Here is a 55,240-nt window from a genome sequence, read left to right as displayed (position 1 = left end):
GTCGGCACCTACGCGGTCGAACCGCGGGCGGGCCGCCTGCTGAGCGCGGGTCTGACCGCCGTCGCCCTGTCGGACTGGCTGCAGTACGCGTGGAGCCTGACGGAGCAGCGGGCCGAGGAGTGACCGGAGGGCGCGGCAGGGCCGGCCCGGCACCCGGGTCGGCCCTGCCGCGCCCTCCGGCGTCGGTGCCCCGTCGCTACGGCCGTTCGGTGCTCTTCGCCCGCTCCGCGCGCTCGGCGTGGAGCTGCTTCACCCGGGCCGCCTCCTTGCGGACGTCGGCCTGGGTCGCCTGCTCCCGCTCCAGCCACTCGGGACGCTCCTGCTTCAGCGCGTCGATCTGGGCCGTGGTGAGCGCCTCCTCGATGCCTCCGCGGCGCAGGCCCGCGATGGAGACGCCCAGCTTGGCCGCCACCACCGGCCGCGGGTGGGGGCCGTCGCGCCGCAGGTCGCGCAGCCACTGGGGCGGGTCGGCCTGCAGGGCGTTCAGCTCGGCGCGCGTGACGACGCCCTCCCGGAACTCGGCGGGTGTGGCCTCGAGGTACACACCCAGCTTCTTCGCCGCGGTCGCGGGCTTCATGGTCTGGGTGTTCTGGTGCGACGTCATGGTGTCAAGGGTATCGAGCATGTGAGCGGTCCCCGACCACGCCCGGTAACCTGGCCGGGTGACAGGCTCGGAAGAACCCCCCTCGTTCCGGCTCGCGTACGTCCCGGGGGTGACGCCCGACAAATGGGTGCGCATCTGGAACGAGCGGCGGCCCGGCGTCCCGCTCTCCCTGGTCCAGGTTCCCGCCGCCGGGGCGGGCGACGCGCTGCTGGGCGGCGACGCGGACGCCGGACTGGTGCGGCTGCCCGTCGACCGGACCGTCCTCAGCGCGATCCCCCTCTACACCGAGACCACGGTCGTGGTGATCCCCAAGGACCACCTGGTGACCGCGGCCGACGAGGTGACCCTCGAGGACCTGGCCGACGAGATCGTGCTGCACCCCCTCGACGACGTGCTCGGCTGGGAGCGGCCGCCGGGCCGGCCCGCCCTCGAACGCCCGGCGACCACCGCGGACGCGGTCGAACTGGTCGCGGCGGGCATCGGCGTCCTCGTCGTCCCCCTGTCGCTGGCCCGCCTGCACCACCGCAAGGACCTCACCCACCGGCCGGTCACCGACGCCCCCGGATCGGGCGTGGCCCTGTCGTGGCCCGAGGACGCGCACACGGACCTGGTGGAGGAGTTCATCGGGATCGTCCGCGGCCGGACCGTCAACAGCACCCGCGGCCGGCGGCCCGACGCGGCGCAGCCGAAGGACGACGGGCGCACCGGAACGGCTCCCGCCCGCCGCAAACCGGCGCAGGGAAAACCGGCGCAGGGAAAGAAGCCGGCCTCCGGTAAACAGGCCTCCGGCAGAGCGTCCTCCGGAAAACCGGCCTCCGGCGGCGCACGGCGCGCCTCGGGCGGCGGCGCCAGGGGCGGGCGACGAGGCAGGCCCCGCCGCTGACACCCCCGGCGGAGCCGGCCTCGGCGGACCGTCGGCGCGGGCGCCGTCACTTCACGTACGACGCCCGCCGCGCGGTCGCCACCACCCGCTCGCCCTCCTCGCGTCCGAGCAGCCCCGCGCCCACCCACGCCGCGACCGTCGACCGCACGTGCGCCACCAGCGCGCCCTTGCCGCGGAACGGGGCCGCGGCCCAGATCTCGTCGAGCAGTGTGGTGCCGTCCTCCTTCGCCGGGTTGGCGACGCCCGAGTCGCTGCCGCCGAGGACCACCCGGGGTTCCGAGCGGCGGAAGTACGCGTGCGTCGGGTCCTCGGTCCCCTCGGAGAACGGCGCCCACTCGACGCCGTCCAGCGTGTAGTGGAGCGGCTTGCCGGGGACCGGGGTCAGGGTGGGCAGCAGGTCGCCGGAGAGCGCCGCGTCACGGTACAGCCCGACCTCCAGGTGGCCGGTGGCGGCGCTGCGGGCGACCAGGTTGACGGGGCCGTGGAACAGTGCCTGCAGTGTCGGGTCGTCCAGGGCCCGCTCCACCCGCAGCCGGAAGGGAATGCTGACGCGCACGGTGTCTCCCGGGCGCCAGGCCCGGGACACGGTGAAGTAGCTTCCCGGCGTCGCGGCGCCCGGTACCGCACGGCCGTTGACGGTGACCCGGAATCCGGCCCCCGCCCAGGACGGCACGCGCAGCCGCAGCGCGAAGGAGGCGCTGCCCCCGCCGATCGTGAGGGTGCTGCCCTGCTCGCGGGGGTAGTCCGTCACCTGCGAGACGGTGACGCCCTTCTCCGCCCAGGTCAGCGTGGAGGGGCTGTAGAGGTTGACGTAGAGGGCACTGCCGTCGGCCGCGGCGAAGTACACCGAGTCCTGGTACTTGGTGGCGCTCTCCATCCCCGTGCCCTCGCAGCACGTCGTGCCCTGCTTGGGGGTGTAGTCCCGCACGTGGCCGGGGGTCAGCCCGATGAAGTAGGTGACGAGGGGTTTCTCGGCGTCCGGCCTGTCCTGCTTCGAGCCGAGCACCTGGTTGTACAGCGCCCGCTCGTAGTAGTCCATGTACGCCGGGTCCTGGTCGTGGAGGAACAGGGCCCGGCTCAGCTTGAGCATGTTGTAGGCGCAGCAGGTCTCGGCCGTGGTGGCGCCGATCGTGCCGGCGATCACGCCCCGGGCCTTCCAGAACTCGCCGGTGCTGGTGCCGCCGATGGCGTACATGCGGTGCGGTACGACCATGTGCCAGAAGTTCTTCGCCGCGGTGAGGTAGCGGGCCTCGCCCGTCTCGTCGTACAGCCGCACCAGGCCGGTGAAGATCGGTATGTGCTGGTTGGCGTGCAGTCCGTCGAGGACGTCGGTGTCCGCGGCGCAGGCGTCGATCAGCCGGTCCAGGTCGAACAGGCGGGCCAGGGCGAGGTGCTCGGCCCTGCCGGTGAGGGCGTGCAGATCGCAGATCGCCTCGACGATGCCGCCGAACTCCCCGCTGGAGAACAGGCCCCACATCCGCTGCAGCACGGCGGCGGGCAGCTTCGAGAGCCGGGAGTGCATCCAGTCGCCCAGGCCGGAGGCGAGGTCCAGCGCCCGGTCGTCGCCGGTGGCGAGGTGGGCGTCCAGCAGTCCCTGGAGGATCTTGTGCGCGGTGTAGTACGGCGCCCACACCCTGGTGTAGTTGCTGGCGGTCATCGATTCCAGCTCGATGAACTGCGTCTCCGGGTACGCGGCGAGGAACCCGGGGTGGCTCGGTCCGCCCCAGGTGCGGCGCAGGGTGGCGGTCAGACCGCGCCCCGAGGCGTCCGCGAAGGTGCTGCCGCGGGTCTCGTCGAAGGCGTACGACGCGAGGTCGCCCCGCCCGGCCGGGGTGTCGGCCGGGCGGCCGTCCTGCAGGGCGGCGATCTCGGCGGCGCTCAGGGCGCGCGACCAGACGTCGAACCCCCCGAAGGCGCCCGCGAAGACCGGGTCGGCGGGGTAGTGCGAGCGGCCCAGCCAGTGGTGGGCGAGGGGGCCGAGGGCCGCCGGCGTCAGGGACATGCCCGTGTTGCGGGCCACGGCCTTCCCGTCGACGTAGAGGGTGCCGGTGCCCTCGGCGAGGGTCACGGCCAGGTGGCTCCACCTGCCCAGGGGCAGCGCGGCCGTGCCGTCGATGCCCTGCTCGCCCCCGGCGCCGCCGGCGGTGATGGCGAAGCGCGGCACGCCGTCGGCGTTGCGGGCGGCGAGGTAGAGGTAGCGGTGGGTGTCGTCGCCGAAGTCGAGGACGCGGGCCCAGTCGCCGTCGTGGGCGGGCCTCACCCAGGCGGCCAGCGTGATCGTGGAGGTGTCGCCGAGGACGCCGGCGGGCAGGTCGACGTACTGGTGGGAGCCGCGCACGTTCTCCGCGGCGGGGCCGAAACGGCCCTCTGTGCTCAGCACGGCGGGGGCGCGCCGCAGGGCTTCGCGCACCTCGGCCAGCGCCCCGACCATGACGCCGATCCGCTCGGCGAACAGCCGCTCCCCGGTGCCGCGGTACGCCTGCGACAGCATGGTCAGGAAGTGGCCGGTGTAGTGGCCGCGCAGATTGCCGTTGGCCTCGCCGTCCAGTCCCTCCCAGCCGCCGGGCGCGACCGCGCCGAGGGTGGAGAGGCCGGCGTTGGCCCGGAAGACCTGGAGCAGCCGGTTCACGTCGTAGCCACGGGCGTGGTCCAGCATCAGCCGCCGCTTGTCGTGGAAGACACCCGGACCGAGTGACACGTCCTCCAGCGGGAACGGCCGTGCCGACCAGGACGCCGGTGCCGCGAGGTTCGCGGGCGCGGCCTGTCGCGCGGCGCCGGTCCGGCCGGCCGCCGCGTACGCCGTACCGGACATCGCGGCGGCGGCCGAGGCGGCCGTGGCGGCCGCCAGAAGAGTCCGCCGGGAGAGAGGCGCTGCCATGGGCTCCTCGTTTCTTCGGTTGTCACGTGGGGGAGGGGACGACCAGCTCGTTCGGTATGTCGATCACTGTTCGGAAGATCGTCCAGACGATAGGCAAGGGCCGTGGGAGCGTCAACGGTACTGACGAGTTCGGCCGGCAGGGGTGGGCCCTGGGGGGCGCCCGCGTGCTCCCGACGGGTGTGCGGCCCTATTTCCGCGCCGCGCGCCCGATCGACTCCACCAGCGGCAGCAGCCGGTGCGGAACGCGCTCGCGCAGGGCGACCTCGCTGCGGGTGCGGACCACGCCGGGCAGGCTGATCAGCTTCTGCACCACGTCCTCCAGATGCGCGTTGTCCCGGGCCACCACCCGGGTCAGCAGATCGCCGCCGCCCGTGATGGAGAAGGCCTCGACGATCTCCGGCACGGCCGCCAGAGCCTCGCCCACCTCGTCCAGATGGCCCTGGGTGACCTCGATGTGCACGAACGCGAGCACGGGATGGCCCAGCGCGGCGGGGGAGAGGGACGGCGCGGCGCCGGTGATCACACCGTCGCGCTCCAGCCGGTCCAGCCGGGCCTGGAGCGTCCCGCGGGCGATCTTGAGGATGCGGGCGTACTCGCGCACGCTGGTGCGCGGCTGCTCCAGCAGCAGCCGCAGGATGCGGGTGTCGAGCTCGTCGACCGCCATGACGTCCCGGCCTCCCTCGTCGTCTCGTCGTCTCGTCGTCCAATGGCTCTGCGGTGGCCGCAGGGAAACCCTGATCACTGTACCAATGGCACAGCCTGGAAGACGGCTGTTGAGCCACTGGTGGGAGAGATGCTCATATGGACAGGTCGATGGCGCTGCGGATCCCGCGGCGCCTTTTTCATGCGGGTGACGTCCGACCAGTGCGTGAGGGGGCGGTAATCAGTGCTGAAGAAGGTGTTCGTGAGCCCGGACCCGGGGCGGACGCGGCTGCGCTTCGCCGCGCGGGCCGTGCTCGGCATCGGGCTGGCCGTCGTCGTCTGCGGCCTGGCCGGCATCTCCCTCGTGGGCGCCGTCATCGGCGGACTGGCCGCGCTGCTCGCCCTGTTCACCGTCACCGACGCCACCGTGCGCGGCCAGGCGGTCACCACCGCGCTGCTGCCGGTGGCGGGGCTGCCCGTACTGACCGCCGCGGCCGTCCTGCACGGCCACCCCGTCGCCCGCGACCTCGCCTTCCTCGCCGTGGTCGGGGCCGGGGTCTACGCCCGCCGCTGGGGTCCGCGCGGCCACAGCCTCGGCGTGTTCGCGTTCATGACCTTCTTCATCGCCCAGTTCCTGCACGCCACCACGGGCCGGCTGCCCGAGATGTTCGCCGCCGTCCTGCTGTCCGTGGCCACCGCGGCGGTGGTGCGCTTCGGCCTGTGGTGCTACGAGCGCCGCCTGGCCCCGCCCGTCGTGCCCGCCCCGCCCGGCGGCACCGGGCTCTCCCGCATCACCACCCGCCAGGCCGTGCAGGCCACCGTCGGCGCCGGCTTCGCCCTGGTCGTGGGCCAGATGGTGTCAGGCGACCGCTGGTACTGGGCCGTCGGCGCCACCTGGTGGGTCTTCGTCAACACCGTCTCGCGCGGCGACACCCTCGTCCGCGGCTTCCGGCGGGTGCTCGGCACGGCCCTCGGCATCGGCCTCGGCTTCCTGATCGCCGTCCCGGTGGCCGGCGCGGCGGTCCCCACGGCCGTCCTCGCCGCCGTCTGCGTCTTCGGCATCTTCTACACCGCCGCGGTGTCCTACACCTGGATGATGCTCTGCGTGACCCTCCTCGCCGAGCTGCTCTACGGCCTCCTCGGCGTCCTCGGCCCCGGGCTGCTCGCCCTGCGGATCGCCGAGACCGGCGTCGGCGCGCTCGGCGCCGTTCTCGCGGTGCTCTTCGTCCTGCCCGTCACCACCCACGCCGTCACCGACGCCTGGATCCAGCGGGCCCTGCGCTGCGTCCACGCCTGCACCGCCGAGGCCGCCGCCCGCCTCGCCGGCACCGAGGGCGCCGATCCGGCGCCGCGCGTGGCCGAACTCGAGCAGCTCCTCGGCCGGGTACGGTTCTCGGTCGCCCCGCTGGTGCACCCGCTCAACCCCGTGCGCGGCCGCAAGCGCCGCGCCCGCCGCGTGCTCGCCCTGCTCGACGACTGCGCCCGCGAGGTCCGCGGCCTGGTCGCCGTCGCCGCGGACCCGGAGGCCTCGCACGACGCCCGGCTGGCCGCCGCCTGCTGGCGGGTCGAGACCGCCGTGGAGGCGCTCACCGGCGGCGGAGCGGTCCCCGCCCACCCGCAGCGGCCGCCCGCCGCGGAACCGGCGCTGGCCCACCTCCACGGTCTCGAACGCGCCCTGGCCGAACTCGCCGCCCCCCTGCGCGGCCCGTCCGGCTCCCCGCTGGTCGGCGCCTGACCCGACGCGCCCCTCGTCGCCCATTTGGTCTAGACCGCGAGTGATCGACTGCTACCGTCGCTCCAGGGCGACGACCGGTCGGCACCCGGCGTGGTGTCCGACGAGGCACGGGACGAGAGGGGCCAGTGGTGGCGGACGACGGCAGGCGGCAGCGGCGGGCTTACATCGGGTCGTTCACGGCGGCCGGAGGCCCCGGGATCGTGACGGCGGCCGTCACCCCGGGCGAGGGCACGCTGACCTTCCTGAGCAGCACGAACGGTGTCCCCGACCCCTCCTATCTCGCCCTGGCCCCCGGCGGACGCATGCTCTACGCGGTCAGCGAGACCGCCGAGGGCGCGGTCGCCGCGTACCGCGCCGAGGGGGACGGGCTGGAGCCGGCCGGGCGGCCGGTTCCCGTCGGCGGCGACGGACCGACCCACCTCTGCCTGTTCGCCGGACACGTCCTGACCGCCAACTACGGCTCGGGAAGCGTGAGCGCCGTACCGGTCCGCTCCGACGGCACCCTCGCCCGGTCCGCGTCCGGCGTGCTGCGGCACACCGGGAGCGGACCGCACGCCCAGCGCCAGCAGGGACCCCACGCCCACCAGGTGCAGCCCGACCCCAGCGGCCGCTGGGCGGTCAGCGTGGACCTCGGCACCGACTCGGTGCGCGTGTGCACCCTGACGGACGGCGCCCTCGCCGTGCACCGGGAGATCGCGCTGCGCCCCGGCTCGGGACCGCGGCACCTGGCCTTCCACCCGGACGGCACCCACGCCTACGTGGCCAACGAACTCGCCCCGACCGTCACCGTCTGCCGCTGGGACGCCGCCGACGGCACGCTGAGGCCGCTCACCGAGGTGGCGGCGCTGCCCGACGCCCCGGCCGGCGACGCCTACCTCTCGGGCATCGCCGTCTCGCCCGACGGCCGCTTCGTGTGGACCGCGACCCGCGGCGAGGACGTGCTGTCCGTGTTCGCCGTCGGACCCGACACGCTGCGGCTGACGGGCACGGTGCCCTGTGGCGGCCACTGGCCACGGGCGATCACCGTGTCGGACGGCTTCCTCTACGTGGCCGACGAACGCTCCGGGGACGTCACCTGGTTCGCCCTCGACCCGGAGACGGGCGTACCCCGCCGCGCCGGCTCGCTCGCGGTCCCGGCGGCGTCCTGCGTGGTCCTCGGCTGACCGGACCGCCGCAGGGCACGACGAAGGGCCCGCCCCGTACGGGGCGGGCCCTTCCGGCCGTACGTGCTGTGCCGTGTGGTGCCGTGCCGGGCGGTGTCCGCGTCAGCGGACCGGCGCGCCCTGCGGCTGCTGCGGCGAGATGCCCAGCGCCGTCGTGTACTTCGCCAGCGCCAGCTTGCCGACCGCCGGGTACGGGCCGAGCGGCTCGGCGCTGGAGCAGCCGGCCTCCTTCGCCGCCTCCTCCAGCAGGGACGCGTCGATCTCCGGGCCGATCAGGTACGGCGCGAGCGCGAGCTGCTGCGAGCCCGAGGAGCGCAGCTGCTCGGCCACGGACGCGATCGAGCCCTCCTCGTCCAGCGCCGCCGCCATCACCGGTACGGCCAGGCGCGCGGCCAGCAGCATGCCGGTGATCCCGGCCGCCTGCACGGCTTCGTCACCGCCCACGGAGGCCAGGATGATGCCGTCCGCGGCGGTCGCCACGGTGAACAGCCGGGCACGGTCGGCGCGGGCCAGGCCGGCCTCGGAGAGCCGCACGTGCAGCGCCTCGGCGAGCAGCGGGTGCGGGCCGAGCACATCGGTCAGCTCCGCCGTGACGCGGCTGTCCATGACGGCCTGGCGGATCCGGCGCAGCAGCGCGGCGTCCGGGCCGGCGAGCAGCGGCACGACGACGGCGACGGGGCCCTCGGGTTCCTTCACGTCCGGACCGGCGGCGCGCGCCTGCTCGAGGCGGGCGGTGCGTTCCTCGGCGGCGCGGGCCAGTACGGCCGACAGCGGCGGGAACTCCTCGCCGTCACCGTCGACGTAGCCGATGCGGGCGTCGAGGCCGGGCAGCTCGGCGCGGGCGATGCTCACGACCTCGTCGGCGAGACCCCGGACGGCGCTGCTGGGCGTGCCCGGCACCGCGAGGACGAGCGCGGGAGCGCCCTCGGGAGCCACCAGGGGCTCGGGTCGGCGGTGCCGCCCGGGCTGGCGGGGGCGCGGCATTCGTACTGGCAGGCCGGACGCGGGCCCAGTGGGGGAGCTCATGGCGCCGCATGTTACTGGTTTCCCGGGTCTCCCCGTTCGGGGAGGGGGCGGGTGAGCGCCATCCGTCCGGTTTTGTCTGATGAGTGCTGTACGGATCGGACGACATCGGCACGATTCCCCTCGCCGGGGGACCGTTGTCGGCCATCCGTCGCCGGCGGTCCGGGGCGGCCGTCCGGCGTCAGCCTCCCGGATCGGCCGTCCGGTGTCAGCCGTCCGGCAGCGTCGTCACCGTCAGCATCCGTGCGTCGGCCGGGAGGGCGAGGGATCCGGTCGCCAGGTCGGCCGCGATGCGTACCGAACCGTGCAGCGGGTCGCCGTCGGCCGTCACCCGCCGCGCGTGCGGCAGCCGTCTCGCCAGCTCCTCCTCCAGGGGCGCGGTCAGGGCGTCACCCGTCCGCAGCAGGCCACCGGTGACGGCGACGCGCGGTTCGCCGTGTGCCGGGCAGACCGCGGCGGCCGAGTCGGCCATGTGCCGGGCGGCGGCGCGCAGGATGCCCCGGGCGACGGGGTCACCGTCCGCGCAGGCGGCCACCTCGGGCGCGAACGAGGCGAGGACGGCGGGCCGGTCGGTGCGCGGATACAGGGCCCCGGGCAGCCCCGTGACCGGCCCGAACCGCTCCTTCGCGCGGGCCAGCAGCGGCACGGAGCCGCCCTCCCGCCCGTCGTGGGCGCGCAACGCCGCCTCCAGCCCGGCCCGCCCGATCCAGGCGCCGCCGCCGCAGTCGCCGAGCAGATGCCCCCAGCCGTCCGCGCGGCGCCAGCACGTCAGGTCGGTGCCGACCGCGATCAGCCCCGTACCGGCGGCCACCACGGCCCCGGCCCGGGGGCCCAGGGCGCCCACGTACGCGGTGACGGCGTCGGCGGCGAGCGCGACCGTCCGCACGCCCAGCTCCCGGGCCAGGGCGCCGGGCAGTTCGGCGCGCAGGGCGTCGCCCAGGGTGGCGAGTCCGGCGGCCCCGACGACGACGGTGCCGAGCCGGGTCACGCCGGTCTCCTCGGCCAGGGCCCGGGCCATGGGCACCAGTTGTTCCAGCAGGTGCCCCGGTTCGATGCCGCGCGCCCCGGTGCGCACGGGCTCTCGCGACGCACGCCGCCCCAGCGGACCGCGCCCGCCCTCCCCGGCGGTGCCGACGACGACGCGGAGTCCGGAACCACCGGAGTCCACGGCCAGGAAACCGCGGCCGGCCGCCGCAGCGGGCACAGGACGCACCGCGTACCTCCCTCTCCGGCCCTTCGGCCTCCCTCTGCGACGGCTTGGCCGGACGAGCCCTCCGGCCGCCGGCCGGCGTCGATGAGCAGGAAGAGTAGCGCCCGGCGGCGCCGAGGGCCCGGGGGCCGGGGGACCGGTCCGCCGGTACGGACTGTCGGTACGGACTGTCGGTGCCGGCCAGTAGAGTGGCGCACCGTGGCACCACGACCCTTGCATGAACTTGTCGAAGCCGGCTGGGCGAAGGCTCTGGAACCGGTCGCCGGACGTATCGCGGGCATGGGGGACTTCCTGCGCGCCGAGGTGGCGGCCGGACGGACCTATCTCCCGTCGGGGGCGAACGTCCTGCGGGCGTTCCAGCAGCCCTTCGATGACGTACGGGTCCTGATCGTCGGTCAGGACCCCTACCCGACACCGGGAATGGCGATCGGCCTGAGCTTCGCCGTCTCGCCGGAGGTGCGGTCGCTGCCGGGCAGCCTGGAGAACATCTACCGGGAGATGCACACGGACCTGGGCCTGCCCAGGCCCTCCAACGGTGACCTCACCCCGTGGACCCGCCAGGGCGTGCTGCTGCTGAACAGGGCGCTGACCACGGCCCCGCGCAAGCCGGGAGCGCACCGCGGCAAGGGCTGGGAGGAGGTCACGGAGCAGGCCATCCGCGCCCTCGTCGCACGCGGCAAGCCGCTGGTGTCCATCCTGTGGGGACGCGACGCGCGCAACCTGCGCCCCCTGCTCGGGGAGTATCCGGCGATCGAGTCGGCCCACCCCTCGCCGATGTCCGCGGACCGGGGCTTCTTCGGCTCCCGCCCGTTCAGCCGGGCCAACGACCTTCTGGTGCAGCAGGGAGCCGAGCCGGTGGACTGGCGACTGCCGTAGAGCGACCGCAGTAGAGCGACCGCCGTGGGGGAAAGCGCCGTCGGCGGGGAGGTCACCCGACGACCGCGGCCCGTACGCACAGCACGTCCGGCAGGTGGGAGGCGAGCTGCCGCCAGCTGTCGCCGTCGTCGGCGGAGGCGAACACCTCGCCGTTGCGGTTGCCGAAGTAGACGCCGGCCCGCTCGGCGTCGTCGGTGCTCAACGCGTCGCGCAGCACCGTGCCGTAGTGGTGCTCTCGCGGCAGCCCCGCCGTCAGCGGCTCCCAGCTCCGGCCCGCGTCCGCGGTGCGGTAGACCCGGCAGCGGCGGCCGGCCGGGACGCGGTCCGCGTCGGCGTTGATCGGGAACACGTAGGCGGTGTCGCCGCGGTGCGGGTGGGCGGCCACGGCGAAACCGAACGTGGACGGCAGTCCCTCGCCGATGTCCGTCCAGTGCGCGCCGGCGTCGTCGCTGCGGTACACGCCCCAGTGGTTCTGCAGATAGAGCCGGTCCGGGGTGGCCGCGTCCCGCGCGACCTTGTGCACGCACTGGCCGAACTCCGGGTCCGGGTCCGGCAGGAACACCGCGGAGACACCCGAGTTGGACGGCTCCCAGCTCGCCCCGCCGTCGGTGGTGCGGAAGACGCCCGCGGCGGAGACGGCGACCGTCACCGAGTCCGGATCGCGCCGGTCGGTGAGGACGGTGTGCAGCCCCTCTCCGCCACCGCCCGGAGCCCACCGCGACCGGGTGGGGTGCTCCCACAGCGGACGGACCAGCTCGAAGCTCTCCCCGCGGTCCTGGGAGCGGTACAGCGCGGCCGGTTCCGTGCCCGCGTAGACCACGTCCGGTTCCGCGGCGGACGGGTGCAGCTGCCACACGCGCTCCAGCGAAGCGTCCGTGTCCTCGGGGAACCTGACGGCCGGCCGCGCCGGTTCCGTCCAGGTCCGGCCCAGGTCGTCGGAGTGGAACACCGACGGCCCCCAGTGCGCGCTGTCGCCGCCGGCCAGCAGCCGCGGGGTGCCGCCGCGGGTGTCGACGGCGACCGAATAGACGGCCTGCGCGTTGAAGCAGGGACTCTCGTCGAACTCCCAGACGCCGCCCCGCCGGCGCCCGATGAACAGGCCCTTGCGGGTGCCCACGGCGAGCAGTACCTCGGTCATGCCGATCACCTCCGCGGCGTCACCGTCGACGCCATCGTCCCGGACACCCGCCAGTCTGCACCCGGCCACTGACAGTCACCCCCGGAAAGGGCGACGCCGCAGGTCGGGACGGTGGTGCCGGGCACGCGGAGAGGTCCGGGCGGACACCGCCCGGACCTCTCCACCCGGTCGTCACCGGGTCACACGGCCCAGCCGTACTGGTCCGGCACCCGGGCCTCGCCGTCCAGCTCGCGCGCCGCCCGCTGCGCCCACGACGGGTCGCGCAGCAGCTCGCGGCCCAGCAGCACGGCGTCGGCCTCGCCGTTGGACAGGATCTTCTCCGCCTGCCCGGCCTCGGTGATGAGGCCGACGGCGGCGACCGGCAGGGAGGTCTCCGCCTTCACACGCGCGGCGAACGGGACCTGGTAGCCGGGGCCGGCCGGGATGCGCACCCGGGCCGCGTTGCCGCCGGTCGAGACGTCGAGCAGGTCGATTCCGTGGGCCTGCAGGTCACGGGCGAGACGGACGGTGTCGTCCGGAGTCCAGCCGCCCTCGTCCAGCCAGTCGGTCGCCGAGACACGGAAGAAGAGCGGCTTGTCCTCGGGCCACACCGCGCGCACCGCGTCGACGACCTCGAGGGCGAAGCGGACGCGGTTCTCGTACGAGCCGCCGTAGGCGTCGGTGCGGTGGTTGGAGTGGGGCGAGAGGAACTCGTGGATCAGGTAGCCGTGGGCGCCGTGGATCTCGGCGATCTCGAACCCGGCGGCCAGCGCCCGGCGTGCGGCGTCCGCGAACTGGCCGACGACCTCCTGGATCTGCTGCACCGTCAGCTCGTCCGGCACCGGGTGCTCCTCGTCGAAGGGCAGCGCGCTGGGCGCCTGCGGCTGCCAGCCGTGCGCGTCCGCGCCCAGCGGGGCCCCGCCCTTCCAGGGCTGACCGGTCGACGCCTTGCGGCCGGCGTGCGCGAGCTGGATCGCGGGCACCGTGCCCTGCGCGCGCAGGAAGTCCGTGATCCGGCGGAACGCCTCGGCTTGGGTGTCGTTCCACAGGCCGAGGTCCTGCGGGGAGATCCGGCCCTCGGGCGACACGGCGGTGGCCTCGACGATGATCAGGCCGGTGCCGCCCGTCGCGCGTGCGCCGTAGTGCACGAAGTGCCAGTCGCCGGGGACACCCGCCGCCGGGCCCGTCGGTTCCGCCGAGTACTGGCACATCGGAGGCATCCACACCCGGTTGGGGAGGGTGACGTCGCGCAGCTTCAGGGGCTGGAAGAGGGCGCTCATGGGTGCTGCTCCATCTGTCGGGGTCCGGAAGACGCTTCGTACGATAACCCTCGTAGTACGCCATGTGTCAAACTACGACGCTCCTCGTACGATGGAGAGGCCACCCGCCCGCGCTCCCCGCGCCGACGGGACCCCGGACGAACTGGAGCCGCTGTGACCCCCGCCACCGCCGTCAGCCGTGACCTGCCGCACCCGACGCGGGAGGAGATCCGGCTGGAGTGCGTGCTGCACGCCCTGTCCGACCCGTTGAGGCTGCGGATCGTGCGGGACCTCGCCGTCGGCGGCGACGGGCTCTTCTCCTGTTCGTACTTCGACCTGCCCGTCACCAAGTCCACCAGCACCCATCACTTCCGGGTGCTGCGCGAGAGCGGGGTGATCCGGCAGGTCTACCAGGGCACGGCCAAGATGAACGGGCTGCGCCGGGACGACCTGGACGCGCTCTTCCCCGGGCTCCTGGACGCCCTCCTGGAGGCCGCCGACCGGCAGGCCGCCCGCCTCGGTTCCGGCCCGGCGCCGGAGGCCGGTGCCTGACCGGGTGCCGCTGCGCTGTCGGGGTGCCGCCCGGAGAGGGCCGCGCGTGTGTCGTCCGGACGGAATGTGATCATGCGGTTACGTTGCGCGGGTGCCAGAAGCATCCTTCGTTGATCGTTCTCTTCAGCTTTCCGACCGCTGTCCGGACGACGGTGAGATGTCCGTGCGGCATACCTGGGCGGTGCGGGTGGGGGACGCCACCACGTCCTGGTTCGACGTCCGGTGGACGTTCGCCGACGGCGCGCGGGTCGACGCGCTCGCCGTGCTGTCCCGGGGCGGGGTCCGGATCGAGGACGTACGGGCCGAGCCGGCCCTGTCCCTCGACGACCTGTCCGTGCTCGCCGAATGGCTGGAGAACCCGCTCTCCGAGGTCTGCGCGCCGGCCGCCGGGAGCGGCCCCGCCCCGGCCGGTTCGCGGCGGGCGCGCGTCGCCTGGCCGCGCGGCAGGGAGGGGCGCCGGCTCGTCGCGCAGGAGTACCGGACGGCCCGGGAGGCGGGCCACGACCCGGTCCTCGCGGTCATGCGCGCGACCGGGCACAGCAGGCGCAGGTCCCTCAGGCTGATCGGCCAGGCCCGCGACGACGGCTTCCTCACCCCGCGCCGCGCGCGCCGCTGACGGCGGGCGGTGCGACCACGGCGCCGGGGGAGCGCAGGGGGCGGGGCCTCACAGCATCTCGCGCATCCGTGTGATCTCGCTCGTCTGCTGGGCGACCACGTCGTCGGCCATCTCCTCGATCTGCACGTTGTTGCCCTGCGCCTTCACGTCCGTGGCCATGGTGATCGCCCCCTCGTGATGGGTGATCATCAGTGTGAGGAAGAGCCGGTCGAAGGCCTTGCCCCGCGCCGCGCGCAGCTTCTCCATCTGTTCCTCGGTCGCCATCCCCGGCATCGCGGCATGGTCGTGGCCGCCGTCCGACTCCTTCTGGCCGTGGGTCTCCAGCCAGCCCCGCATGGCCGCGATCTCCGGACCCTGGGCGGCGGAGATCCGCTCGGCGAGCTTCTTCACCCGGCCGGACTCGCCGTGCTCCGGTGCGAGCGCGGTCATCTCCAGGGCCTGGGCGTGGTGCTGGATCATCATCCGCGCGTAGGCGACGTCCGCCGAGTTGGGGGAGTCGTCGTCGGTGCGCTGCCGCTCGGCGTCCTCGGCCGAGAGCGTCCGGTTCCCCTCCCCGGGCGCGCCCGGGACGAGCACCGAAGGCCCGGCCGCCGCGGCCGACTTCGTCTCCGAGCCGGAGTCGCAGGCCCCGAGTCCGAGCACGGCCAGTGCGGTCAGCGACGCCGTGACGAGCGACGCGCGGATCGACGCGGGGCGGATGGGCACGACAACCTCCTGTGACTGGGGGCGTCCTCTTCGGGGCGAGAGGCACGGGACAGCTGGTGAGTGCGATGACCGTCCTAGCACGCTTCCGCGCACCGCTGATCAGAAAACTTCATTACGTGTTTGTTGCCCCCTGTTGGTATGTGCATGGCGAAGACGATACTGCGGGGACGCGTGAACCGTTCCGACGGGAACGGACGTAGGGAGGAAACAGTGACCCTGTTGAGCGACCCGCGAACACGGCGCAGACGCCTGGGAGTTGCGACGGCCGCCGCCGGGCTGGTGGCCGCGCTGCTCACGGCCGTACCGGCCGCGGCGACCCCCGATCCGGGGGACGGCCCGGCCAAGTCGAAGGAGGTGTCCTCCAGTGCGCGCGCCGAAGCGCGCGACGCCATCGCGAGCGGCGAGATACCCGGCCAGGACGAGATCGTCCACTCCGGCAACATCCGGCACCTGGCCAACATCCCCAAGGACGTGCTGCCGGGCACCAACTCCGACCTGGCCTTCCAGGGCAAGTACGCCTTCGCCGGCAACTACGACGGCTTCCGCATCTTCGACATCAGCAACCCGAAGAAGCCGAGGACCGTCTCCCAGGTCCTGTGCCCGGGCTCGCAGAACGACATCTCGGTCTCCGGCGACCTGCTGTTCCTGTCGACCGACTCCTCGCGCAGCGACAGCAGCTGCAACAGCACCACGCAGCCCGCGACGGAGAAGTCGTCCTGGGAGGGCATGAAGGTCTTCGACATCAGCGACAAGCGCAACCCGAAGTACGTCGCCGCCGTCGAGACCGCCTGCGGCTCGCACACCCACACGCTGGTGCCCGAGCGCAAGAACGTCTACGTCTACGTCTCCTCGTACTCGCCGAACGCCGCGTACCCGGACTGCCGGCCGCCGCACGACGGCATCTCGGTCATCAAGGTGCCGCGCGACGCCCCGGAGAAGGCTGCGGTGGTGGGCTTCCCGGTGCTGTTCCCCGGTGAGGGCCCCGACGGCGGCGGCAACCCGGGCGGGCCCGTCAACCCGGGCGTCTCCAAGACCACCGGCTGCCACGACATCACCGTGCTGCCCTCCGAGGACCTGGCCGCCGGCGCCTGCATGGGCGACGGCATCCTGTTCTCCATCAAGGACCCCGAGCGGCCGAAGGTCATTGACCAGGTGCAGGACAACGTCAACTTCGCGTTCTGGCACTCGGCGACCTTCAACCAGAAGGCGGACAAGGTCGTGTTCACCGACGAGCTGGGCGGCGGCGGTGCGGCCACCTGCAACGCGGAGGTCGGCCCGAACCGCGGTGCGGACGGCATCTACGACATCGTCGGCAAGGGCGACCAGCGCAAGCTCGTCTTCCGCAGCTACTTCAAGATCCCGCGCCACCAGGCCGACACCGAGAACTGCGTCGCGCACAACGGCTCGCTGATCCCGGTGGAGGGCAAGGACCTCATGGTCCAGGCCTGGTACCAGGGCGGCGTCTCCGTCTGGGACTTCACCGACTCCTCGCGTCCGAAGGAGATCGCCTACTTCGAGCGCGGCCCGCTGTCCACGGACCGTCTGGTCACCGGCGGCTCCTGGTCGGCGTACTACTACAACGGCCACATCTACTCGAACGACATGGCCAAGGGCTTCGACGTCCTCAGACTGGACGACCGGCGCACCGACCCGGCCAAGCGGGTCCACCTGCGCGAGCTCAACGTGCAGACGCAGCCGGACTACTTCGACTGATCCGGCGCACCGGCCGGCGGCGGACCTCCGGGTGCCGCGCCGGCCGCGAAGAACCGCGACAGATCCGTGTCGCACGTCCCGCCGGGAGCTCTCGGGCCCGGCGGGACGCCCAGTTCCCAGTCCAGCCGGTAACGCCTGAACAGCTCGGCGCGCAACTGCGGCACGGGCATCGGCACTCCCGGCACCAGGGCGGCGAAGACGGCGCCCATCAGCAGCGCGCGCAGCATCGGGTAGTCGCGGTCGACGTCCCGGGAGCCGTGCCGGGCCACGGTGTCCCGCAGCAGCTCGGCCAGCCGCCGCTGCTCGGGGCACGGCACGAAGCCCTCGGCCTGGAGCAGCCCCGCCATGTGCTGGCGCATGAGCACCGGCCGGTCCCGGGCGAGCCCCAGGACCGCGTCGATGGCCCGCGCCATCCGCTCCGGCCCCTCGTCGGTGCGAGGTTCGCGCTCCAGGGCCTCCTCGAGCGTGCGGTGCATCAGCCGGTGCACGGCGGACTGCACCAACTGCCGCTTGCCGGGGAAGTAGTACGAGACCAGACCGCGCGCCGAGCCCGCCCGCGCGGCGATGTCGCCGAGTGTCGTCGCGTCGTACCCGCGCTCGCCCACCAGCTCCACGGCGGCCTGCAGGAGCCGCTCCTTCGAACGCCTCCGCAGCTCTTCGTTGACCGAGGCGCTGCGCGGGGACATGCTGTACTCCTGCGTTGACTGGCTGCCAGCCAACTATACTCGGCGCAGACGGACCGGCCCCCTGGCGGGCTCGTCCGGCTACCGGCCGCCTCGGGCGACACGGGGGATCGCCCGAGGCGGCGGGGCGCGTCGATGGTTGCCTCGGGCTACGGCCTACGGTCCCCGCGGCATCAGCTCTTCGGGACGTCCTTGACGAACACGATGCCGTCGCTGCCCGCCAGCCGGGCCGGATCGAGCGGGGCGTACCCGAACCAGGGGGACACACGGGGAGCGGGCGGACTGTCACCGAGGGCGGCGGCCAGCCGCGGGGCGTCCACGAGGCAGCGGTCCTCCGGGAGGGCGTACAGGAGTCCTTCGACGGTGTCCGGCGGCGGAGCGTCCACCCCCCGGTGCCGGATCGTGCCGAGGGCCGTGGCCACGAAGGCGTACTCCCCGCCGAGCCGGGCGCTCACCAGCGCCCCGGCGCTCCACCACTCCACCGGCCCCTCCCACATCCGCATCGTGCTCTTCTCCCGCTGGAGGTGGGAGTTGTGGGCGTGGACGAGGGCCGGGCCCCGTTCGGCGAGGGCGAGGAGGTTGTGGGCCATCATCTGCGCCCGCACGGTCAGCAGACGGGACATGCGGGCCGGTGAGGTGTCGGCCATCCAGTGGTGGTAGCGCAGCAGACCGGTCGCCGTGCGCGCGTACAGGCACGCCCGGTCCCAGTCGTCGCACGAGGCCGCCGTGCGCAGTTGCGGCATCTGCGTGTCGAGCAGCGCCGCCAGATCGTCGGCGAGCAGCCGCAGCCGGCCGGCCTCGGGCGACCGGCCCACGGACGCGGCCGGGTCCGTCATCGCCGCGGGGTCGGTCCACCGCTCGTCGGCGCCGAGCAGCCGTTCGAGCGTCTCCCGGGTGCAGGGGAGCAGGTCCGCCTCCAGCCGGGCCGCGAGGTGGTCGTGGAGGGCGGTCAGGGCCTGCCGCGGGCTCGCGGCGCCGGTGATCTCCAGCGGGCCGTCGAAACCGGCGAAGCGGACCCGTTCTGCCGCGGGCCGACCGTCGTTGTGGGCGCGCATCCAGCGTACGAGCTCGCGGTTGGCCGCGGACTCCCCCCAGCCGTGGCTGATCCCGTGCCGCACGACCTCGTCGAGGGAGCCGGTGCCCGACGTGACGTGGTCGTCCACGGCCAGGCCCGCCAGGCAGTCGCTCTCGAGCGCGACCGTCCGGTAGCCCTCCTCCTCGACGAGCCGGCGGATCAGCTCGTTGCGCAGGCGGAGCAGAGAGTCCTCACCGTGGGTGGGCTCGCCCAGCGCGAGGAGCCGGGGCCTGGCCGGGAGCAGCCCCATGAGGCCGCCAGCCTCGACGGCACGGACGCTGTCCTTGATGTCAGTGACCATGGATTCCACCGTATCGTTGAACCTCCGGTGGAAACTTTTGCGCGATAACCTCGGCATCATGGGGCGAAACCTTCAAAGCGGTGAGCGGCTCAGGCCGGTCGATCTGGCGCGTGGGCACGGGCTGTCCACCCAGGCGGTCAGGAACTACGAGGAGGCGGGCATCCTTCCGGCCGCCGAGCGCACGCCCCACGGCTACCGCACCTACACCCCGCTGCACGCGGCGGCCCTGCGCGCCTTCCTGGCCCTGGTGCCCGGCCACGGCCACCGGACGGCGACATCGGTCATGCGGGCCGTGAACCGGGGCGCGGACGACGAGGCGTTCCGTCTCCTCGACGAGAGCCACGCCCAGCTCCTCGACGACCGGCGGACCCTCCAGGCCGTGGAGAACGCCCTCGGTGACCTGGAGGCCGCCACGGTGACCGAGCCCGCGGCGGTGCCCGGGGCCGGCGGCATGTTCATCGGGCCGCTGGCACGGAGACTCGGGATCCGGCCCGCGACGCTGCGCAAGTGGGAACGCGCCGGGCTGGTGCGCCCGCGCCGCGACCCGCAGACCGGTTACCGCGTCTACGACGAGGCCGACGTACGGGACGCCCGGCTGGCCCACCAGCTCAGGCGGGGCGGCTACCTGCTGGAGCAGATCGCCCCGCTGATCACCCAGGTGCGGGCGGCCGGCGGACGGGAACCGCTGGAGGGCGCACTGGTCGACTGGCACGGCCGGCTGTCCGCCCGCGGCCGGGCCATGCTGGCCGGAGCCGCCGAGCTGGACGCGTACCTGCGCAGGCGCGGATGAGACCCCGAGCGGATCAGCGCACCGGCGCGGGCACCGCCCGCAGCGGAGGCGCACCGCCCGGCAGCGCGCCGGCCTCCTGGAGCGCCCGGGCGGTCCTCGCCGGCTCGGGGGCGGACAACGCCACTCCCCGCTCGTCCAGCACCACGCGCAGCCGGGCATCGGTGGATCCGGCGCGGAAGAGGGGTCCGGAGAAGCCGGACAGGAGGAGGGCCACGGGCGGAACCTGCAGGCCACGGTGTCGGTGTGCCGCCACCGGGCTCACCGCGCCCACCGCCCGTGGGCGAGCACGGCGACGGCCACCACCAGCGCGCCCAGCAGCCAGCCCCCGATGACGTCCGTCGTCCAGTGGACGCCCAGCCACACCCGGGTCACGCCGACGCCGGCCACGGAGACCACCGCGGCCGCCAGGGCGGTCAGGCGCACACCGCGGGTGGTGCCGTAGTGGTGGAGCAGCCACACCAGCAGACCGCACACGAAGGTGGCGGTCATGGCGTGGCCCGAGGGGAAGGCCGCGTAGTGCGCGGAGTCCACGGGGTCGGGCCAGACGGGACGGGCGCGGTCCACCGCGGCCTTCAGGAGCTGCTGCAGCAGACTGCCCAGCACGCAGGCCGCCGCCAGCCACACGGCCGTCCGCCGGTCCCCGCGCCGCCACCACAGCCACACCACCACCCCCGCGCACAGCAGACGCATCGTCCAGGTGTCCCACACCCAGTCGGTGAGGACGCGCATGACCTGCGTGACGCCCGTTTCGTCGACCGCCCAGCGGTGCGTGGCCCGCGAGATGCCGTCGTCCCAGCCGGTCAGCGGGCGCCACTCGGCGGCGACCAGGACGAGCAGCACCGCGGAGCACAGAGCCAGGGCCCAGGCCGTGCGGACGACCGTGCGCGGCTGCGGCGGGCGGGGCGGGGAGTCAACGGTCGGCGAATGCATGCAGCGATACTCGCCGACCCGGGGCACGGGAAGCCACTTTCCCCGTGAATGATCCGCGCGCCAGGTGCGTGCGGGCCGTCCGCTGGTGCTGATCGGTGACTCCGGTGCCGGCAAGCCCCACCCGCTGACCGGGGTGGGCCCGGCGAACGCCGGGGCTGACGCCGACCGGATCACCTTCCGCCGCACGCTCGTCCGGACCTGCACCGACTCCTACCGCCACCAGGCCACCCAGGACGAACGCCAGGGCAGGAAGCGGTGATGCCCGTGGCATCACCTGTCCGCACACGGCGCAGGTCCGGAGGCGTCTCACTCCAACGGGGCACTCAGCTCCATGGAACGCAGAGCCGCCGCAAGAGCCTGTTCATCGCCGACATCAAGGGCTGTATCTGTCAGCTTGATGACGTGTTCGTCGCCGTGAGCCAAGGCCCGTTCGACAACCTCTTCGGGAGTGAAGGTGCCGGGCGGGGCGTAGGCGACCGAGTCGGCCGGTGCGTACATCGCGGTCACTGCCGCGGAGGCCGTCCAGGCTGCCCGCAGGCTCTGCAGCCACAGGGCTTGCGGGAGCGCGGGCAGGGTGCGCAGGACAGCGTTGGGAGCCGTGGCCGCGTGCACCAGCATCGTTTCCTCGCCGTGGCCGTGGGTGGCATACCGGTGGGTTGCCGCCCGTACCAGTTCGGCGAGGTGGCAGTACGCATCGCTCGGCTCCGTCACCGCGGCCGCCCACACCGGCAGGGCCCTCACGCGGTCGAGCCGGACGGAGAAGCCACCGTCCTGCAAGGCGATGGGCGGGACCGTGTCGAGAGCGGCGGCTGCGCTGTCGGCGCCGGGCAGCGGGGCAAGGTGCGCGACGGGCCGGTGGCGCGCCGCCCAGTAGCCGAGGCCGTGAGCAAGTTCGGCCAGACGGGGTTCGGTGATCTCACCGGACAAGAGCGTGCGCACGGCGTGGCCCACCCGGATCACCGGATGCGTCGAGCCGCCGTACATACCGGGCAGGAGGCGGGGCCACCACTGGGCGAGCACCTCGCGCCACGGACGCTCCGCGACCTCGCGCTCGAAGTAGTCGATCCAGTCGGCCGCGCGGCGCGGATCGCCAAGCGCGGAAAACCAACTGCCGTCCGTGACCGGCTCGACGCGGGACGGGAAATCCTCAAGCTTGCGCGCGTACAGGTCGAGCCAGCGGTGCACCGAACGTGCCTGTCCGCGAGCGGCGAGGGCCTCGACGGCCATCGGCGCGTGGTTGGTGAGCCGCCCGAGCCGCTCGGGCCCCGAGTTGTGCAGTCGCTCAAGCGCCTCGTCCAGAACTCCTGTCGTATCCATGGCATGGACAGTAGGCAGGACGCCACGGCGGCGTAACGGGCTGGAGACGTAGGACCGGCCTAGGACCTCCGGCCCACTACTCGCCACCGCAGAAATGCGCCGTCGTCCACGCGGGAAGTGACCAGTCGCTGCGAGGTTCCGGCTGTTCGCCTGATTCCCGCGAGGAGCCTCTGGCGTTCACACCGGGGAGGAACCGCCTCTCGTGGCGGTGGCGCGGAGCGTCGCCAGGGCACGAGCCTTCTGGGGCACGGTCCTTCTGGGGCACGGAGCGCCCGTGACGCGACTGGCGCGACCCGGAGGAACGTTGTGTGCTGCTGTTCGCTCCGCCGAGCCGTCCGGCGTGCGCGGGTCCCGCGACAGCCTCGGCCGCCGGTACGCCTCCTTCGTCGTGCCCGCCGCTTCCCGCCACAGGGGCGGTGAACGGGACCGACCGGGGTGCGGGGAACCCTCAGCCGCTGTCCGGACGCGCCTGTACCTGCACCGCGCGCCGTGTGCGGAGCCGTCTCCCCCCAGGGGCAAGAACGCCGCCCGCGTGATGCTGGTCCCGACTGGTCCGGACCCGGCTGGTGGCGAGGGCACGAGACCTCCTGGAGTGCAACCCCAGGAGGCGGCCTGAGCCGGGGACCCCTGCCCTTCGGCCGGGAGGGCATTCACAGGGGGCATTCACAGGGTCAGCAGCATCGCCAGCATCGCGATGCCCATCGACAGCCGGCACGCCCGCGCCAGTTCCGGCCGGTCGCCCCACCCGGCCGCGGCCGTGCCGCCGCCCGCCACGGCCGCGACGGGTATCAGCCGTACGCCGGTCAGCAGCACGTACCCGGTGAAGTAGAGCAGCAGCGTCCCGGTGAGCAGCGGGACCCCGGAAGCGCCGTGCCCGTGCCCGTGCGCGCCGGCGGGGGAGCCGGCCATCACCACCGCCATGTAGACCATGGCCGCCGCCCCGACGAGATGATGCAGATGGTGCCGCTCCGAGCGGGCCGCCCACAGGGCCCGCAGCCCCGTGCCGCCGAACAGCAGCGCATAGGCGGTCCACGCCCAGCCCGGCGGGGTGAACACCGCCGCGGGCACGGCCATGGCGGCCATCCCGAACCCCATGAGGGCCTCGCCGCCCGCCGCGCGGCGCTGCTCCTCGACAGTGCTGCGCATCCGCAGCAGGCAGTAGGCGCCGGTCGCCGCGCACAGCGCGACCAGCAGCCAGCCCGACGACGCCGGTCCGTGCACACCTGCCTCCCCCCGTTCGACGGTCGGTCAAGGCCTGCCCGGGCGATGCGGCGCGCACGCGAGCGCAAGGGAGTACACGGGGAGCATTCGCGGGGGCGCGAGCGCCCGCACCGGCCCGTGGCCGCCCGGAGAGGACCCCGGGGGAGAACACGGGCGACATTTTTTACTAGTAAAACACCTGTTAAACTAAATTCCATGAGCAGTGCGACCCCCACCTCCGGCACCTCGCTCGGCCGCCGCCTGTCCCTGGCCGGTGTGCTGCGGCTGCGCCGGCCCTCCGAGATCTGGTTCAAGCCCGCCCTCAGCGCGGTCGCCGCGATCGCCCCGCCCAACCTGATCCTGCTGGCACTCGGCCGTCTCGACCTGGCGATGTACACGATGGCCGGGTCCCTGTGCGCGCTCTACGCCCACAACCGCCCCTACGCCGCCCGGGCCCGCACCCTGGCGTGGGTGGTGCTCGGCATGCTCGGCAGCGTCGCCGTCGCCCTGGTCACCGCGTCGCTCACCCGCGACGCCGTCGTCCTCGTCACCGTCGGCGCCCTGCTGGCCGCGGTGCAGAAGTCCCTGTGCGACGCCACCCGCGTCGGCCCGCCGGGCAACGTGATCTTCACCTTCATCAGCTCCGCCTCCCTCTTCGTCCCGCAGACCCTCGGCCAGGTCCCGGGCCACCTGGCGCTGGGCGCCGCGGCCGGCGCCTGGGCCTGGCTCGTCGGCATGGCCCCCGCGCCGGTCCGCCCGCACGGCCCCGAACGCCGCGCCACCGCCCAGGCGCTGAACGCCGCCGCCGCGTACGCCGACACCCGCGGCGCCGGCGACGGCCACGCGCCGGCCCGCGCCGCCGGGTACGCCGCCGTCCAGGCCGCCTGGCAGACGCTGATGTCCCTGCCCGCCACCGGCACCCGCGCCGCCACCCGGCACGCCCTGGAACGCCTCCTCGTCCGCGCCGAGGTCGCGCTCGCCGCGCCCGCCGACACGGACCCGGAGCGGCTGCGCGACTGGGCCCGCGCCCTGCGCGGCACCGGACGCATCCCCCGCACCGCCGACACCTGCCCCACCGGCACCCGGACCGCCGACGTCCGTGCCGCCGACGCCCGCACCGAGGCCGCGGCCACCGAGGAACTGCTCGGCGTGGACGCCGAACTCGCCGCCCGCCCCGCACCCCTGTGGCAGCGGCTCGGCCCGCTCGCCCCCATCGCCGTACGCACCGCCCTCGGCTGCGCGCTGGCCGGGTACGCCTCCCTGGCGCTCGGCATCGGCCGCCCCTACTGGGCCCTGGTCACCGCCGCCGCCCTCTACCAGGCCAACCTGACCCTGACCTGGGGCCGGGCCGTCCAGCGCGTCGTCGGCAACCTCGTCGGGGTCCTGCTGTTCGCCGCCCTCGCGCCGCTCGCCCACCTGGGGCAGATCCTCCTCGTCCTGCTCTGCGTCGCCCTCAACTTCGGCGCCGAGGCCCTCATCACCCGCAACTACTGGCTCGGCACCGTCTGTGTGACGCCGATGGCCCTGCTCATCACCGAGTTCCCCGGCTACCAGGCGCCCGGCGAGCTGATCACCGAACGGGTGGTGGACACCCTCGTCGGCGCCCTGGTGGGCTTCCTCGCGGCCGTCGTCGTCACCAACCGGCGCGCCGGCGACCACGTCGAGCAGGCGGTGACCGCGGCCGACCGGGCCCGCGAGCGTGCCGCCCGCCTCCTCGCCGAGCCGGAGCCCGCCCCCGCCGCCCTGGAGGCCGCCCGCAGGGGCCTGGCCGCCGCCCTGACCGACCTGCGGGCCGCGGCCGACGCCGCCGCCGGTGAATGGTGGCAGCGCGCCCTGCCCCAGGAGAGGGTCGTGCTCGCCGAGCAGAGCGGACACCGTACGCTCGCCGCAACGGTGCGACGCCAGGCAGCGCGTACGGACCGCGACCGGGACACGGGCACGAGGACGGAGGACGTACGGCGATGACCGCAACCGACGGGGGCCCGGCGGCCGGGGACAGCGCGAGAGGCGGACCGGACGGCGACACCGTCGCCGCGGTCGTGCGGCAGTGGAGGACCGTCCACCCCGACCTCGACACCGGCCCCATGGAGATCATCGGCCGCATCAACCGCTGCGCCGCCCTGCTCCAGCAGGCCGAGGACGCCCCGCTGCGGCGCGCCGGTCTCAGCCGCGCCGAGTTCGACCTGCTCGGCGCGCTGCGCCGCACCGGACACGAGCTGACCCCCGGGGAACTGGCCCGCGAGACCTTCTCCTCGGGCGCCGCCGTCACCAAACGCCTCAAGCAGCTCACCGAACGCGGCCTGGTCGAGCGCCGCGGCGACACCCGCGACCGCCGGGTCGCCCACGTCCGCCTCACCGACGCCGGACGCGACCTCGTCGACGGCATCCTGCCCGACCAGCTCGCCTACGAGGCGGCAGTGCTGTCCGGCGTGGACGGGGCCGAGCAGGGGGAGCTGGCCGCGCTCCTCGGATCGCTGCTGGGCCGGCTGGAGGGCCGCCTGGACGCGCTGCGGCTCTGACCCGGCCCGCCACCCGCCGCGCCCGTGTTCGCCGTTCGCCGTTCGCGGCAGGCCGTCACCGTCGCAGCCCGACGACGACGGGACGGGCGTTACCCTCATCGTGCCCGCGTCGGCGCCCGCGCCGCGCCCGAGAACGAACCGGAGACACCCAGATGGACATCGCCACCGGCCGGCTCACCTTCCGCGACGCCACCGAAGCCGATGTGGACACGCTGGTCGCGCTCGTCGAGTCCGCGTACCGCGGCGAGTCCAGCCGCGCCGGGTGGACCACGGAGGCGGACATCCTCCAGGGGCAGCGCACCGACCCGGAGGGCGTGCTGGAGGTCCTCAGGTCGCCGGACAGCCGCCTGCTGACGGTCGAGCGGGACGGCACGGTCGTGGCCTGCTGCCAGCTCGAGCACCGCGGCGCGCACGCCTACTTCGGGATGTTCGCCGTCAGCCCTGCGCTCCAGGGCGAAGGGCTCGGCAAGAAGGTCATCGCGGAGGCGGAGCGGCAGGCCCGCGAGGTGTGGGGCGTGACGGAGATGCACATGACCGTGATCTCCGTGCGCGAGGAGCTCATCGCCTGGTACGAACGCCGCGGCTACCGCCGCACGGGGGAGACGTCCCCCTTCCCGTACGGCGACGAGCGCTTCGGTGTCCCGCAGCGGGACGACCTGCGGTTCGAGCTGCTGGTCAAGTCGCTGACCTGAGACCCGCACCGAGGCCGCCACGTGGTGACGCCCGCGCCGTGACGTTCCCACGGGGTGCGCCCGCCGTGACGCTCACGCCGTGAAGCGGCCGGTGCGTTTGATCTCCGGGAAGTCGGTCGTCGCACCGTCCAGCTCCAGGGCGCGCACCAGCCGCAGCTGGTCCTGGGTGTTCACCGTCCAGGAGAAGACCCGCAACCCCGCCTTCCGGGCCTTGCCGACGATCTCCAGCGTGATCCGGTCGATGTCCAGGCACAGGGCCCCGGCGCCCGCCTCCACGGCGCGGTCCACGACCTCGGGCCCGTAGTACTGCGCGACCAGGGCGGTCCGCACCCCCGGCACCAGCCGGGCGATCTCCACGATCGCCTCGTCGTGGAAGGAGATCACCTCCACCCGGTCCACCAGATCCCGGCGGAGCATCACCTCGGCCAGTGTCCGTGCCGCCGCCACGTCCTTGATCTCGGCCTGCAACGGCACCGACACGGCGTCCAGCACCTCCTCGAAGACCGGGATCCGCTCCCCGCGGCCCGCGTCCAGCGCGCGCAGCTCCTCGAGGGTCTTGTCGGCGACGGCGCCGGTGCCGTCGGTGGTGCGGTCCACGTCCGCGTCGTGCATGACGACGAGGGCGCCGTCCTTGCTCAGGTGCAGGTCCAGTTCGACGGCGTCCAGGCCGGCCCGCTCGGCGGCGACGAAGGAGCGCAGGGTGTTCTCGGGTTCGACACCCATCGCTCCGCGGTGTCCGATGGTGAGGAAGTTCAAGGCTCGACTCGCTTCCGTCGACGGCGGCGAAATGGCGGGGTGCTGCCCGGTGTCCCCGCGAGAACCGTTTCCCCCGAGCCGCGCGGGGTATCCGGATCCGGCGCTCGGCAGGAAAAAATGCGGCACTGACCGGGGGGAGGCAGGATAATTTACGGAACCTCCCCTTGCTGGGAGAAACCTCAAGTGCATACGGTGTCCTGACGCAAGCTTCTCCCGTGGAGGATGGGACATGACGGAAATTCTTGTGCAGATGGGTGCGGAGGAGAAGATTCCTCCGGTGGGCAGGGTGGTGGAGCACCCGGCGTGGCCCGTGCTCAAGGATGCCGTGGAGCGGATCCGGCCATGGCAGGCCAAGGACGGGTCGATCGACTTCGACGCCGAGGGCGCCCCGGAGCGTGCCGCCGCCGAGGACGCCGTACGCCGCGTCGCCGCCGCCGTCGAGGAGCTCTCCCCGCTGCTCCCGCACGACCGCGCCTACCACGAGGCCCTCGTGAAGGACCTGCGCCGCTGGGCCGACGGCGGTTTCCAGGTGCCCGACTTCCTCGACTCGCTGCTGGCCTTCCAGCCCGCCGCGGACCGCCGCGACGGCCTCCAGCACCTGGTCGTCTTCCCGATGTACACGCAGAACGGCAACCCCGACCGCAACCTCGAAGCGGTCGTGCTGCGCATGGTCTGGCCCGACTGGCTGGCCGAACTGGAGCGCACCCGCTACGACAACCCGCTCTTCTGCGGCATCACCTTCGAGGACTTCACGGCCGGCTACGACACCAACTCCGCTGTCCTCTTCCCGGAGACCATCGCCGTGCGCGAGGCCCCCGAGCGCTTCACCTGGGGCGGCATCTTCTGCGACCGCGAGGCCGCCCGCTTCCGCCGGGTCACCGAGGCCGCCGTCGACATCCTGGGCCTGGAACTGCCCGAGGACGTCGCCGCGATGGTCCACGACCAGAAGCGCTGCGAGGAGGCCTTCGTCCTGTGGGACATGGTCCACGACCGCACCCACAGCCACGGCGACCTGCCGTTCGACCCCTTCATGATCAAGCAGCGCCAGCCGTTCTGGATGTACGGCCTCGAAGAGCTTCGCTGCGACCTCACCGCGTTCAAGGAGGCCGTGAAGCTGGAGGCGGACGGCGTCCCGCAGGCCCGCGACGTGCAGTACGCCGTCCTCTTCGACCGCATGTTCCGCTTCCCGGTCACCGGCGAACGCGTGCGCAACTACGACGGGCTCGGCGGCCAGCTCCTCTTCGCCTACCTCCACAAGCACGACGTCGTCCGCTGGACCGACAACAAGCTCTTCATCGACTGGCAGCGCGCCCCGCAGGTCACCAACCAGCTCTGCGCCGAGATCGAGACGCTCTACCGCGACGGCATCGACCGCCCCAAGCTCGTCCACTGGTTCGCCGGCTACGAACTGGTCTCCGCCTACCTCGCCCCGCACCCGGGCTCGAAGTGGGCCAAGGGCCCCGACGCCCTCGACCTGAGCCTGCCGCCGCGCAAGCTCGTCGACGACGTGCTTCCGGACGAGTTTCCGCTGAGCATGTTCTACGAGGCGCTGTCCAAGAAGCTCAAGAAGGTCATCGAGTCGACCCGGGGCATCACCCGGGACGACGCCGGGCGGGCCGCCGCGTGAGCGACGGCACGGACGCGCGGGAACAGAATCGGCATGTACAGGCCCGGGAGGCGAGGACCATGGGGAACGGGGCGCTCGACGGCGCGGTGATCGCGGTGGCCGGAGCGGGCGGACCCGCCGGACGGGCCGCGCTGCTGCGGCTCGCCGAGGCGGGCGCGACCGTCGTCGGCTCGGACAACGACCCCGAGCGGCTGGCGGAGGCGGTCGACGCGGCGCGCTACGCGCACGGCGGCGCCACGGTCACCGGCGAGACGGTCGACCTGCTCGACCTGGACTCCACCCGGGCCTGGGCCGACCGCGTCGAGAGGGACTTCGGCCGGGTCGACGGCCTGGTCCACCTCGTCGGCGGCTGGCGCGGCAGCCAGACCTTCACCAAGACCGACCTCGGCGACTGGGACCTGCTGGAGAAGCTGCTGGTCCGCACCGTGCAGCACACCACCCTCGCCTTCCACGAGGCGCTGCAGCGCAGCGACCGCGGCCGCTACGTCCTGATCAGCGCCGCGGGCGCCACGCAGCCCACCGCGGGCAACGCCGCCTACGCGGCCGCCAAGGCCGCCGCCGAGGCGTGGACGCTGGCCATGGCGGACTGGTTCCGCAAGGCGGGGGGCGAGCAGGGGCCGACGTCGGCGGCTGCGATCCTGGTGGTCAAGGCGTTGGTGCACGACGCGATGCGCGCCGAGCGCCCCAACGCGAAGTTCGCGGGCTTCACGGACGTCAAGGACCTGGCCGAGGCGGTCGCCGGAGTCTGGGAGAAGCCCGCCGCGGAAGTGAACGGAACCCGTCTGTGGCTCACCGAGAAGCCGTGAACCCACCGAAGACCGACGCACGTCGCCATCACGACCCCGAGGTCCGCGGATTCGCCAGCGACAACTACGCCGGCGCCCATCCGGAGGTGCTCGCCGCCCTGGCCCTGGCCAACGGCGGGCACCAGGTCGCGTACGGCGAGGACGACTACACGGCCAACCTCCAGCGGGTGATCCGCAGTCACTTCGGGCCGACGGCCGAGGCCTTCCCGGTCTTCAACGGCACCGGCGCCAACGTCGTCGCGCTCCAGGCGGTCACCGACCGCTGGGGCGCGGTGATCTGCGCGGAGAGCGCGCACATCAACGTCGACGAGTGCGGAGCCCCGGAGCGGGTCGGCGGCCTCAAACTGCTCACCGTCCCCACCCCCGACGGCAAGCTCACCCCCGAGCTGATCGACCGGCAGGCGTACGGCTGGGACGACGAGCACCGCGCGATGCCGCAGGTCGTCTCGATCACCCAGAGCACCGAGCTCGGCACCCTCTACACGCCCGAGGAGATCCGGGCGATCTGCGAGCACGCCCACGCGCACGGCATGAAGGTGCACCTGGACGGCTCCCGGATAGCCAACGCCGCCGCCTCCCTGGACGTGCCCATGCGCACGTTCACCAACGCGGCCGGCGTCGACCTCCTCTCGCTGGGCGGCACCAAGAACGGCGCCCTGTTCGGCGAGGCGGTCGTGGTCCTGAACCAGGACGCCGTACGCCACATGAGGCACCTGCGCAAGCTGTCCATGCAGCTCGCCTCCAAGATGCGCTTCGTCTCGGTGCAGTTGGAGGCGCTGCTCGCCAAGGACCTGTGGCTGCGCAACGCCCGGCACGCCAACGAGATGGCCCAGCGCCTCGCCGAGGGCGTGCGGGCCGTGCACGGGGTGGAGATCCTCCAACCCGTGCAGGCCAACGCCGTCTTCGCCCGGCTGCCGCACGAGGTGAGCGAGCGCCTGCAGAAGCGGTTCCGCTTCTACTTCTGGGACGAGGCGGCCGGCGACGTCCGCTGGATGTGCTCCTTCGACACCACGGAGGACGACGTGGACGCCTTCGTGGCAGCGCTCAAGGAGGAGATGGCGCGCTGACCGGTCGCCCTGTGGCCGCGGGGGGGGGGGGGGCCCCCCCCCCCCCCCCCCCCCCCCCCCCCCCCCCCCCCCCCCCCCCCCCCCCCCCGGGCGGGGGGGGGGGGGCGCGCGGGGGGGGGCGGGGGGCCGGGCGGGGGGGGGGGGGGGGGGGGGGGGGGGGGGGGCGGCGGGGCGGGCGGCGCCGCCCCGCCCCCCCCCCCCCCCCCCCCCCCCCCCCCCCCCCCCCCAGGCCCGGCGCGGACGCGCCGTTCGTCCCGGGCGGGAGGCGGCTCACCCGACCGCCCACCGCCCTCCGACGCGCTCGGCTCAGTGCGCCTCGGCCGTGCGCAGCTGCTCGGGGGTCGGCGCCGTGCCGCCGAGGTGGGCCGGCATCCACCAGGTGTCGTCGGCGCCCCTGGGGCGTACCGGATAGGCGCGCTGGGCGGCCTCCAGCAGCTCCTGGACGCGCTCGCGCAGACGCCGGGTGAGGGCACCCGCGTACTGGTCGCGGGGGGCCTCCATGGCCTCGCCGACCCGGATCGTGATCGGGGTGTGGCTGCGCTTGAAGTTGCGCGGGTGGCCCTTGGTCCACAGGCGCTGGGTGCCCCAGACCGCCATCGGGACCAGCGGCACGCCCGCCTCCTGCGCCAGGCGCGCGGCACCCGACTTGAAACTCTTCAGCGTGAACGACTCGGAGATCGTCGCCTCCGGGAAGACCCCGACGATCTCACCGGACCGCAGCGAGTCCAGGGCGTGCGCGTACGCCGCCTCACCCTGCTTACGGTCGACCGGAATGTGCTTCATGCCGCGCATCAGCGGTCCCGAGACCCGGTGCCGGAAGACCGACTCCTTCGCCATGAACCGCACCAGTCGCTTCTGCGGCAGCGCCGCCAGGCCGTCGAAGATGAAGTCCAGGTAGCTGATGTGATTGCTCACCAGCACGGCGCCGCCCGAGCGCGGGATGTTCTCCGAACCCTTGCAGTCGATCTTGAGGTCCCACACCTTGAACAGGGTGCGGGCGAGACCGATCGCGGGACGGTAGACGAGTTCTGCCATGGGCGGGTCGAACCCTTCCTTGTCAGCCTGGGAAGGGGGCTCCCAGTCGAAAGCTACGCAGCCGTAGGTTTACGGCTTGTCGAGATCGTGCCCCAAGAACGGCCGGGGAACCAGCCCCAGTGCCCGGCGGCGGCGAGATTCTCGTCACTTCTCCCGGAACGGACGGCCGGAACGTGACGGTGAACGGGAATCCCGGCCCGCTCCCCGGTGCTGCACCTGTGGACGTCCGGACCGGGCGCGCCCCGGCGCGCCCCCGAGGAGCCGCGGTGCGGCGGAGCGGAGACGAACAGGGTGCGCGAGCGGGAAGACGGCACGCGGAACGACGGTCCACGGCACGGCGCACCGCCGCCGGTGGCCGCGGCCGACCTGGGCGCGGAGCTGGGCGAGCGTGCCACGCTCCTCCAGTTCTCCAGCGCCTTCTGCGCCCCCTGCCGGGCCACCCGGCGCGTCCTCGGCGAGGTGGCCGGCATGGTTCCCGGTGTCGCCCACATCGAGATCGACGCCGAGGCACGTCTGGAGCTCGTCCGGGCACTCGGCGTGCTCAGGACGCCGACGGTGCTGGTCCTGGACGCCGGCGGCCGCGTCGTACGGCGTGCCGTCGGGCAGCCCCGCAAGGCGGACGTGATCGCCGCGCTGGGCGAGGTGGTGTGACCACCGCCACGTCGCAGGTGAGGCGTTCTCCACAGCCCCGCACCCCAGGACGTACTTGACTGTGAACGCACCCCGTCGTCAGCCTCCCCGCAGGCCGTCGATCCCCTCCCCCCGGGGTGAGACGCAACGCAGAAGGACCACACCCCTCATGACGGTCACAACCGGCCCGGTACCGCCCCGGCTCGCCCCGGCCGACCTGTTCCGGACCGCCTTCCGGCGGCACGCGGCCGGGGTCGCGGTGATCACCGCGCGCGGTGAGGCCGGCCCGGCCGGCTTCACGGCCACCTCCCTCGCCTCCGTCTCCGCCGAGCCACCGCTGCTCTCCTTCGGCATCGGCACCGGCTCCTCCAGCTGGCCCGCGGTCTCCACGGCCGAGTACGTCGGCGTCCACGTGCTCGCGGAGCACCAGGAAGAGCTGGCGGCCACCTTCGCCCGCAGCGGCGCCGACCGCTTCGCCGCGCCCACCGTCTGGCACGAGGGCCCCGAGGGCGTCCCCGTCCTGGACGGCGTCCTCGCCTGGCTGGTGTGCCGCGTCGTCGGCCGTGTGCCGGCGGGGGACCACCGCGTCGTACTGGCGGAGGTGCTGACCGGCGACCCCACGGGCGAGGGCAGGCCCCTGCTGTACCACCAGGGCCGCTATCACGGGCTGCGCGACTGACCGGTCGGCGGACTGCCTCTGCGGAGCCGTCGGGTTCCGGTTACGCTGCGTTGCGAAGGTCACAGTTCAAAGCGCTTGCTTAGCGGGCAGGAACTGGATGTACTGACGAGTAATATTCCGGGCGGAGCGCAGGCCGCCCCGACCGGGATCGGCCGCTTGGGGCGCCTATGCTGCCTGCAAGAGGCAGCACTGAAATGTCGACGCAGTAGGAGAGCCGGCGTGAGCTTGAGGATCGTTGTCACTGTGAAGTACGTGCCCGACGCCACTGGCGACCGGCACTTCGCCGATGACCTGACCGTCGACCGCGACGACGTCGACGGTCTGCTCTCCGAGCTGGACGAGTACGCGGTCGAGCAGGCGCTGCAGATCTCGGAGAACTCCGACGACGACGTGGAGATCACCGTCCTGACGGTGGGTCCGGAGGACGCGAAGGACGCCCTGCGCAAGGCGCTGTCCATGGGCGCGGACAAGGCGATCCACGTCGAGGACGACGACCTGCACGGCACCGACGCCATCGGCACCTCCCTGGTCCTGGCCAAGGCGATCGAGAAGGCCGGCTACGACCTGGTCATCTCCGGCATGGCCTCCACCGACGGCGTCATGGGCGTCGTGCCCGCGCTGCTCGCCGAGCGTCTCGGCGTCCCGCAGGTGACGCTGCTGTCCGAGGTCTCCGTCGAGGACGGCACCGTCAAGGGCCGCCGGGACGGCGACTCGGCCACGGAGCAGCTCGAGGCGTCCCTGCCGGCCGTCGTGTCGGTCACCGACCAGTCCGGCGAGGCGCGCTACCCGTCCTTCAAGGGCATCATGGCGGCCAAGAAGAAGCCGGTTCAGTCCTGGGACCTGTCCGACCTCGACATCGACGAGGACGAGGTCGGTCTCGAGAACGCCTACACGGTCGTCGAGTCGGCGGCGGAGCGCCCGGCGCGCACCGCGGGCACGATCGTCAAGGACGAGGGCGAGGGCGGCAAGCAGCTCGCCGAGTTCCTCGCGGGCCAGAAGTTCATCTGAGCCCCGCCGGTTCCGCAGACCGCCCCTCACATCTCGCAAGCAGGAGAGAAGAAGTCCCATGGCTGAAGTTCTCGTCTACGTCGACCACGTGGACGGTGCCGTCCGCAAGCCCACCCTGGAGCTGCTGACGCTCGCCCGCCGCATCGGCGAGCCGGTCGCCGTCGCGCTGGGCGCCGGCGCCGGCGACACGGCCGCCGCCCTCGCCGAGCACGGCGCGGTCAAGGTCCTCACCCACGAGGCCGCCGAGTACGCCGACTACCTGGTCGTACCGAAGGTGGACGCCCTGCAGGCCGCCGTCGAGGCCGTCTCCCCGGCCGCCGTGCTGGTGCCGTCCTCCACCGAGGGCAAGGAGATCGCCGCCCGCCTGGCGCTGCGCATCGGTTCCGGCATCATCACCGACGCCGTCGACCTGGAGGCCGGCGACCAGGGTCCGGTGGCGACCCAGTCGGTGTTCGCCGCGGCGTTCACCACCAAGTCCCGCGTCTCCAAGGGCACCCCGGTCATCACGGTCAAGCCGAACTCGGCCGCCGTGGAGGCCGCCCCGGCCGCCGGTGCCGTCGAGGCCCTGTCGGTCACCTTCTCCGCCGCCGCGGCCGGCACCAAGGTCACCGCGCGCACGCCGCGCGAGTCGACCGGCCGTCCGGAGCTGACCGAGGCCGCGATCGTGGTCTCCGGCGGCCGTGGCGTCAACGGCGCGGAGAACTTCGCGATCATCGAGGCGCTCGCCGACTCGCTCGGCGCGGCCGTCGGCGCCTCGCGCGCCGCGGTGGACGCCGGCTGGTACCCGCACACCAACCAGGTCGGCCAGACCGGCAAGTCGGTCTCGCCGCAGCTCTACATCGCCTCCGGCATCTCCGGCGCGATCCAGCACCGCGCCGGCATGCAGACCTCGAAGACGATCGTGGCGATCAACAAGGACGCCGAGGCCCCGATCTTCGACCTGGTCGACTACGGCGTCGTCGGCGACCTCTTCGACGTCGTCCCGCAGCTCACCGAGGAGATCAAGGCCCGCAAGGGCTGAGATCCCGCCGGAGTCCCGTCCGAGGCCCCCGCGACCGTCCGTGGTCGTGGGGGCCTCGGCGTCTTCCTGAGACGGTTGACCGACGGGATACCGGCAGATAACTTCGCTCTACGGATTATTGATTCCGTTCAGCGGAAAATTGGAGGGTGTGGGATGGGTCAGCAGGAGAAGGTGGCAACGAGTCTCGCGGGCGCCGTCGGCGAGGAGATCAGTGCCTCCCTCGCACCGGTCGACGCGGAGCTGGAGCGCCGCTACCCCGGCGACCCGGGCACCCGCCAGCCCGTCCACACCGTCTACGTCCCCGGTGACGTCTTCGACGCCGGCACGATCCGCTCCTGGGGCGACCGGGCCCTCGCCGCCCTCGACGAACACGCCCCCGACGCCGCGTCGTTCGCCGCCGTCCTCGGCCTGTCCGACGAGCTCGCCGAGCCGGTGTACTCCCGGGTGCGCGCCAAGCTGGAGCGCGAGCCGGTCGAGGACCTGCGCATCGACTTCGAGGACGGCTACCACGGCAAGGACGAGGACCAGGACGCCGCCCGCGCCGCCCGCCTGGTCGCCGAGGCGTACGCCGGGGGCACCGCCGCCCCGTACATGGGCATCCGCATGAAGTGCATGGAGGCCCCCGTCCGCGACCGGGGCATCCGCACCCTGGACGTCTTCCTCACCGGCTTGCTGGAGCACGGCGGCCTGCCGGACGGCCTGGTCCTCACCCTCCCCAAGGTGACCTACCCGGAGCAGGTCACCGCGATGGTGCGGCTGCTGGAGGCCTTCGAGAAGACGCACGGCCTGGAGCCCGGCCGGATCGGCTTCGAGATCCAGATCGAGACCAGCCAGTCCATCCTGGCCGCCGACGGCACCGCCGCCGTCGCCCGCATGATCCAGGCCGCCGACGGCCGCGCCACCGGCCTGCACTACGGCACCTTCGACTACAGTGCCTGCCTCGGCGTCTCCGCCGCCTACCAGGCCAGCGACCACCCGGCCGCCGACCACGCCAAGGCGGTCATGCAGGTGGCCGCCGCGGGCACCGGCGTACGCGTCTCGGACGGCTCCACCAACGTCCTGCCGGTCGGGCCCACGGAGCAGGTCCACGACGCGTGGCGCCTGCACTTCGGCCTCACCCGCCGCGCCCTGGCCCGCGCCTACTACCAGGGCTGGGACATGCACCCCGGTCACATCCCCACCCGGTACGCGGCCGTCTTCGCCTTCTACCGCGAGGGCTTCGAGCAGGCCGCGGCCCGCCTCGCCCGCTACGCCAACCACGCCGGCGGCGACGTCATGGACGAGCCCGCCACCGCCAAGGCCCTCAGCGGCTACCTGCTGCGCGGCCTGGACTGCGGCGCCCTCGACATGGGCGAGGTCGCCCGGCTGACCGGCCTGACCCGCGCCGACCTGGAGGGCTTCTCCGCGCCCCGGCGCGGCGACCTCACGGCCTCGGCGCAGTAGGCGGAGGGCCGCACCCCCGAGAGGCACCGGTCCCCTGCCGGGCGGAAGCTCCCGCCCGGCAGGGGACCGTTCAGTCCGCCGGGGGGAGTTCGCCCGAGCCGCGGGTGATCAGGCGGGTCGGCAGTACGGTCCGCTCGGGGACGGGCAGGGTGCCGTCGAGCTGCCGGAAGAGCCGCTCGGCGGCGGTGCGGCCGAGGGCCGCCGCGTCCTGGGCGACCACGGTGACGCCCGGCCGCAGCAGATCGGCGAGCTCGAGGTCGTCGAAACCGACGAGGGCCACCGGACGGCTGTGCCCGGCGAGGACGCGGATCACCGTGACCGTCACCCGGTTGTTGCCCGTGAAGACCGCGGTCACCGGGTGCGGGCCGGAGAGCATCTCCTCGGCGGCCCGGCGCACCCGCTCGGGGTCGGTGACGCCCAGCGACATCCAGGAGCCCTTCACCGGTATGCCCGCGTCCTCCATGGCGGCCCGGTAACCGCGCAGCCGCTCCGCGGCGGTGTGGATGCGGGGCATGTCGCCGATGAAGCCGATCCTGCGGTGCCCGTGCGCGATCAGGTGGGCCACGCCGTCCCGGGCACCGCCGAAGTTGTCGGACACGACCACGTCCGCGTCGATCCTCCCGGCCGGACGGTCGACGAACACCGTGGCGACACCGGCCCGGATCTCCGGCTCCAGGTACCGGTGGTCGTCCCCGGCGGGGATCACCAGCAGCCCGTCCACCCGCCGTGCGCACAGCGCCAGCACCAGCTCCTGCTCGCGGTCCGGATCCTCCGCGCTGGAGCCGTTGACGAGCAGCGCGCCGTGGGCACGGGCCACCTCCTCCACCGCACGGCTCAGCGGCCCGTAGAAGGGGTCCGCGAGGTCCTCGAGCACCAGGCCGATGCTCGACGTGCGGCCCTTGCGGAGCACACGGGCGCTGTCGTTGCGGCGGAAGCCCAGCGCGTCGATCGCCTCCTGGACACGGCGCTCGGTCTCCGGGGTGACGCCCGGCTCCCCGTTGACCACCCGGGAGACGGTCTTGAGCCCGACACCGGCACGGGCGGCGACGTCCTTCATGGTGGGACGGTTGCCGTAGCGGCTCCCGGGACCGCGGTCTGCGCGGCGGGGCGTGTCGGGCGCGGGGCGGTGTCCTGTCCTGTCGTCCACGGGATTACGTCGGCTCCTGTCGTCCACGGGGTGCGGTGCTCATGGGGTTGTATGAGGATGTGGCGTCGAGCATAGAGCCTGGACAACGTTGTCAGAGACGGGGACACTGTCCTTCGCGCCTTCCGGTCCCGCGTCCCCACCGCGCGGCCGGACCGCTGCTTCCGCTCGTGTTCCTACTTTTCTTTCGGCTGACGGGGAGATCCGACTCTGATGCACACCGACCTCGTGGCAGCGCTGGACATCGGCGGCACCAAGATCGCCGGGGCGCTGGTGGACGGCGACGGCCGGATCCGGGCCCGCGCGCAGCGTGCGACGCCCGCCCGGGAGGACGGCGACACCGTGATGCGGGCCGTGGAGGCGGTCATCGCGGAGCTGGCCGGCTCGCCGCTGTGGGCCGGGGCCAGGGCCGTCGGCATCGGCAGCGCCGGACCCGTGGACGCCTCCGCGGGCACGGTCAGCCCGGTCAACGTGCCCGGCTGGCGCGAGTACCCCCTCGTGGAGCGGGTCCGCGCGGCCACCGGCGGCCTGCCCGTCGAGCTGATCGGCGACGGCGTGGCGATCGCCGCGGCCGAACACTGGCAGGGCGCGGCCCGCGGGCACGACAACGCGCTGTGCATGGTGGTCTCGACGGGGGTCGGCGGCGGCCTCGTCCTGAACGGGGCGCTCCACCCCGGCCCGACCGGCAACGCCGGTCACATCGGCCACATCAGCGTGGACCTGGACGGCGACCCCTGCCCGTGCGGCGCGCGCGGCTGCGTGGAGCGCATGGCGAGCGGCCCCAACATCGCGCGGCGCGCCCTGGCCGGCGGCTGGCGTCCGGGGCCGGACGGCGACACCTCCGCCGCCGCGGTCGCCGCCGCCGCGCGCCTGGGCGACCCCGTCGCCGTGGCGTCCTTCGCACGGGCGGCACAGGCGCTGGCCGCGGGCATCGCCGCCACCGCGGCCCTGGTGGAGATCGACATCGCCGTGGTCGGCGGGGGAGTGGCCAAGGCGGGCGAGGTGCTCTTCGGCCCGCTGCGCGAGGCCCTGGCCGGTTACGCGACGCTGTCCTTCGTGCGGCGCCTGACGGTCGTGCCCGCCCGGACGGGCACGGACGCCGGGCTGGTGGGCGCCGCGGCCGCCGCGCTCACCAGGGCGTCCGGCGTGACCGCGGCGGGAGTCTGAGCCGCGGCGGGTGCATGGGCCGTGGGCGAGTCCGGGCCGCGGCGGCCGGCCGCGTGCCGCGCGGCGTCCGGCCGTGACCTTGCGCCCGTGCCGTGACCTCAGGGCGGTCACGCAGTTGAAGCAGGCATGAAGAAGCGCAGCATGCTCGCCCTCGCCTCCCTCGCCACGGGCTTCGTGGTGGCGGCCGTCAGCCCGTCCCAGGCCGCCCCCGGCGACCTCCCGCTCCACCTCGACGTGGAGGACACGCTCAGCACCGCCGAACGCATCGTCGCCCCCGAGAGCCTCTCCCCGGACCAGGACGGGCCGGGCCGGGACGCCTGACCCGCACCCCCGGCTTGCCCGTCAGACCCGCCCGACGCGGACCGCGCGGCGCCGGTGCCCTTCGTCCGGGGGGCACCGGCGCCGCCGTCGTACGCCCTCAACTGGGCCTGGTTTCCGTGGCAGGGTGGAGCGGGCAAGCCACAGGGGGCCAAGACAAGAGGGGGACCTGTGACCGTCGTCTGGATCAACGGCGCGTTCGGTGCGGGCAAGACCGCCACCGCACGGGAACTGATCGAGCTGATCCCGAACAGCACGCTCTTCGACCCCGAGGTCATCGGCGCGGCGCTCCCGCACCTGCTGCCGCCCAAACACCTCGCCGAGGCCGGCGACTTCCAGGACCTCCCGATCTGGCGGCGCCTGGTCATCGACACGGCGGCCGCGATGCTCGCCGAACTCGGCGGAACCCTCGTGGTCCCCATGACCCTGCTGCGCCAGGAGTACCGCGACGAGATCTTCGGCGGTCTCGCCGCCCGCCGGATAGCGGTCCGGCACATCCTCCTCGCCCCGGCGGAAACGATCCTGCGGGAGCGGGTGGCGGGCCGCGAGACACACGGGACGGCGGACGGGGAGACACGCGTACGGCAGTGGTCGTACGACCACATCCCGTCGTACCGGGCCGCCCTCGCCTCCTGGCTGACCGCCGACGCGCACCCCGTCGACACCAGCGCGCTCACCCCGTACGAGGCCGCCGTCCGGATAGCCGAGGCGGTGGGTGCCGGGACCGTGCCGGCCTGCGACATCGTGCAGACGCCCGAACCCACCGCCGAGACCCTGGCCGCCGGCGTCCTCCTCTTCGACGAACAGAACCGGGTGCTGCTCGTCGACCCCACCTACAAGCCCGGCTGGGAGTTCCCCGGCGGCGTCGTCGAGCCGGGCGAGGCACCGGCCCGCGCCGGGATGCGCGAGGTCGCCGAGGAGACGGGGATACGCCTGGACGACGTGCCCGCGCTGCTGGTCGTCGACTGGGAGCCGCCGGCGCCCCCCGGCTACGGCGGCCTGCGGCTGCTCTTCGACGGCGGCCGGCTCGACCCCGCGCGGGCCGGCCGGGTGCTGCTGCCCGGACCCGAACTGCGCGACTGGCGCTTCGTCAGCGAGGACGAGGCCGCCGGCCTGCTGCCCCCGGTCCGCTACGAACGTCTGCGCTGGGCCCTGCGGGCCCGGGAACGCGGGGCGGCGCTGTACCTGGAGGCGGGCACGCCGGTCGGCTGACGGCCGCCCGGGGCGGCGGCGAGACCGGCAGGGGCGGCGCGCACGGGCCGTCCGCTCAGTTCGCCGCCGCGTAGTTGCGCAGGAACAGCGCCTCCGCCACCGACAGCCGCTCCAGCTCCTCGGGGGACACGCTCTCGTTCACGGCGTGGATCTGCGCCTCCGGCTCGCTCAGCCCGATCAGCAGGATCTCCGCCCGCGGGTACAGCTCCGCGAGGGTGTTGCACAGCGGGATGGAGCCGCCCTGGCCGGCGTACTGCATCTCCTGGCCCGGGTACGCCACCGCCATCGCGTCCGCCATCGCCCGGTAGGCCGGGCTGGTGGTGTCGGCACGGAAAGGCTGGCCCTGGCCGATCTGTTCGACCTGCACCCGCGCGCCCCACGGCGTGCGCTTCTCCAGGTGGGCCCGGAGCAGCCCGGTGGCCTCGCCGGCGTCCACGCCCGGCGGCACCCTGAGGCTCACCAGGGCGCGGGCGCTCGCCTGCACCGACGGCGTGGCGCCGACGACCGGCGGGCAGTCGATGCCGAGCACGGTGACGGCGGGGCGCGCCCAGATGCGGTCGGCGACCGAGCCGGAGCCGATCAGTTCCACCCCGTCCAGCACCTTGGCGTCCCGGCGGAACTGCTCCTCGTCGTAGGCCAGTCCCTCCCAGGTGCTGTCCGACGCCAGGCCGTCCACGGCCGTGGAGCCGTCCTCGGCGCGCAGCGAGTCCAGGACGCGGATCAGCGCGGCCAGTGCGTCGGGCGCGGCGCCGCCGAACTGGCCGGAGTGCAGGTTCCCTTCGAGCGTGTCGACCTTCACGCGCAGCAGCGTCATGCCGCGCAGCGTCGAGGTGACCGTCGGCAGACCGACGCGGAAGTTCCCGGCGTCGCCGATGACGATGGTGTCCGCCGCCAGCAGCTCGGGGTGCGCCTCGGCGTACCGCTCCAGACCGCCGGTGCCCTGCTCCTCGGAGCCCTCGGCGATCACCTTGACGTGCACCGGCACGCCGCCGTTCGCCTTCAGCGCGCGCAGCGCCAGCAGGTGCATCAGCACACCGCCCTTGCAGTCGGCGGCACCGCGCCCGTACCAGCGGCCGTCACGCTCGGTCAGCTCGAACGGAGGCGTGTCCCAGCCCGCCTCGTCCAGCGGCGGCTGCACGTCGTAGTGGGCGTAGAGCAGCACCGTCCGCGCGCCCTCGGGGCCGGGCAGGTACCCGTACACCGACTGTGTGCCGTCCGGGGTGTCCAGCAGGGCCACGTCCTCGAAGCCCTCGGCGCGCAGCGCGGACGCTATCCAGTTCGCGGCGCCCTCGCTCTCGCTGCGCGGGAACTGGGCGAAGTCCGCCACCGACCTGAAGGCCACCAGTTCGGCGAGCTCCTCCTTCGCCCGGGGCATCAGCGAGGAGACGGTCTCGGCGACCGGATTCGACGACATGGGCACGCTCCTTGAGGGTGCGACGTTGTACCGGGGGGTACGTGAGCGGGCGCTGCGGTCAGTGCCCGCACGCGCCCCCGGTGTGCGGGTGATCGTGCGGGTGCGGACACCTCCCGGTGTGTGGCCGGTGTCCGCCGCCGATCCTCCCACAGCGGCCTGCGGCGATGCCCGCCGTAGGATGCGGGGGTCAGGTGCGGCATGCGGTTTGATCGGAGCAGTAGACCATCGTGAGCAGCGAGAACTCTTCGGCGGACGACACACGTCAGGTCTGGGACGTCGTCGTGGTGGGCGCGGGACCGGCGGGGGCCTCGGCCGCCTACGCGGCGGCGGTCGCGGGGCGCCGCGTGCTGCTGCTGGAGAAGGCGGAGCTGCCCCGCTACAAGACGTGCGGCGGCGGCATCATCGGTCCCTCGCGCGACTCCCTGCCCCCCGGCTTCGACCTGCCCCTGCGCGACCGCGTGCACGCGGTGACCTTCTCGCACAACGGCCGCTTCACCCGCACCCGCCGTTCCCGGCGGATGCTCTTCGGCCTGATCAACCGGCCCGAGTTCGACCAGCAGCTCGTCGAGCACGCCCAGAAGGCGGGCGCCGAACTGCGCACCGGCGCGACGGTGACACGGGTCGAGCAGCACGGGTCGGCGGTGCCGGACCGGCGCACGGTCGCCGTCGTCCTGCAGGGCGGCGAGACCGTGCTGGCGCGGGCCGTCGTCGGCGCGGACGGCAGCGCCAGCCGGATAGGGGCGCACGTCGGGGTCAAGCTCGACCAGGTCGACCTCGGTCTGGAGGCGGAGATCCCGGTGCCCGAGACGGTCGCCGAGGACTGGAAGGGCCGGGTCCTCATCGACTGGGGGCCGATGCCCGGCAGTTACGGCTGGGTCTTCCCCAAGGGCGACACGCTCACCGTCGGGGTCATCTCGGCACGCGGCGAGGGCGCGGCGACCAAGCGGTACCTGGAGGACTTCATCGGCCGGCTCGGCCTCGCCGGTTTTGAACCGAGCATCTCCTCCGGCCACCTGACCCGCTGCCGCGCCGACGACTCCCCGCTGTCCCGCGGCCGGGTCCTGGTGTGCGGGGACGCGGCGGGGCTCCTGGAGCCGTGGACGCGCGAGGGCATCTCCTTCGCGCTGCGCTCGGGGCGGCTCGCGGGGGAGTGGGCGGTGCGCATCGCCGAGGCGCACGACGCCGTGGACGCGCGCAAGCAGGCCCTGAACTACGCGTTCGCCGTCAAGGCCGGGCTGGGTGTCGAGATGAGCGTCGGCAAGCGCATGCTGGCGGTCTTCGAGCGCCGCCCGGGTCTCTTCCACGCCGCGCTGACCGGTTTCCGGCCCGCCTGGAGGGCGTTCAAGGACATCACCCAGGGCTCGACGACCCTGGGCGAGCTGGTCCGCAGCCATCCGCTGGCACAGCGGGCCCTGTCGGCGATGGACCGCCGCCCGGCGGAGGACCCGGCCGGCCCGTGACCGGAGGGGACGGCCGGTGCGTGGCCGGGTCGGGGAGGGCCGGGAGGTGTTCTTCCGGCACGACTCGTCCGCAGGGCCGGCCCGGTGTGCCCGCACAAGGTCCTGACGGATGCGGAGAGGTCCGTCGGGGGAGGGCGGCGAGTGTGAGGGGCGGCCGCGGAGGCCCTCACGCCACCGGGGCCGGCAGCAGCGCCGCGTCCTGCCGAAGGACGCGGGCGTGCAAAGACCGCAGCGCCGGCCCCGGGTCCGCGCCCATCGCCTCGGCGAGCCGCTGCCGGACTCCTTCGTAGGCGGCGAGCGCGTCGGCCGGGCGGCCGGTGCGGCACAGGGCGAGCATCAGCAACTCGACGAGTCGTTCCCGCAAGGGGTGGGCGGCGACCAGCCGGACCAGTTCGTGAACACACTCGAAGGAACGGCCGAGTTCGATCTCGCCGGCCAGCCGCGCCTCGAGGACGGTCAGCCGCTTCTCCACCCAGCGGAGCCGCTCCGCCGCCAGGTACGGCGCGTGGAGCCCCTCGGCGAACTCTCCGCGCCACAACTCCTCGGCCCGCCGGGCCAGTTCCCCCGCCCGGCGCAGCTCGCCGGCGTCCCGGGCGGCCATCGCCGCGCCGACGATCGCCCGGCGCTCGTGGAGGTCGTCGGCGCGGACGCCGGTGAGCCGGTAGCCGCTGCCGGTCCACGCCAGTTCCGCCCCGGCCCCGAGCGCGCGGCGCAGCCCGGAGACGTACTTCTGCACGAGGTTGCGCACGTGCACCGGCGGCGTCCCGCCCCACACGGCGTCGACCAGGCCGTCGTACGACAGGGGGCGGCCTTCCTGAAGCAGCAGGACGGCGAGCACCGCCCGCTGCTTCGGCGGGCCGAGCGGGATCTCGGCTCCGTCCCGCAAGGCGCGCAGCGGACCGAGGATCTCGCACCGCGGACCGCCCGGCGGACCCTCCGGCGCCCGTCCGGCCCGCGTCGTCCCCGCGCTTCCCGCCGCCCTTGCCGTCCCCTCACCCATGGGGCGAGCGTAACCCGGCCGCCGTTTTCCGGCGGACCTTCCAGCGGGTCTTCCAGCGGGTCTTCCAGCGGCCGGGGTGACCGTGAGCGCCGTGCGCCTCCCGCGGCAGCCCCGGGAGGGCCGCACGCCCCGAACCCCTGGAGAAAGGCCCGCACATGCTCACCGGGCTCGGCCGTCAGGCCGTGCGGCACAGCCGTGCCGTGCTGACCGGCTTCCTGCTGCTCTTCCTTGGTCTCGCCGCCTACGGTGCGGGCGCCCAGAACGCCCTGGACCTCTCCCGCTGGGACGCCCCCGGCACCGAGTCCGTGCAGGCCGGCGGCCGGCTGCGCGACGATTTCGGCACCGGCAATCCCAACCTCGCCCTGCTCGTCACAGCCCGCGACGGCGACGTGGACAGCGTGCGCACCGAACGGGCGGCCCGCGAACTGGCCGCCGAGGTGGCGCGGTTGCCCCTCGTCACGGACGTCGTCTCCTACTGGGACGCGCACAGCCCCGCCCTGCGAGGCGAGGACGGCCGCCGTGCCCTGGTCCTCGCCCGCCTCGAGGGGACCGCCACCGAGACCCGCGAGGAACTCGCCACGCTCTCCCCACGGTTGACCCGCACCACCCCCGACCTGGACGTCCGGGTGGGCGGCCAGGAGGAGATCTCCCGGCAGGTCGGCGAACAGGCCCGTGCCGACTTCCTGCGCGCGGAGGCGTTCGCGCTGCCGGCCGTGCTGCTCCTGCTGATCCTGACCTACCGGCGCACTGTCGCCGCCCTGCTGACCGTCGCCGTCGGCCTGTTCTCGGTCGTCGGCACGCTCGCCGGACTGCGGCTGATCGCGCAGTTCACCGAGGTGTCGACGTTCGCCGCGAACCTCGCCCTGGTGCTCGGCCTCGGACTGGGCGTGGACTACAGCCTGTTCCTGATCAACCGCTATCGCGAGGAACGGGCCGCGGGCCACGCCCGGCCCGAGGCCGCCTCGAGGGCGTCCCGGACGGCCGGGCGCACGGTCGTCTTCAGCGGGGTCACGGTCGCGGTGTCGCTGTGCGCGCTGCTGGTGTTCCCGTTCTTCTTCCTCAGTTCCTTCGCCTACGCGGGCATCCTTGTCGTGCTCACCGCGGTCGCCGGAGCGGTGCTGTTCCTGCCCGCGGCGCTCGCCCGCTGGGGGCACCGGGTGGAGCGGCCCGCCGCCCCGCCCTCCGGCTTCTGGCACCGCACCGCCCTCGCCGCGATGCGCCGCCCCCTGCTCGCCGGCGCCGGGGTCCTGACCGTCCTGCTGGTGGCCGCCTCCCCACTGCTCGGCCTGCGCTTCGGCCTGCCCGACGAGCGGACCCTGCCCGAGGGCACCTCCTCGCGTACGACCTCCGAGATCGTGCACCGCGAGTTCGCCGCCGAGCCCACGGACACCGTCCAGGTCGTCCTCGACGAACCGGCGGCCACGCGCGCGTACGCCGCCGCGCTCTCCCGCCTGCCCGGCGTGTTCCAGGTGGACGCGCCCGAGGGCGTCTACCGTCACGGCGAGCGCACCGGCGCCCCCGGCCAGGACCGGCTGACGGCCCCGGACGGCGGCGTGCGGCTGGCCGTCGTCCCGACGCAGGCGGCGATGTACGGGGACGTGCCCGCCTTCGTCGAACGGATCCGGGACCTCCCGGCCCCGGCGCCCGTCCTCGTCGGCGGCTACCCCGCGGAGACCACCGACTTCCGCGCCACCCTCCTGGACCGGCTGCCGTACGCCGTCGCGATCGTGCTGGCGGCGACGTACGTGATCCTCTTCCTGATGACGGGCAGTGTGCTGCTGCCCGTGAAGGCGACCGTGCTGAACCTGCTCAGCCTGTCCGTGATGTTCGGCTGCCTGGTGTGGGTCTTCCAGGACGGGAACCTGTCCGGGATCCTCGGCTTCACCCCGACCGGTTCGATCGAGCCGAGCATCCCGGTGCTGATGTTCTGCGTGGCGTACGGACTGTCCATGGACTACGAGGTGTTCCTGCTGGCCCGTATCAAGGAGGAGCACGAGCGCGGGGGCACCTCCCGCGCCTTCGACGGGGCAGGGGACGACGACACGGTGCGGGCGGTCGGCGAGGGCATCCGGCGCAGCGCCCCGCTGATCACCTCCGCGGCCGGCATCCTGGCGCTGTCGTTCCTGTCCTACGCCACCGGAGGCGTCGTCTTCCTCAAGGAACTGGGCATCGGCACGGCCTTGACCGTCCTTGTCGACGCCACCCTGGTCCGGGTGGTGCTGCTGCCGGTGACGATGCGGCTGGCGGGCCGCGCGAACTGGTGGGCACCGCGCCCGCTGCGCCGCTTGCGGGTGAGGGAGGAGAAAGGGGAGGCCGGGAAGGCGGAGGGGAGAACGGACGGGAAGGAGGCGGGCCCGGAGAGCGTACGCCGCCGGGAGCACGCGTGACCGCCACGCGCCGGGTGACGCCGCACGGCCGTCCGACCGGCGGCACCGTGCGACGCGCACGGTGCCGTCGCATACGCTCGGCACCACCATGAAGAACCACCTCACCCCCCTGGAGCCGAAGGCCGACAAGGCCACGGTCAGACGGCACAACCTCAGCCTCGTCCTGAGGGCCGTGCACGACGCGGGGGAGGCGACCCGGGCCGGGATCGCCGCGCACGTCGGGCTGACCCGGGCGGCGGTGTCGTCCCTGGTCGAGGAGTTGCTGGAGTACGGCTTCGTCACCGAATGGGGCAAGACCAGCAGCGGGCAGGCGGGACGCCCGGGCACGGTCCTGAAGGTGTCCCGGTCGGGCCCGGCGGGCCTGGGCGTCGAGATCAACATCGACTACGTCACCGTGTGCGTCGTCGACCTCGCCGGCACCGACCGGGTGCGGCTCGTGGAGCACTTCGACAACCGCGGGGTCCAGCCCTCCGAGGTGCTGGCGCGGGCCGCCCGGCTCGCCGCCCGCGCCATCGCCTCGGCGGCCGAGCAGGACCTCCTGCCGGCCGGCGTGCACATGGCGCTGCCCGCCCTGGTGTCCGGCGGCACCGTGCGTCAGGCGCCCAACCTCGGGTGGCAGCGGGTCGCCGTCGAGGGACTGTTCGCGCAGGCGCTGCTGGCGCTGCGGCCCACTCACCGCCCGCTGCCCGTCAGCTCCGACAACGAGGCCAACGCCGCCGCGCTCGCCGAGCTGTGGTTCGGGGCGGGCACCGAGGGGGTGCGCAGCTTCCTCTACCTGACGGGCGAGATCGGCATCGGCGGCGCGCTGGTCCTCAAGGGCGAGCTGCTGCGCGGCGCGCACGGCTTCGCCGGGGAGATCGGGCACATGGTGGTCGACCCGGACGGTCCCCTGTGCAGGTGCGGGGCCCGCGGCTGCCTGGAGCAGTACGCCGGCCAGGCCGCGCTGCTGAAGGCCGCGGGCGTCGACGCCGGCACCGGCGTGCGGGGTGTCGCCGAACTCGAACGCCGTGCCCGGCGGGGCGAGCCGTCCGCGCTGTCGGCCATCGAACGGGCGGGACGGCAGCTGGGCGTCGTGGTGTCGGGCGCCGTGAACCTCTTCGACCCCGACGCGGTCATGCTCGGCGGGGTCTATCGCGAGCTGATGGCCTGGCTGGCGCCCGCCGTCGACCGCGAACTCGCCCTGCGGGTGGTCTCCGGGCTGTGGACCGAGGGCGGCAAGCGGCTGCGGGCCGCCTCCTCCCTCGGCGACGCGGCCCGGGGCGCGGCCGGGGTCATCGTCCGCGAGGTGCTGGCCGACCCGGCGGCGCACGCGGAACGCGGCGGGGGAGGGGACTGACGGAGGGGCCGGCCGGTCGGAGGAGCGGACCGGCGGACCGGCAGGGGGCCGCCCCACTGCCCGGCGGCCCCCCATGCCCTCGTGGCGCTCAGCCGCGGTGCGCGGCGATCATGTCCCGGTACCAGCGGTAGCTGTCCTTCGGCGTGCGCTCCTGCGTGTCGTAGTCGACCCGCACGATGCCGAAGCGCTTGTCGTAGCCGTACGCCCACTCGAAGTTGTCCAGCAGCGACCACACGTAGTAGCCCCGCACGTCCACGCCCGCGTCCATCGCCGCACGCAGGGCCATGAGGTGGTCGCGCAGGTAGGCGACCCGGTCGGCGTCGTGCACCGCGCCGTCGGCGGCGAGGGCGTCGTCCTCCGCCGAGCCGTTCTCCGTGATGTGCACCGGCGGCAGCGCGTCGCCGTACTGCTTCTTCAGACTGACGAGCAGGTCGGTGAAGCTGTCGGGGACGACCGGCCAGTCCATGGCGGTGTGCCGGACGCCGGGAAGCCGCACCTCCTCGTAGCGGTTGTCCGTGGCCACCCTGAGCGCCGGGTCGCTCTCGCGGTGCGGGGCATCGGCGACCACGATCGGCCGGTAGTAGTTGATGCCGAGGAAGTCCAGCGGCTGGGAGATCAGCTCCAGGTCGCCGTCCTGCCGGAAGTCCGCGCCGGTGATCAGTTCGCCCCAGGTCTCCTCCTCGGTGGCCGGGTAGCGGCCGGCGAGGATCGGCTCGGTCCACACCAGGTTGTGCTGGGTGTCCGCGCGGACCACGGCCGCCAGGTCGGCGGGGGAGTCGGTGGCCGGCAGGTTCCGGTCGAGGTTGAGGGTGATGCCGACCTCGCGCACCCCGGCCGCGCGCAGCGCCTTCACCGCCAGGCCGTGCCCGACCAGCAGATGGTGGGCGGCGGCCAGGGCGCCCCGGCCCTCCTTGGCGCCGGGGGCGTGCCGGCCGACGGAGTAGCCGAGGAAGGCGCTGCACCACGGCTCGTTCAGGGTGATCCAGCGCGGCACCCGGTCGCCCAGGCGCTCGGTGACCACGGCCGTGTACTCGGCGAACCGCTCGGCGGTCTCCCGCACCCGCCAGCCGCCCCCCGCGGCGGAGCCGCTGCCGGCCGGAGTCTCCAGGGCCTGCGGCAGGTCCCAGTGGTAGAGGGTGGCGGCCGGTTCGATGCCCGCCTCCAGCAGCTCGTCGACGAGCCGGGAGTAGAAGTCCAGCCCCTTGGCGTTCACCGGGCCCGAGCCGTCCGGCACGATCCGCGGCCAGGCGATCGAGAAGCGGTACGAGTCCACGCCCAGGTCGCGCAGCAGCGCCACGTCCTCCCGGTAGCGGTGGTAGTGGTCGCAGGCCACGTCACCGGTGTCGCCGTTCGCGGTCAGGCCGGGGGTGTGGCTGTAGGTGTCCCAGATCGACGGACCGCGGCCGTCCTCCCGCGCGGCGCCCTCGATCTGGTACGAGGCGGTCGCCGCGCCGAAGACGAAGCCGGGCGGGAAGCGGGGGAAGTCGCTCATGCGGGGAAGCCCCTCTCCTGGTGGGTGGTGGTCACTTGACCGAACCGCCGGTGATGCCGGCGGCGATGTACTTCTGGGCGAGGACGAGCAGGATCGCCGCCGGGACCGCGGACAGCACGGAGGCGGCCATCACCGAGCCCCAGTCGCCGACGTGCGCGCCGATGTACTGGTAGATGCCCAGGGTGATCGGCTTGACCTCGTCGGTGGTGTTCAGGGTGAGCGCGAACATGAAGTCGCTCCACGAGAACAGGAACGCGAACAGCCCCGAGGTGATCAGGGAGTTGCGGCTCATCGGCAGCACCACCCGCAGGAACGTCCGCAGCGGTCCGGCGCCGTCCATCTGCGCGGCCTCGATCACCTCACCGGGGATCGACACCATGAAGGACCGCATCAGCACGATGGAGAAGGGGATGCCGAGCGAGGCGTCGGCCAGCATCAGGCCGAAGTAGGAGTTGACCAGGCCCAGGTCGACGTAGGAGTTGTAGAGCGCGTTGGCGATGACGATGCCCGGCACCATCTGGGTGATCAGCGTGCCGAACACGATGGTGCGCGAGCCGCGCAGCCCGAACCGGGCCAGCCCGTACGCGGCGGGTGCCGAGATCGCCAGGCAGACGGCGACCGCGCCGAGCGAGACGGCCAGCGAGGTCAGCAGGTGACCGCCCTGGTCGCTGATCGCCTTGGAGAAGCCGGACAGGTCCAGGCTGCCCGGCACCGGGTCGACCTGGAGCAGGCCCGCCTCGGGCTGGAGCGCGGTGTTGAGCATCCAGTACAGCGGGAACAGCATCACGCACAGGATGAGCACACCGGCGACGGTGGAGCCCCAGCGGCGCCGGGACGCGGTGGGAGTCTGGTCGGCCATCGTCGGTCACTTCCCTTCGGAGCGGTTGGCCCGCAGGTAGAACACCGCGAACACCGCGGAGATCAGGATGAGCACGTTGCCGACGACCGCGCCCGCGCCGAAGTCGAGCTGCACGAACGAGTTCTGGTACGTGAGCGTGCCCAGGGTCTGGGTGGAGTCGGCGGGGCCGCCCTCGGTCAGGGCGAGGATCAGGTCGAGGATCTTGACCGTCGACATGAAGCCGAGCACCAGCACGACCGTGATGACCGGCTTCAGCATCGGCAGGGTCACCGAGCGGAAGGTCCGCCACGCGGAGGCGCCGTCCAGGGAGGCCGCCTCGTGCAGCTCCTTCGGGATCTCCTGGAGACCGCCGTACAGGATGACCATGTTGAACGGGATGCCGATCCAGATGTTGACCAGGATCACCGACAGCAGCGCCATGTGCGGGCTGGTCAGCCAGGGGGTGTGCCCGCCGAGGCCCAGGGTGTCCAGGAACGAGTTGAGCACCCCCGTGTCCTGGTCGAGGATGCGCCGCCAGACGATGCCGGACACCACCATGGGCACCAGCCACGGCAGCAGGATCAGCGAGCGCAGCACCCCGTTCAGCGGGAAGCGGCGGCTGAAGAACACCGCGAGCGCCAGCCCGATGCAGAACTGCCCGAGCAGCGAACCCACGGTGAAGACGAGGGTGTGCCACAGCGCCTTGCCGAACAGGGCGTCGTGGAACACGGCGGACCAGTTGTCGGTGCCGTTGAACGGCGCCTCACCGGTGAAGAAGGTCTTCGGCGTGTAGTCCTGGAAGCTCATCACGACGTTGCGGACGAGCGGGTAGCCGAAGAACAGCAGCATGAAGACGACGGCGGGGGCGACGAACCCCCACTGCGAGAGGCGGCGCCTGCGCCTGAGCCGGGCCGGGTCCGGCGCGGCGGCGCTCCGGGAGGCCCTCGCGGACGCCTGTGCGGTGACGGTGGACGTGGTCATGATGGCGCGTACCTCAGTTCCCGCTCGTGGCACGCTGCTGGGCGCGCTTCAGGGCGGCCTCGCTGGACTGGCCGGTCAGGGCGGACTGGAAGGCGCTCTGCAGGGCGAGCGACACGCCCGACCAGCCGGCGCCGAGCTTGGCGGTCCGGGACCGGGCGGTGGCGACCTGGTCGGCCAGGGCCTCCAGCTCCGGCACCCGCTCGCGCCACACGGCCGCGGCCTTGGCGTTCGCCGGGACCATCCAGCTGTTGAGCGCGTAGGTCAGCTGCTCCTTCTGACCGGACAGGCAGGCGACGATCCTGCCGGCCGTCCTCTGCCGCTCCTCGTCGCCCGTCTTCGGCACGGTGAGCACCGCGCCGCCCAGCGGGCCGACCGAGTCGTCACCGGCCTTCGGCACCGGGATCTGTGCGATCCCCCAGTGCAGCGACTTGTCGGTGTTGAGGGTCTCCACCTGCCACGGGCCGTTGATCATCATCGCCGCGTTGCCGGCCATGAACTGGTCGTTGACGTCCGCCTGCGTCCAGTTGACCGTCGACTTCGACAGCGAGCCGTCCTTCAGGAGGCTCTTCCAGTAGTCGAGCGCCTCGGCTGCCTGCGGACTGTCCAGCTTCGTCTCGTCGCCGCCGTTGGACCACATGAACGGCATGAACTGGAAGACGCCGTCCTCCGCGCCGCCGGCGCTGAGCGCCAGGCCGTACCGCTTGCCCTGCGTGAGCGTCTTCGCGGCCGCGCGCAGCTCGTCCCAGGTGGTGGGCACCCGGACGCCCGCCTCGTCGAGGAGGTCCTTGTTGTAGAAGAGGGCGAGCGTGTTCACGGACCGCGCCGCGCCGTAGTAGGTCCCCTTGTACGAGCCGAAGTCGACGATGCCCTCGGGGATGTCGTCGGTGCTCAGACCGAGCTTCCTGAGGTCGACGAGGCCGCCGGCGTCGGCGAACGTGGGCATCTCGGACGCGTCGAACTGGACGATGTCGGGCAGCGACTTGGACGACGCCATGCGCAGCGCCTTGGTCATCACCTGCGCCGCGGGGACGCTCTGCTGCTCGATCGTGATGCCCAGCTGTTCGCCGCAGCGGGCCATCGCCTCGGCGTCCCAGCGGTGGTACGACTCGTCGGTCGAGGAGTTCATCACGGTGTACACGTCGGCGTCGCGCTGCTGCCCGCAGCCGGTCAGTGCCGTTCCGGCGACCAGGACGGAGACGGCGGCGAGCGGGACGACGGCTCTGCGTGAGCGTACGCGCCCGCGATGCGCGGCGTTGAAGCGCTTCGACATCATGCGGCCCTTGCTGTCGTACGATCCGGCTTCCTTGCCGGACTGTTTTGTTTGCTGTGATGACTAATACGTCAGAGACCGCCCTCCGCGCTAGGGGCGAGTGGCCCTCATCTCGTTCTTCCGTCGCGTGAGAGGTTAGTTCTTTTCCGTCATCACCGCTGATCAGAGTGTTCGAGTCGCTGCAGGGGACTCGGTTTCCGGATTTGTTCTGTGTACGATCAAAAGGCTGTGGGACGGCCTCCGTGCGCCCACTCGACCGTTCCCGCCCCACCCAAGGAAGATCATGAAGTTCACTGACGGCTTCTGGCTCATCCGCGAGGGCGTGCATCTGTCGTACGCCACCGAGGTACGCGATGTACGCACTGAATCGAAGCGCTTCACCGCTCATGCGGCCGTGAAGAAGGTGACGCGGCGGGGCGACACGCTCAACGCCCCCCTCATCACGGTCGAGTGCTTCTCTCCCGCCGAGGGGGTCATCGGCGTCCGCGTGACCCACCACGCGGGCAAGCGCCGGCCGGGCCCCGACTTCGCCCTGTCCGGCGCGCCGGACGGAGCCGGCAGCGTGCGCCGGGACGGCTCGGTCACCGAGCTGACCAGCGGCCCGCTCTCCCTCCGCCTGGACAGCGAGGGCCCCTGGGGCCTCTCCTTCCACGACGCGGACGGACGCGAGCTGACCCGGGCGGACGCCAAGGGCACCGCGTTCGCCACCACCGGCGACGGCGCGCACCACATGCTGAGCCGGCTCGCCCTCGGTGTCGGCGAGCAGATCTACGGCCTCGGCGAGCGCTTCACCCCGTTCGTCAAGAACGGCCAGGTCGTCGACATCTGGCAGGCCGACGGAGGCACCAGCAGCGAGCAGGCGTACAAGAACATCCCGTTCTACCTCTCCTCGCGCGGCTACGGCGTCTTCGTCAACCACCCCGGGGCGGTCTCCTTCGAGATCGGCTCGGAGTCCGTCGGCCAGGTCCAGTTCAGCGTCGAGGACCAGACCCTCGAGTACTACGTCGTCGCCGGCCCCACCCCCAAGGACGTCCTCGCCCGCTACACCGCCCTCACCGGCCGCCCGGCCCTCCCGCCGGCCTGGTCCTTCGGCCTGTGGCTCACCACGTCCTTCACCACCGACTACGACGAGCGGACGGTCACGTCCTTCGTCGACGGCATGGCCGAGCGCGGCATCCCGCTGAGCGTGTTCCACTTCGACTGCTTCTGGATGCGCGAGTACCAGTGGTGCGACTTCCAGTGGGACCCGGAGGTCTTCCCCGACCCGGAGGGCATGCTCGCCCGGCTCAAGGCCAAGGGGCTGAGGATCAGCGTCTGGATCAACCCGTACATCGCCCAGAAGTCCCCGCTCTTCGAGGAGGCCGCCGCCCTCGGACACCTGGTGCGCCGGCCAAACGGCGACATCTGGCAGTGGGACCTGTGGCAGGCCGGCATGGGCCTGGTCGACTTCACCAGCCCCGCCGCCCGCGACTGGTTCGCCGGCAAGCTCAAGCCGCTGCTCGACCAGGGCGTGGACTGCTTCAAGACCGACTTCGGCGAGCGCATCCCCACCGACGTCGTCTGGCACGACGGCTCCGACCCGGAGCGGATGCACAACTACTACACCCACCTGTTCAACCGCACCGTCTTCGAACTCCTCGAGAAGGAGCGCGGGCAGGGCGAGGCCGTCCTCTTCGCCCGCTCCGCGACCGCGGGCGGCCAGCAGTACCCCGTCCACTGGGGCGGCGACTGCTGGTCCTCCTTCGAGGCGATGGCCGAGTCGCTGCGGGGCGGCCTGTCCCTGTCCCTGAGCGGCTTCGGTTTCTGGAGCCACGACATCGGCGGCTTCGAGGGCACGCCCGACCCGGCGGTCTTCAAGCGCTGGCTGGCCTTCGGCCTGCTCTCCTCGCACAGCCGCCTGCACGGCTCCTCGTCCTACCGGGTGCCGTGGGAGTTCGGCGACGAGGCCGTCGACGTGGCCCGCCGCTTCACCCTGCTCAAGCACCGCCTGATGCCCTACCTGTACGGCGTCGCCGCCGAGGCCCACCGCACCGGCGTGCCGATGATGCGGCCGATGGTGCTGGAGTTCCCGCGGGACCCGGGCTGCCGGACCCTGGACCGCCAGTACATGCTCGGCCCCGACCTCCTGGTCGCCCCGGTCTTCACCGAGGACGGCGAGGTCGAGGTCTACCTCCCCGAGGGCACCTGGACGCACCTGCTGTCCGGCGAGCGGGTCACCGGCCCGGCGTGGCGCACCGAGCGGCACGGCTACGACAGCCTCCCGCTGTACGTCCGCGAGGGCGCCGTCCTGCCGCTGGCCTCCGACGACCGGCGCCCGGACGGGGACTGGCTGGACAACCCGGTCCTCCTGGTGCACCCGTCCGGCGCGGCCGACTGCACGGCCGAGATCACCGTGCCCGACCAGCTGGGCGCACCGGCCGCGACCTTCCGCGTCCGGCGCGAGGGCGACGCCCTGCGGGTCACCGCGAGCGGCACCGACCGTCCGTTCACCGTGCGCGTCGCCGGCGGGGCGAGCGCCGAGGGCAGCGGAGAGGTGACCGTGCCCCTGGCGTGAGACGGCATCGAGGGGGGGGGGGGGGGGGCGGGGGGGGGCGGGCGGGGGGCGGGGGGGGGGGGGGGGGGGGGGGGGGCGGGGGGGGGGGCGGGGCGGGGGGGGGCGCGCGCCC

Annotated in this window: 51 protein-coding genes (1 of these 51 only partly in view); 28 read left to right on the top strand and 23 right to left on the bottom strand. The window is 73.4% G+C overall.

What is annotated here, in order from left to right:
* Positions 1-123, top strand: partial view of a DUF1360 domain-containing protein gene (locus tag ACFYOJ_RS14260; protein WP_356551147.1) — the 3' portion only. 369 nt of this gene lie to the left of the window's left edge; the window shows 123 of its 492 coding nt (coding positions 370-492); its start codon lies off the left edge, out of view; its stop codon occupies positions 121-123.
* A gap of 73 nt (positions 124-196) precedes the next feature.
* On the opposite strand, the gene ACFYOJ_RS14255 is transcribed toward ACFYOJ_RS14260, so the two are convergent.
* On the bottom strand, positions 197-604 hold the full coding sequence (locus ACFYOJ_RS14255; RefSeq protein WP_356551149.1) for a DUF5997 family protein: 408 nt from the start codon (positions 602-604) through the stop codon (positions 197-199).
* Positions 605-662: 58 nt separating this feature from the next.
* On the opposite strand from ACFYOJ_RS14255, the gene ACFYOJ_RS14250 reads away from it, so the two are divergent.
* Positions 663-1,487: a LysR family substrate-binding domain-containing protein gene (locus ACFYOJ_RS14250; protein WP_356551151.1), complete on the top strand. Its 825-nt coding sequence runs from the start codon at positions 663-665 to the stop codon at positions 1,485-1,487.
* Between the two features lie 46 nt (positions 1,488-1,533).
* Here ACFYOJ_RS14250 and ACFYOJ_RS14245 read toward each other — a convergent pair whose 3' ends face one another.
* Positions 1,534-4,365, bottom strand: a complete 2,832-nt coding sequence (locus ACFYOJ_RS14245) for a beta-L-arabinofuranosidase domain-containing protein (protein WP_356551152.1) — start codon at positions 4,363-4,365, stop codon at positions 1,534-1,536.
* Between the two features lie 187 nt (positions 4,366-4,552).
* Complete coding sequence (locus ACFYOJ_RS14240) at positions 4,553-5,029, bottom strand: Lrp/AsnC family transcriptional regulator (RefSeq protein WP_356551154.1); 477 nt, start codon at positions 5,027-5,029, stop codon at positions 4,553-4,555.
* Positions 5,030-5,251: 222 nt separating this feature from the next.
* Here ACFYOJ_RS14240 and ACFYOJ_RS14235 point away from each other — a divergent pair, with 222 nt between their 5' ends.
* Together ACFYOJ_RS14235 and ACFYOJ_RS14230 are read left to right on the top strand one after the other, a co-directional pair.
* Complete coding sequence (locus ACFYOJ_RS14235) at positions 5,252-6,742, top strand: FUSC family protein (RefSeq protein WP_356551156.1); 1,491 nt, start codon at positions 5,252-5,254, stop codon at positions 6,740-6,742.
* A 128-nt stretch (positions 6,743-6,870) separates the two neighbouring features.
* Entirely contained in the window at positions 6,871-7,905 is a 1,035-nt protein-coding gene (locus ACFYOJ_RS14230; protein WP_356551158.1) for a lactonase family protein, read from the top strand.
* Positions 7,906-8,007: 102 nt separating this feature from the next.
* On the opposite strand, the gene ACFYOJ_RS14225 is transcribed toward ACFYOJ_RS14230, so the two are convergent.
* Both ACFYOJ_RS14225 and ACFYOJ_RS14220 read right to left on the bottom strand, forming a co-directional pair.
* Complete coding sequence (locus tag ACFYOJ_RS14225) at positions 8,008-8,931, bottom strand: hypothetical protein (RefSeq protein WP_356551160.1); 924 nt, start codon at positions 8,929-8,931, stop codon at positions 8,008-8,010.
* Between the two features lie 205 nt (positions 8,932-9,136).
* Positions 9,137-10,141, bottom strand: a complete 1,005-nt coding sequence (locus ACFYOJ_RS14220; protein ID WP_356551161.1) for a BadF/BadG/BcrA/BcrD ATPase family protein — start codon at positions 10,139-10,141, stop codon at positions 9,137-9,139.
* 195 nt (positions 10,142-10,336) lie between these two features.
* Between ACFYOJ_RS14220 and ACFYOJ_RS14215 the strand changes: the two genes are divergently transcribed.
* Positions 10,337-11,014 (top strand): uracil-DNA glycosylase, encoded by a 678-nt coding sequence (locus tag ACFYOJ_RS14215; RefSeq protein WP_356551163.1) that lies wholly within the window; start codon positions 10,337-10,339, stop codon positions 11,012-11,014.
* A 52-nt stretch (positions 11,015-11,066) separates the two neighbouring features.
* Here ACFYOJ_RS14215 and ACFYOJ_RS14210 read toward each other — a convergent pair whose 3' ends face one another.
* Together ACFYOJ_RS14210 and ACFYOJ_RS14205 are read right to left on the bottom strand one after the other, a co-directional pair.
* Positions 11,067-12,221 carry an exo-alpha-sialidase gene (locus ACFYOJ_RS14210; protein ID WP_356551165.1) on the bottom strand — a complete coding sequence of 385 codons (1,155 nt, stop codon included), beginning with the start codon at positions 12,219-12,221 and terminating at the stop codon, positions 11,067-11,069.
* A 110-nt stretch (positions 12,222-12,331) separates the two neighbouring features.
* Positions 12,332-13,411: an NADH:flavin oxidoreductase/NADH oxidase gene (locus tag ACFYOJ_RS14205; protein WP_356551167.1), complete on the bottom strand. Its 1,080-nt coding sequence runs from the start codon at positions 13,409-13,411 to the stop codon at positions 12,332-12,334.
* A gap of 153 nt (positions 13,412-13,564) precedes the next feature.
* Between ACFYOJ_RS14205 and ACFYOJ_RS14200 the strand changes: the two genes are divergently transcribed.
* Positions 13,565-13,942, top strand: a complete 378-nt coding sequence (locus ACFYOJ_RS14200; RefSeq protein ID WP_356551169.1) for a helix-turn-helix transcriptional regulator — start codon at positions 13,565-13,567, stop codon at positions 13,940-13,942.
* Positions 13,943-14,099: 157 nt separating this feature from the next.
* On the top strand, positions 14,100-14,558 hold the full coding sequence (locus ACFYOJ_RS14195) for a DUF6214 family protein (protein WP_356551170.1): 459 nt from the start codon (positions 14,100-14,102) through the stop codon (positions 14,556-14,558).
* A gap of 48 nt (positions 14,559-14,606) precedes the next feature.
* On the opposite strand, the gene ACFYOJ_RS14190 is transcribed toward ACFYOJ_RS14195, so the two are convergent.
* A complete protein-coding gene (locus ACFYOJ_RS14190) occupies positions 14,607-15,263 on the bottom strand; it encodes a DUF305 domain-containing protein (RefSeq protein WP_356551172.1) in 657 nt (218 codons plus the stop codon).
* Between the two features lie 210 nt (positions 15,264-15,473).
* Here ACFYOJ_RS14190 and ACFYOJ_RS14185 point away from each other — a divergent pair, with 210 nt between their 5' ends.
* Entirely contained in the window at positions 15,474-16,976 is a 1,503-nt protein-coding gene (locus tag ACFYOJ_RS14185) for a hypothetical protein (RefSeq protein WP_356551173.1), read from the top strand.
* Here ACFYOJ_RS14185 and ACFYOJ_RS14180 read toward each other — a convergent pair.
* Both ACFYOJ_RS14180 and ACFYOJ_RS14175 read right to left on the bottom strand, forming a co-directional pair.
* Positions 16,964-17,662: a helix-turn-helix domain-containing protein gene (locus tag ACFYOJ_RS14180; protein WP_356551175.1), complete on the bottom strand. Its 699-nt coding sequence runs from the start codon at positions 17,660-17,662 to the stop codon at positions 16,964-16,966. The genes ACFYOJ_RS14185 and ACFYOJ_RS14180 overlap by 13 nt on opposite strands.
* Before the next feature lie 170 nt (positions 17,663-17,832).
* Positions 17,833-19,035: an erythromycin esterase family protein gene (locus tag ACFYOJ_RS14175; protein ID WP_356551176.1), complete on the bottom strand. Its 1,203-nt coding sequence runs from the start codon at positions 19,033-19,035 to the stop codon at positions 17,833-17,835.
* Between the two features lie 58 nt (positions 19,036-19,093).
* On the opposite strand from ACFYOJ_RS14175, the gene ACFYOJ_RS14170 reads away from it, so the two are divergent.
* Positions 19,094-19,825 carry a TioE family transcriptional regulator gene (locus tag ACFYOJ_RS14170; RefSeq protein ID WP_356551178.1) on the top strand — a complete coding sequence of 244 codons (732 nt, stop codon included), beginning with the start codon at positions 19,094-19,096 and terminating at the stop codon, positions 19,823-19,825.
* Between the two features lie 13 nt (positions 19,826-19,838).
* Here ACFYOJ_RS14170 and ACFYOJ_RS14165 read toward each other — a convergent pair whose 3' ends face one another.
* Positions 19,839-20,039 (bottom strand): hypothetical protein, encoded by a 201-nt coding sequence (locus ACFYOJ_RS14165; RefSeq protein ID WP_356551180.1) that lies wholly within the window; start codon positions 20,037-20,039, stop codon positions 19,839-19,841.
* A 44-nt stretch (positions 20,040-20,083) separates the two neighbouring features.
* Positions 20,084-20,755, bottom strand: a complete 672-nt coding sequence (locus ACFYOJ_RS14160) for a phosphatase PAP2 family protein (protein ID WP_356551181.1) — start codon at positions 20,753-20,755, stop codon at positions 20,084-20,086.
* A gap of 64 nt (positions 20,756-20,819) precedes the next feature.
* Here ACFYOJ_RS14160 and ACFYOJ_RS14155 point away from each other — a divergent pair, with 64 nt between their 5' ends.
* Entirely contained in the window at positions 20,820-21,014 is a 195-nt protein-coding gene (locus ACFYOJ_RS14155; RefSeq protein ID WP_356551182.1) for a hypothetical protein, read from the top strand.
* A gap of 47 nt (positions 21,015-21,061) precedes the next feature.
* Here the strand turns inward: ACFYOJ_RS14155 and ACFYOJ_RS14150 are convergent, their stop codons facing one another.
* The gene (locus ACFYOJ_RS14150; protein WP_356551184.1) at positions 21,062-22,072 is read right to left on the bottom strand and encodes a questin oxidase family protein; all 1,011 of its coding nucleotides are present in this window, start codon (positions 22,070-22,072) and stop codon (positions 21,062-21,064) included.
* A 663-nt stretch (positions 22,073-22,735) separates the two neighbouring features.
* Positions 22,736-23,293, bottom strand: coding sequence for a DUF5134 domain-containing protein (locus ACFYOJ_RS14145; protein ID WP_356551185.1), 558 nt, complete (start codon positions 23,291-23,293; stop codon positions 22,736-22,738).
* 195 nt (positions 23,294-23,488) lie between these two features.
* Here ACFYOJ_RS14145 and ACFYOJ_RS14140 point away from each other — a divergent pair, with 195 nt between their 5' ends.
* The 3 genes from ACFYOJ_RS14140 (at position 23,489) to ACFYOJ_RS14130 (ending at position 26,483) form a co-directional block, all read left to right on the top strand.
* The gene (locus ACFYOJ_RS14140) at positions 23,489-25,237 is read left to right on the top strand and encodes an FUSC family protein (protein WP_356551187.1); all 1,749 of its coding nucleotides are present in this window, start codon (positions 23,489-23,491) and stop codon (positions 25,235-25,237) included.
* A complete protein-coding gene (locus tag ACFYOJ_RS14135) occupies positions 25,234-25,791 on the top strand; it encodes a MarR family transcriptional regulator (protein WP_356551188.1) in 558 nt (185 codons plus the stop codon). Before ACFYOJ_RS14140 ends, ACFYOJ_RS14135 begins: the two co-directional genes overlap by 4 nt.
* A gap of 152 nt (positions 25,792-25,943) precedes the next feature.
* Entirely contained in the window at positions 25,944-26,483 is a 540-nt protein-coding gene (locus tag ACFYOJ_RS14130) for a GNAT family N-acetyltransferase (protein ID WP_356551189.1), read from the top strand.
* A gap of 72 nt (positions 26,484-26,555) precedes the next feature.
* Here the strand turns inward: ACFYOJ_RS14130 and ACFYOJ_RS14125 are convergent, their stop codons facing one another.
* Positions 26,556-27,239: a glycerophosphodiester phosphodiesterase family protein gene (locus ACFYOJ_RS14125; RefSeq protein WP_356551191.1), complete on the bottom strand. Its 684-nt coding sequence runs from the start codon at positions 27,237-27,239 to the stop codon at positions 26,556-26,558.
* A 229-nt stretch (positions 27,240-27,468) separates the two neighbouring features.
* Here ACFYOJ_RS14125 and ACFYOJ_RS14120 point away from each other — a divergent pair, with 229 nt between their 5' ends.
* Genes ACFYOJ_RS14120 through ACFYOJ_RS14110 form a run of 3 tightly spaced genes read left to right on the top strand, consistent with a single transcriptional unit; the run spans position 27,469 to position 30,739 of the window.
* A complete protein-coding gene (locus tag ACFYOJ_RS14120; RefSeq protein ID WP_356551192.1) occupies positions 27,469-28,866 on the top strand; it encodes a DUF6421 family protein in 1,398 nt (465 codons plus the stop codon).
* A 59-nt stretch (positions 28,867-28,925) separates the two neighbouring features.
* Complete coding sequence (locus tag ACFYOJ_RS14115) at positions 28,926-29,672, top strand: SDR family NAD(P)-dependent oxidoreductase (RefSeq protein WP_356551194.1); 747 nt, start codon at positions 28,926-28,928, stop codon at positions 29,670-29,672.
* Positions 29,669-30,739 carry a low specificity L-threonine aldolase gene (locus ACFYOJ_RS14110; protein ID WP_356551196.1) on the top strand — a complete coding sequence of 357 codons (1,071 nt, stop codon included), beginning with the start codon at positions 29,669-29,671 and terminating at the stop codon, positions 30,737-30,739. Before ACFYOJ_RS14115 ends, ACFYOJ_RS14110 begins: the two co-directional genes overlap by 4 nt.
* A gap of 306 nt (positions 30,740-31,045) precedes the next feature.
* Here ACFYOJ_RS14110 and ACFYOJ_RS14105 read toward each other — a convergent pair whose 3' ends face one another.
* Complete coding sequence (locus ACFYOJ_RS14105) at positions 31,046-31,774, bottom strand: lysophospholipid acyltransferase family protein (RefSeq protein ID WP_356558621.1); 729 nt, start codon at positions 31,772-31,774, stop codon at positions 31,046-31,048.
* A gap of 291 nt (positions 31,775-32,065) precedes the next feature.
* On the opposite strand from ACFYOJ_RS14105, the gene ACFYOJ_RS14100 reads away from it, so the two are divergent.
* The 5 genes from ACFYOJ_RS14100 (at position 32,066) to ACFYOJ_RS14080 (ending at position 36,555) form a co-directional block, all read left to right on the top strand.
* Positions 32,066-32,425 carry a TlpA family protein disulfide reductase gene (locus ACFYOJ_RS14100; protein ID WP_388596885.1) on the top strand — a complete coding sequence of 120 codons (360 nt, stop codon included), beginning with the start codon at positions 32,066-32,068 and terminating at the stop codon, positions 32,423-32,425.
* A gap of 148 nt (positions 32,426-32,573) precedes the next feature.
* Positions 32,574-33,083, top strand: a complete 510-nt coding sequence (locus ACFYOJ_RS14095; protein ID WP_356558622.1) for a flavin reductase family protein — start codon at positions 32,574-32,576, stop codon at positions 33,081-33,083.
* Positions 33,084-33,302: 219 nt separating this feature from the next.
* A complete protein-coding gene (locus ACFYOJ_RS14090) occupies positions 33,303-34,091 on the top strand; it encodes an electron transfer flavoprotein subunit beta/FixA family protein (protein ID WP_356558623.1) in 789 nt (262 codons plus the stop codon).
* Positions 34,092-34,149: 58 nt separating this feature from the next.
* Positions 34,150-35,112, top strand: a complete 963-nt coding sequence (locus tag ACFYOJ_RS14085) for an electron transfer flavoprotein subunit alpha/FixB family protein (RefSeq protein ID WP_356558624.1) — start codon at positions 34,150-34,152, stop codon at positions 35,110-35,112.
* Between the two features lie 153 nt (positions 35,113-35,265).
* Positions 35,266-36,555 carry a DUF6986 family protein gene (locus ACFYOJ_RS14080; RefSeq protein ID WP_356558625.1) on the top strand — a complete coding sequence of 430 codons (1,290 nt, stop codon included), beginning with the start codon at positions 35,266-35,268 and terminating at the stop codon, positions 36,553-36,555.
* 70 nt (positions 36,556-36,625) lie between these two features.
* Here ACFYOJ_RS14080 and ACFYOJ_RS14075 read toward each other — a convergent pair whose 3' ends face one another.
* Positions 36,626-37,702, bottom strand: coding sequence for a LacI family DNA-binding transcriptional regulator (locus ACFYOJ_RS14075; RefSeq protein WP_356558626.1), 1,077 nt, complete (start codon positions 37,700-37,702; stop codon positions 36,626-36,628).
* Positions 37,703-37,912: 210 nt separating this feature from the next.
* On the opposite strand from ACFYOJ_RS14075, the gene ACFYOJ_RS14070 reads away from it, so the two are divergent.
* From ACFYOJ_RS14070 to ACFYOJ_RS14060, 3 genes are all read left to right on the top strand, one after another.
* Positions 37,913-38,866: an ROK family protein gene (locus tag ACFYOJ_RS14070; protein ID WP_356558627.1), complete on the top strand. Its 954-nt coding sequence runs from the start codon at positions 37,913-37,915 to the stop codon at positions 38,864-38,866.
* 126 nt (positions 38,867-38,992) lie between these two features.
* Positions 38,993-39,187, top strand: a complete 195-nt coding sequence (locus ACFYOJ_RS14065) for a hypothetical protein (RefSeq protein WP_356558628.1) — start codon at positions 38,993-38,995, stop codon at positions 39,185-39,187.
* 168 nt (positions 39,188-39,355) lie between these two features.
* A complete protein-coding gene (locus ACFYOJ_RS14060; RefSeq protein WP_356558629.1) occupies positions 39,356-40,396 on the top strand; it encodes an NUDIX domain-containing protein in 1,041 nt (346 codons plus the stop codon).
* A gap of 55 nt (positions 40,397-40,451) precedes the next feature.
* On the opposite strand, the gene ACFYOJ_RS14055 is transcribed toward ACFYOJ_RS14060, so the two are convergent.
* Complete coding sequence (locus tag ACFYOJ_RS14055; RefSeq protein ID WP_356558630.1) at positions 40,452-41,810, bottom strand: dipeptidase; 1,359 nt, start codon at positions 41,808-41,810, stop codon at positions 40,452-40,454.
* A 227-nt stretch (positions 41,811-42,037) separates the two neighbouring features.
* Between ACFYOJ_RS14055 and ACFYOJ_RS14050 the strand changes: the two genes are divergently transcribed.
* Positions 42,038-43,270, top strand: coding sequence for a geranylgeranyl reductase family protein (locus ACFYOJ_RS14050; RefSeq protein ID WP_356558631.1), 1,233 nt, complete (start codon positions 42,038-42,040; stop codon positions 43,268-43,270).
* A gap of 166 nt (positions 43,271-43,436) precedes the next feature.
* Here the strand turns inward: ACFYOJ_RS14050 and ACFYOJ_RS14045 are convergent, their stop codons facing one another.
* Positions 43,437-44,270 (bottom strand): AfsR/SARP family transcriptional regulator, encoded by an 834-nt coding sequence (locus tag ACFYOJ_RS14045; protein ID WP_356558632.1) that lies wholly within the window; start codon positions 44,268-44,270, stop codon positions 43,437-43,439.
* Between the two features lie 155 nt (positions 44,271-44,425).
* On the opposite strand from ACFYOJ_RS14045, the gene ACFYOJ_RS14040 reads away from it, so the two are divergent.
* A complete protein-coding gene (locus tag ACFYOJ_RS14040; protein WP_356558633.1) occupies positions 44,426-46,657 on the top strand; it encodes an MMPL family transporter in 2,232 nt (743 codons plus the stop codon).
* 88 nt (positions 46,658-46,745) lie between these two features.
* Positions 46,746-47,993: an ROK family transcriptional regulator gene (locus ACFYOJ_RS14035; protein ID WP_356558634.1), complete on the top strand. Its 1,248-nt coding sequence runs from the start codon at positions 46,746-46,748 to the stop codon at positions 47,991-47,993.
* Between the two features lie 88 nt (positions 47,994-48,081).
* On the opposite strand, the gene ACFYOJ_RS14030 is transcribed toward ACFYOJ_RS14035, so the two are convergent.
* From ACFYOJ_RS14030 to ACFYOJ_RS14015, 4 genes are read right to left on the bottom strand one after another with little or no spacing between them, the layout of a single operon-like run.
* Positions 48,082-49,485: a GH1 family beta-glucosidase gene (locus ACFYOJ_RS14030; RefSeq protein WP_356558635.1), complete on the bottom strand. Its 1,404-nt coding sequence runs from the start codon at positions 49,483-49,485 to the stop codon at positions 48,082-48,084.
* Positions 49,486-49,516: 31 nt separating this feature from the next.
* On the bottom strand, positions 49,517-50,344 hold the full coding sequence (locus tag ACFYOJ_RS14025) for a carbohydrate ABC transporter permease (protein ID WP_356558636.1): 828 nt from the start codon (positions 50,342-50,344) through the stop codon (positions 49,517-49,519).
* A 6-nt stretch (positions 50,345-50,350) separates the two neighbouring features.
* Positions 50,351-51,304 (bottom strand): sugar ABC transporter permease, encoded by a 954-nt coding sequence (locus ACFYOJ_RS14020; RefSeq protein ID WP_356558637.1) that lies wholly within the window; start codon positions 51,302-51,304, stop codon positions 50,351-50,353.
* A gap of 13 nt (positions 51,305-51,317) precedes the next feature.
* A complete protein-coding gene (locus ACFYOJ_RS14015) occupies positions 51,318-52,574 on the bottom strand; it encodes a sugar ABC transporter substrate-binding protein (RefSeq protein WP_356558640.1) in 1,257 nt (418 codons plus the stop codon).
* Between the two features lie 283 nt (positions 52,575-52,857).
* Between ACFYOJ_RS14015 and yicI the strand changes: the two genes are divergently transcribed.
* Complete coding sequence (gene yicI / locus ACFYOJ_RS14010) at positions 52,858-55,128, top strand: alpha-xylosidase (RefSeq protein ID WP_356558638.1); 2,271 nt, start codon at positions 52,858-52,860, stop codon at positions 55,126-55,128.
* Positions 55,129-55,240: the final 112 nt, after the last annotated feature.

Source organism: Streptomyces sp. NPDC006384, from assembly GCF_042870695.1.
In the GTDB taxonomy this organism is placed as follows: domain Bacteria; phylum Actinomycetota; class Actinomycetes; order Streptomycetales; family Streptomycetaceae; genus Streptomyces.
Note: the sequence above shows the minus strand (reverse complement) of the source record. Positions and strands in the feature narration are given on the sequence as shown.

What these genes read in the sequence shown, in the direction of transcription:
- ACFYOJ_RS14150 (WP_356551184.1), bottom strand. Translation starts at nt 22,072, where the DNA reads ATGGATACGACAGGAGTTCTGGACGAGGCGCTTGAGCGACTGCACAAC.
- ACFYOJ_RS14140 (WP_356551187.1), top strand. Translation starts at nt 23,489, where the DNA reads ATGAGCAGTGCGACCCCCACCTCCGGCACCTCGCTCGGCCGCCGCCTG.
- ACFYOJ_RS14045 (WP_356558632.1), bottom strand. Translation starts at nt 44,270, where the DNA reads ATGGGTGAGGGGACGGCAAGGGCGGCGGGAAGCGCGGGGACGACGCGG.
- ACFYOJ_RS14030 (WP_356558635.1), bottom strand. Translation starts at nt 49,485, where the DNA reads ATGAGCGACTTCCCCCGCTTCCCGCCCGGCTTCGTCTTCGGCGCGGCG.
- ACFYOJ_RS14020 (WP_356558637.1), bottom strand. Translation starts at nt 51,304, where the DNA reads ATGACCACGTCCACCGTCACCGCACAGGCGTCCGCGAGGGCCTCCCGG.
- ACFYOJ_RS14120 (WP_356551192.1), top strand. Translation starts at nt 27,469, where the DNA reads ATGACGGAAATTCTTGTGCAGATGGGTGCGGAGGAGAAGATTCCTCCG.
- ACFYOJ_RS14105 (WP_356558621.1), bottom strand. Translation starts at nt 31,774, where the DNA reads ATGGCAGAACTCGTCTACCGTCCCGCGATCGGTCTCGCCCGCACCCTG.
- ACFYOJ_RS14205 (WP_356551167.1), bottom strand. Translation starts at nt 13,411, where the DNA reads ATGAGCGCCCTCTTCCAGCCCCTGAAGCTGCGCGACGTCACCCTCCCC.
- ACFYOJ_RS14055 (WP_356558630.1), bottom strand. Translation starts at nt 41,810, where the DNA reads ATGTCGTCGAATCCGGTCGCCGAGACCGTCTCCTCGCTGATGCCCCGG.
- ACFYOJ_RS14035 (WP_356558634.1), top strand. Translation starts at nt 46,746, where the DNA reads ATGAAGAACCACCTCACCCCCCTGGAGCCGAAGGCCGACAAGGCCACG.
- ACFYOJ_RS14065 (WP_356558628.1), top strand. Translation starts at nt 38,993, where the DNA reads ATGAAGAAGCGCAGCATGCTCGCCCTCGCCTCCCTCGCCACGGGCTTC.
- yicI (WP_356558638.1), top strand. Translation starts at nt 52,858, where the DNA reads ATGAAGTTCACTGACGGCTTCTGGCTCATCCGCGAGGGCGTGCATCTG.
- ACFYOJ_RS14025 (WP_356558636.1), bottom strand. Translation starts at nt 50,344, where the DNA reads ATGGCCGACCAGACTCCCACCGCGTCCCGGCGCCGCTGGGGCTCCACC.
- ACFYOJ_RS14225 (WP_356551160.1), bottom strand. Translation starts at nt 8,931, where the DNA reads ATGAGCTCCCCCACTGGGCCCGCGTCCGGCCTGCCAGTACGAATGCCG.
- ACFYOJ_RS14130 (WP_356551189.1), top strand. Translation starts at nt 25,944, where the DNA reads ATGGACATCGCCACCGGCCGGCTCACCTTCCGCGACGCCACCGAAGCC.
- ACFYOJ_RS14240 (WP_356551154.1), bottom strand. Translation starts at nt 5,029, where the DNA reads ATGGCGGTCGACGAGCTCGACACCCGCATCCTGCGGCTGCTGCTGGAG.
- ACFYOJ_RS14170 (WP_356551178.1), top strand. Translation starts at nt 19,094, where the DNA reads ATGGGGCGAAACCTTCAAAGCGGTGAGCGGCTCAGGCCGGTCGATCTG.
- ACFYOJ_RS14160 (WP_356551181.1), bottom strand. Translation starts at nt 20,755, where the DNA reads ATGCATTCGCCGACCGTTGACTCCCCGCCCCGCCCGCCGCAGCCGCGC.
- ACFYOJ_RS14180 (WP_356551175.1), bottom strand. Translation starts at nt 17,662, where the DNA reads ATGTCCCCGCGCAGCGCCTCGGTCAACGAAGAGCTGCGGAGGCGTTCG.
- ACFYOJ_RS14070 (WP_356558627.1), top strand. Translation starts at nt 37,913, where the DNA reads ATGCACACCGACCTCGTGGCAGCGCTGGACATCGGCGGCACCAAGATC.
- ACFYOJ_RS14040 (WP_356558633.1), top strand. Translation starts at nt 44,426, where the DNA reads ATGCTCACCGGGCTCGGCCGTCAGGCCGTGCGGCACAGCCGTGCCGTG.
- ACFYOJ_RS14245 (WP_356551152.1), bottom strand. Translation starts at nt 4,365, where the DNA reads ATGGCAGCGCCTCTCTCCCGGCGGACTCTTCTGGCGGCCGCCACGGCC.
- ACFYOJ_RS14115 (WP_356551194.1), top strand. Translation starts at nt 28,926, where the DNA reads ATGGGGAACGGGGCGCTCGACGGCGCGGTGATCGCGGTGGCCGGAGCG.
- ACFYOJ_RS14015 (WP_356558640.1), bottom strand. Translation starts at nt 52,574, where the DNA reads ATGTCGAAGCGCTTCAACGCCGCGCATCGCGGGCGCGTACGCTCACGC.
- ACFYOJ_RS14095 (WP_356558622.1), top strand. Translation starts at nt 32,574, where the DNA reads ATGACGGTCACAACCGGCCCGGTACCGCCCCGGCTCGCCCCGGCCGAC.
- ACFYOJ_RS14175 (WP_356551176.1), bottom strand. Translation starts at nt 19,035, where the DNA reads ATGGTCACTGACATCAAGGACAGCGTCCGTGCCGTCGAGGCTGGCGGC.
- ACFYOJ_RS14085 (WP_356558624.1), top strand. Translation starts at nt 34,150, where the DNA reads ATGGCTGAAGTTCTCGTCTACGTCGACCACGTGGACGGTGCCGTCCGC.
- ACFYOJ_RS14195 (WP_356551170.1), top strand. Translation starts at nt 14,100, where the DNA reads ATGTCCGTGCGGCATACCTGGGCGGTGCGGGTGGGGGACGCCACCACG.
- ACFYOJ_RS14080 (WP_356558625.1), top strand. Translation starts at nt 35,266, where the DNA reads ATGGGTCAGCAGGAGAAGGTGGCAACGAGTCTCGCGGGCGCCGTCGGC.
- ACFYOJ_RS14255 (WP_356551149.1), bottom strand. Translation starts at nt 604, where the DNA reads ATGACGTCGCACCAGAACACCCAGACCATGAAGCCCGCGACCGCGGCG.
- ACFYOJ_RS14135 (WP_356551188.1), top strand. Translation starts at nt 25,234, where the DNA reads ATGACCGCAACCGACGGGGGCCCGGCGGCCGGGGACAGCGCGAGAGGC.